General features: G+C 71.6%; 52 protein-coding genes (1 of these 52 only partly in view). 25 read left to right on the top strand and 27 right to left on the bottom strand.

Annotated elements, in window-relative coordinates; genetic code table 11:
- The 3 genes in view from ACLBX8_RS05120 to paoA are tightly spaced (at most 21 nt apart) and all read right to left on the bottom strand, a layout consistent with a single transcriptional unit that may run on beyond the window.
- Window positions 1–1588, bottom strand: the 5' portion of a protein-coding gene (locus ACLBX8_RS05120; protein ID WP_447698431.1) for a molybdopterin cofactor-binding domain-containing protein. It extends 635 nt beyond the left edge of the window; only the first 1588 of its 2223 coding nucleotides appear in the window; it begins with the start codon at window positions 1586–1588; its stop codon lies beyond the left edge, outside the window.
- 21 nt (window positions 1589–1609) lie between these two features.
- Window positions 1610–2584: an FAD binding domain-containing protein gene (locus ACLBX8_RS05115; RefSeq protein ID WP_132366029.1), complete on the bottom strand. Its 975-nt coding sequence runs from the start codon at window positions 2582–2584 to the stop codon at window positions 1610–1612.
- 10 nt (window positions 2585–2594) lie between these two features.
- On the bottom strand, window positions 2595–3251 hold the full coding sequence (gene paoA / locus ACLBX8_RS05110) for an aldehyde dehydrogenase iron-sulfur subunit PaoA (protein WP_447698432.1): 657 nt from the start codon (window positions 3249–3251) through the stop codon (window positions 2595–2597).
- A 260-nt stretch (window positions 3252–3511) separates the two neighbouring features.
- Here paoA and ACLBX8_RS05105 point away from each other — a divergent pair, with 260 nt between their 5' ends.
- The 9 genes from ACLBX8_RS05105 to lptB all read left to right on the top strand — a co-directional run bounded on the left by ACLBX8_RS05105 (window position 3512) and on the right by lptB (window position 14475).
- Complete coding sequence (locus ACLBX8_RS05105) at window positions 3512–4336, top strand: aldo/keto reductase (RefSeq protein ID WP_447698433.1); 825 nt, start codon at window positions 3512–3514, stop codon at window positions 4334–4336.
- Window positions 4337–4474: 138 nt separating this feature from the next.
- Window positions 4475–5491, top strand: a complete 1017-nt coding sequence (gene nadA / locus ACLBX8_RS05100; protein ID WP_447698434.1) for a quinolinate synthase NadA — start codon at window positions 4475–4477, stop codon at window positions 5489–5491.
- Window positions 5488–7002, top strand: a complete 1515-nt coding sequence (locus ACLBX8_RS05095; protein WP_447698435.1) for an L-aspartate oxidase — start codon at window positions 5488–5490, stop codon at window positions 7000–7002. The genes nadA and ACLBX8_RS05095 overlap by 4 nt, the downstream gene beginning before the upstream one ends.
- Window positions 6999–7871, top strand: coding sequence for a carboxylating nicotinate-nucleotide diphosphorylase (gene nadC / locus ACLBX8_RS05090; RefSeq protein WP_042671249.1), 873 nt, complete (start codon window positions 6999–7001; stop codon window positions 7869–7871). The genes ACLBX8_RS05095 and nadC overlap by 4 nt, the downstream gene beginning before the upstream one ends.
- Window positions 7872–8150: 279 nt before the next feature.
- Window positions 8151–10034 (top strand): potassium transporter Kup, encoded by a 1884-nt coding sequence (locus ACLBX8_RS05085; protein ID WP_447714752.1) that lies wholly within the window; start codon window positions 8151–8153, stop codon window positions 10032–10034.
- Between the two features lie 131 nt (window positions 10035–10165).
- A complete protein-coding gene (gene htpG / locus ACLBX8_RS05080) occupies window positions 10166–11998 on the top strand; it encodes a molecular chaperone HtpG (protein WP_447698436.1) in 1833 nt (610 codons plus the stop codon).
- Between the two features lie 229 nt (window positions 11999–12227).
- Window positions 12228–12947, top strand: a complete 720-nt coding sequence (gene lptC / locus ACLBX8_RS05075; protein WP_042671243.1) for an LPS export ABC transporter periplasmic protein LptC — start codon at window positions 12228–12230, stop codon at window positions 12945–12947.
- Complete coding sequence (locus ACLBX8_RS05070) at window positions 12944–13615, top strand: LptA/OstA family protein (RefSeq protein ID WP_056531813.1); 672 nt, start codon at window positions 12944–12946, stop codon at window positions 13613–13615. Before lptC ends, ACLBX8_RS05070 begins: the two co-directional genes overlap by 4 nt.
- A gap of 8 nt (window positions 13616–13623) precedes the next feature.
- The gene (lptB, locus tag ACLBX8_RS05065; protein ID WP_419149853.1) at window positions 13624–14475 is read left to right on the top strand and encodes an LPS export ABC transporter ATP-binding protein; all 852 of its coding nucleotides are present in this window, start codon (window positions 13624–13626) and stop codon (window positions 14473–14475) included.
- A 36-nt stretch (window positions 14476–14511) separates the two neighbouring features.
- On the opposite strand, the gene ACLBX8_RS05060 is transcribed toward lptB, so the two are convergent.
- On the bottom strand, window positions 14512–15663 hold the full coding sequence (locus tag ACLBX8_RS05060; RefSeq protein WP_447698437.1) for a dimethylmenaquinone methyltransferase: 1152 nt from the start codon (window positions 15661–15663) through the stop codon (window positions 14512–14514).
- Window positions 15664–15842: 179 nt separating this feature from the next.
- Between ACLBX8_RS05060 and ACLBX8_RS05055 the strand changes: the two genes are divergently transcribed.
- Window positions 15843–17156, top strand: a complete 1314-nt coding sequence (locus ACLBX8_RS05055; RefSeq protein WP_020090582.1) for an MFS transporter — start codon at window positions 15843–15845, stop codon at window positions 17154–17156.
- A 50-nt stretch (window positions 17157–17206) separates the two neighbouring features.
- Here the strand turns inward: ACLBX8_RS05055 and ACLBX8_RS05050 are convergent, their stop codons facing one another.
- The 4 genes from ACLBX8_RS05050 to ACLBX8_RS05035 are packed head-to-tail and all read right to left on the bottom strand — an operon-like array spanning window position 17207 to window position 22128.
- Window positions 17207–18334, bottom strand: a complete 1128-nt coding sequence (locus tag ACLBX8_RS05050; protein ID WP_100250707.1) for a glycosyltransferase family 4 protein — start codon at window positions 18332–18334, stop codon at window positions 17207–17209.
- A 1-nt stretch (window position 18335) separates the two neighbouring features.
- Window positions 18336–19715 carry a right-handed parallel beta-helix repeat-containing protein gene (locus ACLBX8_RS05045; protein WP_447698438.1) on the bottom strand — a complete coding sequence of 460 codons (1380 nt, stop codon included), beginning with the start codon at window positions 19713–19715 and terminating at the stop codon, window positions 18336–18338.
- Window positions 19712–20653, bottom strand: a complete 942-nt coding sequence (locus tag ACLBX8_RS05040; protein ID WP_447698439.1) for a glycosyltransferase family 2 protein — start codon at window positions 20651–20653, stop codon at window positions 19712–19714. Before ACLBX8_RS05040 ends, ACLBX8_RS05045 begins: the two co-directional genes overlap by 4 nt.
- Window positions 20650–22128 carry a lipopolysaccharide biosynthesis protein gene (locus tag ACLBX8_RS05035; protein ID WP_447698440.1) on the bottom strand — a complete coding sequence of 493 codons (1479 nt, stop codon included), beginning with the start codon at window positions 22126–22128 and terminating at the stop codon, window positions 20650–20652. The genes ACLBX8_RS05040 and ACLBX8_RS05035 overlap by 4 nt, the downstream gene beginning before the upstream one ends.
- A gap of 128 nt (window positions 22129–22256) precedes the next feature.
- Between ACLBX8_RS05035 and ACLBX8_RS05030 the strand changes: the two genes are divergently transcribed.
- Both ACLBX8_RS05030 and ACLBX8_RS05025 read left to right on the top strand, forming a co-directional pair.
- Window positions 22257–22859 (top strand): serine acetyltransferase, encoded by a 603-nt coding sequence (locus ACLBX8_RS05030; protein ID WP_447698441.1) that lies wholly within the window; start codon window positions 22257–22259, stop codon window positions 22857–22859.
- Complete coding sequence (locus ACLBX8_RS05025; RefSeq protein ID WP_447698442.1) at window positions 22856–23458, top strand: serine acetyltransferase; 603 nt, start codon at window positions 22856–22858, stop codon at window positions 23456–23458. Before ACLBX8_RS05030 ends, ACLBX8_RS05025 begins: the two co-directional genes overlap by 4 nt.
- A 28-nt stretch (window positions 23459–23486) precedes the next feature.
- Here ACLBX8_RS05025 and ACLBX8_RS05020 read toward each other — a convergent pair whose 3' ends face one another.
- Entirely contained in the window at window positions 23487–24662 is a 1176-nt protein-coding gene (locus ACLBX8_RS05020) for a DUF1972 domain-containing protein (RefSeq protein WP_056531829.1), read from the bottom strand.
- Window positions 24663–24701: 39 nt separating this feature from the next.
- On the opposite strand from ACLBX8_RS05020, the gene ACLBX8_RS05015 reads away from it, so the two are divergent.
- Window positions 24702–25439, top strand: coding sequence for a class I SAM-dependent methyltransferase (locus tag ACLBX8_RS05015; RefSeq protein WP_020090574.1), 738 nt, complete (start codon window positions 24702–24704; stop codon window positions 25437–25439).
- A 4-nt stretch (window positions 25440–25443) separates the two neighbouring features.
- Here ACLBX8_RS05015 and ACLBX8_RS05010 read toward each other — a convergent pair whose 3' ends face one another.
- The 5 genes from ACLBX8_RS05010 to ACLBX8_RS04990 are packed head-to-tail and all read right to left on the bottom strand — an operon-like array spanning window position 25444 to window position 31304.
- Window positions 25444–26385: a glycosyltransferase family 2 protein gene (locus tag ACLBX8_RS05010; RefSeq protein ID WP_132366044.1), complete on the bottom strand. Its 942-nt coding sequence runs from the start codon at window positions 26383–26385 to the stop codon at window positions 25444–25446.
- Window positions 26382–27986 (bottom strand): O-antigen ligase family protein, encoded by a 1605-nt coding sequence (locus ACLBX8_RS05005; RefSeq protein WP_447698443.1) that lies wholly within the window; start codon window positions 27984–27986, stop codon window positions 26382–26384. Before ACLBX8_RS05005 ends, ACLBX8_RS05010 begins: the two co-directional genes overlap by 4 nt.
- The gene (locus ACLBX8_RS05000; protein WP_447698444.1) at window positions 27983–28624 is read right to left on the bottom strand and encodes a CpsD/CapB family tyrosine-protein kinase; all 642 of its coding nucleotides are present in this window, start codon (window positions 28622–28624) and stop codon (window positions 27983–27985) included. The genes ACLBX8_RS05005 and ACLBX8_RS05000 overlap by 4 nt, the downstream gene beginning before the upstream one ends.
- A complete protein-coding gene (locus tag ACLBX8_RS04995; protein WP_447698445.1) occupies window positions 28621–30153 on the bottom strand; it encodes a GumC family protein in 1533 nt (510 codons plus the stop codon). The genes ACLBX8_RS05000 and ACLBX8_RS04995 overlap by 4 nt, the downstream gene beginning before the upstream one ends.
- The gene (locus tag ACLBX8_RS04990; RefSeq protein WP_447698446.1) at window positions 30150–31304 is read right to left on the bottom strand and encodes a polysaccharide biosynthesis/export family protein; all 1155 of its coding nucleotides are present in this window, start codon (window positions 31302–31304) and stop codon (window positions 30150–30152) included. Before ACLBX8_RS04990 ends, ACLBX8_RS04995 begins: the two co-directional genes overlap by 4 nt.
- 458 nt (window positions 31305–31762) lie before the next feature.
- Between ACLBX8_RS04990 and ACLBX8_RS04985 the strand changes: the two genes are divergently transcribed.
- The 5 genes from ACLBX8_RS04985 to ACLBX8_RS04965 all read left to right on the top strand — a co-directional run bounded on the left by ACLBX8_RS04985 (window position 31763) and on the right by ACLBX8_RS04965 (window position 35286).
- On the top strand, window positions 31763–32866 hold the full coding sequence (locus ACLBX8_RS04985) for a helix-turn-helix transcriptional regulator (RefSeq protein ID WP_447714687.1): 1104 nt from the start codon (window positions 31763–31765) through the stop codon (window positions 32864–32866).
- Window positions 32867–32964: 98 nt separating this feature from the next.
- Complete coding sequence (locus ACLBX8_RS04980; RefSeq protein WP_012322375.1) at window positions 32965–33165, top strand: hypothetical protein; 201 nt, start codon at window positions 32965–32967, stop codon at window positions 33163–33165.
- Between the two features lie 389 nt (window positions 33166–33554).
- Window positions 33555–33764, top strand: a complete 210-nt coding sequence (locus ACLBX8_RS04975; protein WP_012322376.1) for a hypothetical protein — start codon at window positions 33555–33557, stop codon at window positions 33762–33764.
- 142 nt (window positions 33765–33906) lie between these two features.
- Window positions 33907–34437, top strand: coding sequence for a GNAT family N-acetyltransferase (locus tag ACLBX8_RS04970; protein ID WP_020090566.1), 531 nt, complete (start codon window positions 33907–33909; stop codon window positions 34435–34437).
- Between the two features lie 237 nt (window positions 34438–34674).
- Window positions 34675–35286, top strand: coding sequence for a DUF2147 domain-containing protein (locus ACLBX8_RS04965; RefSeq protein WP_020090565.1), 612 nt, complete (start codon window positions 34675–34677; stop codon window positions 35284–35286).
- Window positions 35287–35314: 28 nt separating this feature from the next.
- Here the strand turns inward: ACLBX8_RS04965 and ACLBX8_RS04960 are convergent, their stop codons facing one another.
- A complete protein-coding gene (locus ACLBX8_RS04960) occupies window positions 35315–36538 on the bottom strand; it encodes a serine hydrolase domain-containing protein (RefSeq protein WP_447714686.1) in 1224 nt (407 codons plus the stop codon).
- A gap of 52 nt (window positions 36539–36590) precedes the next feature.
- On the bottom strand, window positions 36591–37100 hold the full coding sequence (locus ACLBX8_RS04955) for a DUF427 domain-containing protein (RefSeq protein WP_447714685.1): 510 nt from the start codon (window positions 37098–37100) through the stop codon (window positions 36591–36593).
- Between the two features lie 114 nt (window positions 37101–37214).
- Here ACLBX8_RS04955 and otsB point away from each other — a divergent pair, with 114 nt between their 5' ends.
- The 3 genes from otsB to ACLBX8_RS04940 all read left to right on the top strand — a co-directional run bounded on the left by otsB (window position 37215) and on the right by ACLBX8_RS04940 (window position 39510).
- On the top strand, window positions 37215–37958 hold the full coding sequence (gene otsB, locus ACLBX8_RS04950) for a trehalose-phosphatase (protein WP_447680989.1): 744 nt from the start codon (window positions 37215–37217) through the stop codon (window positions 37956–37958).
- Between the two features lie 28 nt (window positions 37959–37986).
- A complete protein-coding gene (locus tag ACLBX8_RS04945) occupies window positions 37987–38391 on the top strand; it encodes a DUF4260 domain-containing protein (protein WP_447714684.1) in 405 nt (134 codons plus the stop codon).
- Window positions 38392–38508: 117 nt separating this feature from the next.
- Window positions 38509–39510 carry a glucokinase gene (locus tag ACLBX8_RS04940; RefSeq protein ID WP_447714683.1) on the top strand — a complete coding sequence of 334 codons (1002 nt, stop codon included), beginning with the start codon at window positions 38509–38511 and terminating at the stop codon, window positions 39508–39510.
- An 85-nt stretch (window positions 39511–39595) separates the two neighbouring features.
- Here the strand turns inward: ACLBX8_RS04940 and ACLBX8_RS04935 are convergent, their stop codons facing one another.
- The gene (locus tag ACLBX8_RS04935) at window positions 39596–41068 is read right to left on the bottom strand and encodes an MFS transporter (RefSeq protein ID WP_447714682.1); all 1473 of its coding nucleotides are present in this window, start codon (window positions 41066–41068) and stop codon (window positions 39596–39598) included.
- Window positions 41069–41228: 160 nt separating this feature from the next.
- Here ACLBX8_RS04935 and ACLBX8_RS04930 point away from each other — a divergent pair, with 160 nt between their 5' ends.
- Window positions 41229–41516, top strand: coding sequence for a hypothetical protein (locus ACLBX8_RS04930; RefSeq protein ID WP_244492186.1), 288 nt, complete (start codon window positions 41229–41231; stop codon window positions 41514–41516).
- 104 nt (window positions 41517–41620) lie between these two features.
- Window positions 41621–42562, top strand: a complete 942-nt coding sequence (locus ACLBX8_RS04925; RefSeq protein WP_447698454.1) for a 2-hydroxyacid dehydrogenase — start codon at window positions 41621–41623, stop codon at window positions 42560–42562.
- Window positions 42563–42572: 10 nt separating this feature from the next.
- Here the strand turns inward: ACLBX8_RS04925 and ACLBX8_RS04920 are convergent, their stop codons facing one another.
- Complete coding sequence (locus tag ACLBX8_RS04920) at window positions 42573–43466, bottom strand: LysR substrate-binding domain-containing protein (protein WP_447698455.1); 894 nt, start codon at window positions 43464–43466, stop codon at window positions 42573–42575.
- 111 nt (window positions 43467–43577) lie between these two features.
- On the opposite strand from ACLBX8_RS04920, the gene ACLBX8_RS04915 reads away from it, so the two are divergent.
- Window positions 43578–44330, top strand: coding sequence for an SDR family NAD(P)-dependent oxidoreductase (locus ACLBX8_RS04915; RefSeq protein WP_447714681.1), 753 nt, complete (start codon window positions 43578–43580; stop codon window positions 44328–44330).
- A 134-nt stretch (window positions 44331–44464) separates the two neighbouring features.
- Entirely contained in the window at window positions 44465–46426 is a 1962-nt protein-coding gene (locus ACLBX8_RS04910; RefSeq protein WP_447714680.1) for a cytochrome C oxidase Cbb3, read from the top strand.
- A gap of 189 nt (window positions 46427–46615) precedes the next feature.
- On the opposite strand, the gene ACLBX8_RS04905 is transcribed toward ACLBX8_RS04910, so the two are convergent.
- The 9 genes from ACLBX8_RS04905 to urtA form a co-directional block, all read right to left on the bottom strand.
- Window positions 46616–47185: a ClpP family protease gene (locus ACLBX8_RS04905; RefSeq protein ID WP_056531864.1), complete on the bottom strand. Its 570-nt coding sequence runs from the start codon at window positions 47183–47185 to the stop codon at window positions 46616–46618.
- 31 nt (window positions 47186–47216) lie between these two features.
- Complete coding sequence (locus ACLBX8_RS04900; protein WP_020090552.1) at window positions 47217–48272, bottom strand: aliphatic amidase; 1056 nt, start codon at window positions 48270–48272, stop codon at window positions 47217–47219.
- A gap of 46 nt (window positions 48273–48318) precedes the next feature.
- Window positions 48319–48636: an FmdB family zinc ribbon protein gene (locus tag ACLBX8_RS04895; protein WP_447714679.1), complete on the bottom strand. Its 318-nt coding sequence runs from the start codon at window positions 48634–48636 to the stop codon at window positions 48319–48321.
- Between the two features lie 115 nt (window positions 48637–48751).
- The gene (gene fmdA, locus ACLBX8_RS04890; RefSeq protein ID WP_447714678.1) at window positions 48752–49981 is read right to left on the bottom strand and encodes a formamidase; all 1230 of its coding nucleotides are present in this window, start codon (window positions 49979–49981) and stop codon (window positions 48752–48754) included.
- A gap of 161 nt (window positions 49982–50142) precedes the next feature.
- Window positions 50143–50907: an urea ABC transporter ATP-binding subunit UrtE gene (gene urtE, locus ACLBX8_RS04885; protein ID WP_447714677.1), complete on the bottom strand. Its 765-nt coding sequence runs from the start codon at window positions 50905–50907 to the stop codon at window positions 50143–50145.
- A gap of 2 nt (window positions 50908–50909) precedes the next feature.
- Window positions 50910–51695: an urea ABC transporter ATP-binding protein UrtD gene (urtD, locus tag ACLBX8_RS04880; protein ID WP_447714676.1), complete on the bottom strand. Its 786-nt coding sequence runs from the start codon at window positions 51693–51695 to the stop codon at window positions 50910–50912.
- Between the two features lie 7 nt (window positions 51696–51702).
- Window positions 51703–52875 carry an urea ABC transporter permease subunit UrtC gene (gene urtC, locus ACLBX8_RS04875; protein WP_447714675.1) on the bottom strand — a complete coding sequence of 391 codons (1173 nt, stop codon included), beginning with the start codon at window positions 52873–52875 and terminating at the stop codon, window positions 51703–51705.
- Window positions 52876–52887: 12 nt separating this feature from the next.
- Window positions 52888–53814, bottom strand: a complete 927-nt coding sequence (gene urtB, locus ACLBX8_RS04870) for an urea ABC transporter permease subunit UrtB (RefSeq protein ID WP_447698568.1) — start codon at window positions 53812–53814, stop codon at window positions 52888–52890.
- Between the two features lie 192 nt (window positions 53815–54006).
- Window positions 54007–55275: an urea ABC transporter substrate-binding protein gene (urtA, locus tag ACLBX8_RS04865; RefSeq protein WP_331299290.1), complete on the bottom strand. Its 1269-nt coding sequence runs from the start codon at window positions 55273–55275 to the stop codon at window positions 54007–54009.
- Window positions 55276–55507 lie beyond the last annotated feature (232 nt).

Raw genomic sequence — 55507 nt, 5'->3', positions numbered from 1 at the left:
GCCGGAGGTTGTCGCAGGCGACGTAGAGCGCCGAGCCCGCCGAGCCGGCGCCGAAGGATCCCCCGGAGCCGGCCGCGAACGGGAAGTCGGTGTCGCCCATCTCGACCCGCACGCGCTCGGGCGGCAGCCCCAGCATCTCGCCGGCGATCTGGGTGAGGATCGTGTAGGTGCCGGTGCCGGGATCGGTCATCGCCATCCGCACCACCAGCACGCCGTCCGGCCCGAGGCGGACCTTCGCGGCGGACGGCATCAGCGGGTTGAGGCGCGCGGCCGCCGACATGCCCATGCCGACGAGCCAGTTGCCCTCGCGCCGGGAGCCCGCGGCCTGCCGCTTGTCCCAGCCGAACAGGCGCGCGCCCTCGCGCATGCAGGGCACCAGCTTGCGGGTCGAGAACGGGACCTTCTTCTCGGGATCCTCGGCCGGCTCGTTGCGCACCCGGAGTTCGATCGGGTCGATCTTCAGCTGCTCGGCAAGCTCGTCCATGGCGCACTCGAAGGCGAGCTGGCCTACGGCCTCCCCGGGAGCGCGCATCGCCGAGGCGATCGGCATGTTGAGGTTGACCAGCCGATGGCGCGTCACGCGGTTCTGCGCGGCGTACAGGGAGCGGGTGACGTTGGCCGAGGTCTCGAAGAACCCGTCGCCCTCGGCGGTGTCGGACCAGGATTCGTGGCTGATCGCGGAGAGACGGCCGTCGCGGTCGGCGCCGAGGCGGATCCGCTGGATCGTGTCAGTCCGGTGGGTCGCGACGTGGAACTCCTGCTGCCGGGTGAGCGCGACCTTCACGGGACGCTGGATCACCTTCGAGGCCAGGATCGCGAGCGTCGCCTCCGGCTGGACCTGCAGCTTCGCGCCGAAGCCGCCGCCGATATAGGGGCTGACGATCCGCACCTTCTCGGGGGGGAGCTTGAGCACCGAGCCGAGGGATTTCTGGCCCCGGTTCGGCATCTGGTTGGCCGTGTAGAGCACGACCCCGTCGCCCTCCCAGGACGCGATGGTGGCGTGCGGCTCCATCTGCACGTGGATCTGGTTCGGCGTGACGTAGTCCACGTCGAGCTTGACCGGTGCGGCCGCGAAGGCGGCGTCGAAGTCGCCGAGCTTGGAATCCGGCGGCGAGTTGACCGGCTTCGGCTCGTAGGCCGCCGCCAGGCTGTCCTTGAGCAGCCCCTTGGGCTTGGCCGCGTCGTACCGGACCTTGACCAGCATCGCGGCGGCGCGCGCCTGCTCGAAGGTCTCGGCGACCACGAAGGCGACCGGCTGCCCGTAGAACCGGACCTCCGTCCCCTGGAGTTGCGGCCAGACCTGCTCCTTCTTCTCGCCCTGCTCGGGCACGTTCTCGTGGGTCATCACCAGGATCGCGCCGGGCGCCTTGCGGGCGGCCTCCGCGTCGATCGACCGGATCGTGCCGGAAGCGATCGTGGCAGGCACGATGAAGCCGTAGGCGGGGTTCTTCAGGGCCCGAGTCTCGTACGCGTAGGGCGCGTGGCCCGTGACCTTGAGCTTGCCCTCGACCCGGTCGAGGGGCTTGCCGACGAGGCCGTCAGGCCGGTCGTCGAGGGGCGTCCGGCCGATCGGCTGGTTCATCTCCATGGGAACGGTCCTTGCCGGGATCTACGCGCGGGTCGCCTGCGCCACGACGGCCCGAAGGGTCCGGCGCGTCAGCGGGATCTTGAAGTCGTTGCTGCCGTAGCCGCGGGCGCCCTTGAGCACCGCGTCGGCGGCAGCGTCGGCCGAGCCGGTCTGCACCAGCGCCGCCTCGGCCTCGGCCACCCGCCAGGGCTTGTGCGCCAGCCCCCCGAAGGCGAGCCGCGCGGCCTGGGGCTTGCCACCCTCGGCGCCCGCGATCACGGCGGCCACCGACACGGTCGCGAACGCGTAGGACGCCCGGTCGCGGACCTTCCGGTAGATGTGTGTGCCGGCCACCGGCTTCGGCAGCGTCACGGCCGTGATGATCTCGCCCTTGCGCAACTCGGTCTCGACCTGCGGCGTGTCGCCGGGCAGCCGGTGGAAGTCGGCGATCGGGATGCTGCGCGCCTGCCCGTCCGGGTTGACGGTCTCCACCGTCGCGTCGAGGGCCCGCATGGCGACGTTCATGTCGGACGGGTTGGTGGCGATGCAGGCCTCGCTCGCGCCGACCACCGCCATGATGCGGTTGAACCCGCCGATCGCCGAGCAGCCCGAGCCGGGCTCACGCTTATTGCAGGGCATGGCCGTGTCGTAGAAATAGTAGCACCGCGTCCGCTGGAGCAGGTTGCCGGCCGTCGTCGCCTTGTTGCGCAACTGGCCCGAGGCGCCGGCGAGCAGCGCCTTCGCCAGCACGGCGTAGTCCTTCCGGACCCGCGGGTCGGCGGCCAGGTCGGCGTTGCGGACGAGCGCGCCGATGCGCAGGCCGCCATCCTGCGTCGCCTCGACCGTGTCGAGCGGCAGCCGGTTGACGTCGATCAACGTCGCCGGGGTCTCGATCTGGAGCTTCATCAGGTCGAGAAGGTTGGTGCCGCCAGCGATGAACTTGGCGTTCGGCCGCTCGGCCGCGAGCTTCGCGGCGTCCTGCACGGTGGCGGGGCGCTCGTAGGCAAAGGCCTTCATCTCCGCCTCCTCAGAGTTTGGTGGCGGCGGCGTCGCGAATCGCCGCGACGATGTTCGGGTAGGCGCTGCAGCGGCAGATGTTGCCGCTCATCCGCTCGCGGATCTCGGCGTCGCTGAGCGTCGGAGTCGCCGCGACGTCCTCGGTGACGTGGCTCGGCCAGCCGGCCTTGGCCTCGTTCAGCATGCCGACCGACGAGCAGATCTGGCCCGGCGTGCAGTAGCCGCACTGGAAGCCGTCATGCTCCAGGAACGCCGCCTGCATCGGGTGGAGCTTGTCCCCATCCGCCAAGCCCTCGATCGTGGTGATCGGGTCGCCCTCGTGCATCGCCGCGAGCGTCAGGCAGGAATTGATCCGCCGGCCGTCGACCAGGACCGTGCAGGCCCCGCACTGGCCGTGATCGCAGCCCTTCTTGGTGCCGGTGAGCGCGACGTGCTCGCGCAGGGCGTCGAGGAGCGTCGTGCGGGTGTCGAGGACGAGATCGTGCGGCTGGCCATTGATGGTGAGCCGCACCGGCATGGTCTGCGGAGCCGGATCGCCCGGCGCCGCCGCGGACATCGCGGGACCGGGCCGGAACCCGAGGGCGCCGAGTGCGCCGGCCACCGCACAGCCCTCCACCACGGCTCGCCGCGTCAGCGCGAGCGGCTTCGTCGGGGTCGCGTCTGTCATGCTGCCATCCAGCCCGTGCACCGCGCGTGGAACGCCGCGCGCAGCTTGGAATCTGGTGCGCCAACGTGCGGCCGGCTGGATTAGATCCTGTCCAGACTGCGCCCGTTCAGCGCGGCTCCGCCGCTACGGGCGCTGGACCCAGGTCGTGACCCGATCGCTCCCTCCTTGCTTCGCTGCGCTCGCGAGAAGGGCGACGCCTTGGAACGCGTCCCGCTGCGAGCGTTTGGGTTGATCGGACCACGACACCGGAGTCTCGCCTCATGGCTATCCCGACCCTGCCGCTCAACGACGGCCGACACATCCCGCAGATCGGCTACGGCTGCTGGCAGCTCTCGGACGCCCAGGCTCCGGATCTCGTCGGACAGGCCCTCCGCGCCGGCTATCGTCTGATCGACACGGCCGCGGCGTACGGCAACGAGGTGGGCGTCGGGCGCGGCATCCGGGACGCGGGGATCCCCCGCGAGGAGATCTTCCTCACCACGAAGCTCTGGAACGATCGCCAGGGCCGCGACGAGGCGAGGCGCGCCTTCGACGAGAGCCTGCGGCAACTCGGTCTCCCGTATGTCGACCTGTACCTGATCCACTGGCCGTGCCCGCAGCGTCGCCTGTTCGTCGAGACCTGGAAGACGCTGATCGAGCTCCGGAAGGAGGGCCGCGCGAAGTCCATCGGCGTGTCGAACTTCTCGCCCGAGCATCTCGCCACGCTGATCGGCGAGACCGGCGTGGCCCCGGCCGTCAACCAGATCGAGCTGCACCCCTATTTCCAGCGCAAAGAACCGCGCGCGGAGGACGCCCGTCACGGGATCGTGACCGAGTCGTGGAGCCCGCTGGGCCGGGGCAAGGAGCTGAACGACCCGGTCATCCTCGCAATCGCGGAAGCGCACGGGAAGACGCCCGCCCAGGTGGTGCTCCGCTGGCAGATCCAGATAGGATGCGTGGCGATCCCCAAGACCGCCACCCCGCGGCGCATCGCCGAAAATATCGCGCTGTTCGATTTTGAGCTCGGCGCGGACGAGATGGCACGGATCGCCGGCCTTGACCGGGCCGACGGCCGGATCGGACCTGACCCGGCGACCTTCTGCTGAGCGCTCGAGCCTTCGGCAGCGCAGCGTAACATCGCACCGCAAAAGATTTATGCTCACAGCTAGCATATCTGGACAGGCGCGTCCGGTCCCCATAAGTTAGACGGCACAATGCTCAAACTGAGCATAATGGAGGACGCCATGACGGCGACCGTTGCACCCGTCTCCCGCACGACGATCCCGGGCCTGCCCCTTCCGGATCTGTACGCACGCGTCAGCCGGCACGTCCCCGCGATCGAGTGGCCGGCGCTCGCCCCCGACATCGAGGCGATCCTGCGCCTGAAGCGGGAGCGCAACGCCGTGATCTTGGCGCACAACTACCAGGCGCCCGAGATCTTCCACACGGTGGCCGACATCGTGGGCGACAGCCTCGCGCTGGCCCGCGAGGCGGTGAACGTGAACGCCGACGTGATCGTGCTGGCGGGCGTCCACTTCATGGCCGAGACGGCCAAGCTCCTGAACCCGAGCAAGACCGTGCTCATCCCCGACTTGGGCGCCGGCTGCTCGCTGGCCGATTCGATCACCGCCGCGGACGTGCGCGGCCTGCACGCCAAGTATCCGGGCGTGCCGATCGTGACCTACGTGAACACCTCGGCGGCCGTGAAAGCCGAGTCCGACCTGTGCTGCACCTCCGGCAACGCCGTCGCGGTGGTCAGGTCGCTGAACGCCCCCCGCGTCCTCATGATCCCCGACGAGTTCCTCGCGCAGAACGTCCAGGCCGAGATCCCGGAGGTCGAGATCCTGACCTGGGCCGGCCACTGCGAGGTGCACGAGCGCTTCACACCGGCCGACATCCGCGACGTCCGCGACAGCTATCCCGGCGTGACGGTGATCGCGCACCCGGAATGCCCGCCCGACGTGGTGGCCGAGTCGGACTTCTCCGGCTCCACCGCCATGATGATGGACTTCGTCGTCGAGAAGCGGCCGAAGCAAGTGGTGCTCGTCACCGAGTGCTCCATGGCGGACAACATCGCGGCGCAGAACCCGGACATCGAGTTCATCAAGCCCTGCAACATGTGCCCGCACATGAAGCGGATGAGCCTGCGCAACATCCGGCGGTCGCTCGAGACGATGACCCACGAGGTCACGGTCGACCCGGCGCTCGCCGACCGCGCCCGGGCCGCGGTCGAGCGCATGCTCGAGGTGCGCACACGATGAACGCGATCTCCCCGAACAGCGCCGACCGCGTCGTCGTGGTCGGCGGCGGCGTCGCGGGCCTCAGCGTCGCGCTGCGCCTCGCGCCCCGCCCGGTGACGCTGGTCACGGCCTCGGCCCTCGGCCTCGGCACCGCCACCGGCTGGGCCCAGGGCGGCATCGCGGCCGCGGTCGGCGCCGACGACGCGGCGGCGCTCCACGCCGCCGACACGGAGGCCGCCGGCGCCGGGCTCGCCGAGCCCGACGTGGCGCTCCGGGTCGCCGCGGAGGGCCCCGCGCTGATCGACTGGCTCGTGCGGATCGGCGTCCCGTTCGACCGCACCGACGACGGCGCGCTGGCCCTCGGGCTCGAGGCGGCCCATGGTCGCCGCCGCATCGTCCGCTCCGGCGGCGACGCCACCGGCGCCCGCGTCCTCGAAGGGCTCGTCCGGGCCGTGCTGTCGGCGCCGTCCGTGGAGGTCGTCACGGCGCGGGCCTGCGACCTGCTCCGGGACACGCGCGGGGCGGTGGCCGGCATCGTCGCCGAGCGCGACGGCGCGCTGTTCCGCATCCCGGCCCGCGCGGTGGTGCTCGCCACCGGCGGCGTCGGCGCCCTCTACGCGGCGACCACCAACCCGCCGGGCGCCGTCGGCCGCGGGCTGGCGCTCGCCGCCCGGGCCGGCGCGGTGATGCGCGACATGGAGTTCGTGCAGTTCCACCCGACCGCCATCGCGGCCGGCGCCGACCCGATGCCGCTCGCCACCGAGGCCCTGCGCGGCGAGGGCGCCCGCCTCATCGACGAGACCGGCGCCGCCGTGATGGCCGGCATCGCGGGCGGCGACCTCGCGCCGCGCGACGTGGTCGCCCGCGGCATCTTCCAGGCGCTGCAGCGGGGCCGCACGGTCTACCTCGACGCCCGCGGCGCGCTCGGCGCCGCGATGCCGACGCGGTTCCCGACCGTGGCGGGGCTCTGCGCCGCTGCCGGCATCGACCCGGCCGTGCAGGCGATCCCGGTCCGCCCGGCGGCGCACTACCACATGGGCGGCGTGAAGGTGGACGCGTACGGCGCCACCTCGGTGCCGGGCCTCTACGCCTGCGGCGAGGTCGCCTCGACGGGCCTCCACGGCGCCAACCGGCTCGCCAGCAACTCCCTGCTGGAGGGCCTCGCCTACGCGCGCTTCATCGCCGACGGGCTCGACACGCCGCCGCCCGCCGCGATCGTGCCCGAGGCCGTGTCTGTCCGTGCCGCCGGCGACCTGCCGGCGATCCGCGCGCTGATGGAGCGCAGGGTCGGCGTCGTGCGCGACGCCGCCGGCCTCGAGGAAGCCGTCGCCGTCCTCGAGGCGGGGGCTGAGACCTGCGACGCCGCCCTCGTGGCGCTGCTCATCGCCCGCGGTGCGCTCGGCCGCCGGGAGAGCCGCGGCGCCCACTGGCGCAGCGACTTCCCCCATCTCGCCGCGGCCGCGCACACCGAGGCCGCGCTGGCCGACCCGATCGCCGCGACCCCGTCCGCCGAGGAGGCGCTGACGCCATGACCCAGTCGGTTCTCTCCGATGAGATCCTCCCCCTGCCGCGGCTCCTCGTGGAGCCCGTGGTGCGCGCCGCCCTGCTGGAGGATCTCGGCCGGGCCGGCGACATCACCACCGACGCCATCGTCCCCCCGGGCGAGCGGATGCGCGGCGTGATCGCCTCCCGGCAGGACGGCGTCATCTCGGGCACCGACGCCGCCGCCATCGCCTTCGCGCTGGTGGACCCGGCCGTCAGCGTGACGGTCGAGCGCGGCGACGGCGCCCGCGTGGCGCCGGGCGACGTGGTGCTGCGCCTCGAGGGGCCGGCGCGGGCGATCCTGACGGCCGAGCGCGTGGCGCTGAACCTGCTCTGCCGGATGTCGGGCGTGGCCACCGCCACCCACGGCCTCGTCGAGGCCGCGCGCCCGCACGGCAAGGCCTCGATCGTCTGCACCCGCAAGACGACGCCGGGCCTGCGCGCCCTGGAGAAGCACGCGGTCCGGGCCGGCGGCGGCTCGAACCACCGCTTCGGCCTCGACGACGCGGTGCTGATCAAGGACAACCACGTGGCGGTGGCCGGCGGCATCGTCCCGGCGATCGAGCGCGCCCGGTCCCGGGCCGGCCACTTGGTGAAGATCGAGTGCGAGGTCGACAGCCTGGAGCAGCTGGAGGAGGCCCTGTCGGTCGGGATCGACGCGGTGCTCCTCGACAATATGGGGCCCGACCTGCTCCGCCGCGCCGTGGCGATGATCGACGGGCGCGCCCTGTCCGAGGCGTCGGGCCGGATCACCCGCGAGACGGTCGGGGCCGTCGCGGCCTCGGGGGTCGATCTGATCTCCTGCGGCTGGATCACCCATTCGGCGGCGATCATCGACCTGGGGCTCGACGCCGCCTGACCGGCGGGCCCCGCGCGCCGCCGGCGCGGCGGGGCCGAAGCGGTCGCTCGACTGTCATCACGTTCGGGTGACAAGTCTTCGCCGCGGTCGCTCGGGAGATCTGCCGAGTCTATCGCCGCGCGACCGACTCGCTAAGATTTCGGCCAACCGCGACGCCATCGACCGGACCCGACCGTGAGCCAAGCCCTGCCTTCCGCGGCTGCCCCGGCGGTCGATCGTCCGGCGGCGCCGGTGGCACGCAAGCCCGGCGCGGTCCGGCACGGGCCCGGCGGCGCGCTGATGCTGGGCGCGCTGGGCGTCGTGTACGGCGATATCGGCACGAGCCCGCTCTACGCGTTCAAGGAGGCGGTGAAGGCCGCGACCAGCGGCGGCGCCTCGGTGCCGGCGGCGGCCACCGGCGCGGTGTCGCTGATCCTGTGGTCGCTGATCCTGATCGTGTCGCTGAAATACGCGGTGCTGATCCTGCGCGCCGACAACCGCGGCGAGGGCGGCATCGTCGCCATGCTGGCGCTGCTCGGCGCGCGGCATGCCAGGCCGGGGACGTGGAAGGCGCTGCTGCTGGTGGTCGGGCTGGTGGGCGCGGCGCTGCTCTACGGCGACGGCGCGATCACGCCGGCGATCTCGGTGCTGTCGGCGATCGAGGGGTTGAAGATCGACGCGCCGGCGCTCGGGCCGTACGTCGTGCCGATCACCCTCGCCATCCTGGTCGGGCTGTTCCTGGTCCAGCACAAGGGCGTCGCCGCCATCGGGCGGGTGTTCGGGCCGGTCATGCTCGTCTGGTTCGTCGTCCTGGTCCTGCTCGCGGTCCCGAGCATCCTGCACGCGCCGGAGATCCTGGCGGCGGCCAACCCGTTCCGGGCGGTGGACTTCCTGATCCATGCCGGCTGGCATGTCAGCTTCCTGATGCTCGGCGCGGCCTTCCTGGCGGTGACCGGCGGCGAGGCGATGTACGCCGATCTCGGCCATTTCGGCGCCCCGGCGATCCGGATCGCGTGGTTCGGCCTCGTGCTACCGGCGCTGCTGATCCACTATTGCGGCCAGGGCGCGCTGATCATCGCCGACCCGAGCGCGATCGAGAACCCGTTCTACCGGCTCGCGCCGGACTGGGCGCATTACCCGCTGGTGGCGCTCGCCACGATGGCGACCGTCATCGCCTCGCAGGCGGTGATCTCGGGCGTCTACTCGCTCACCCAGCAGTCGATCCAGCTCGGCTTCATGCCGATGATGCGGGTGGTGCACACCGATGAGGACGAGCGCGGCCAGATCTACGTGCCGGCGGTGAACTGGCTGCTCGCCGTGGCGACCCTGACGGCCGTGGTGGTGTTCGGCTCCTCCGACGCCCTGGCCGGCGCCTACGGCATCGCGGTCTCGGCGCTCATGGGCATCACCACGCTGCTCGCCGCGCTGATCGCGCTCCGCTGGGGCTACAACCCGGTCTTGGTCCTCGCGGTCAACGGCTTCTTCCTCGGCATCGACCTCGTGTTCTTCTCCGCCAACAGCGTGAAGCTGTTCGAGGGCGGCTGGTTTCCGCTGCTGCTCGCCGGCGTGGTCGCCTTCCTGATGCTGACCTGGATGAAGGGCAACCACGTCCTCGAATCCGTCCGCCAGACCATGCGCATGTCCGAGGCCTCCTTCCTCTCCAGCCTCGGCTCGCACCCGCCGGTGACGCTGCCCGGCACTGCGGCCTTCCTGACCGCCGCCACCGAGGGCATCCCGATGGCGCTCGGCCGCCTGCTGGAGCGCAGCCGCTGCCTGCACGAGCGGATCCTGCTGATCACCGTCGTCTACGAGGAGGAGCCGGTGATCCCGGCGAGCGAGCGGGCGCAGGTCACGCTGGTGGCGCAGGGGATCCGCAAGGCGATCTCGAAGTACACGCCCGGCATGGAGCGCGTCGTGCTGCGCTACGGCTTCATGCAGACCGCCTCGATCCCCGAGGGGCTGCAATGCGCGGTGGCGAGCGGGCTGCTGCCGCCGGAATATCTGGAGGACATGACGTATTTCGTGGGCCACGAGGTGGTGATCCCGTCACCGACCCATCCCGGCATGGCGCCGTGGCGGGAGGGCCTGTTCGCTTTCATGAAGCGGAACGCCGAGCGCACCGGCGCCCATTTCGGCCTGCCGACCCGGCAGATCGTCGAGGTGGGCACCGAGATCGAGATCTGACCGGCCGCGGCGCGCGGGGGCGCTGCCCGAGGCGCGCGTCGGAGGCCGGGGCCGGCCGTCTTTCGCATTGAAAACGGCCCCGTTCGCCAGCATATCGCCACCGCAATTTCCCCACAGCGGAGGCATCACCCGTGAGCGAGACGATCGAGCGGCACGAATTCGGGGCGGAGGTGGGACGCCTCCTCGACCTCGTCGTGCACGCGCTCTACTCCGACCGCGAGATCTTCCTGCGCGAACTCGTCGCCAACGCGGCCGACGCCATGGACCGGCGGCGGTTCGAGGCCCTGACCTCGGCGGCGAGCGCGCTGCCGCCGGACGCCAAGGTCCGCATCGCGCCCGACAAGGAGGCGCGGACCCTGACCGTGTCGGACGCCGGCATCGGCATGACCAAGGAGGATCTCGCCACCAACCTCGGCACCATCGCGCGCTCCGGCACGCGGGCCTTCTCGCAGACGCTCGAATCCGCCAAGGCCGAGGACCGGCCGAGCCTGATCGGCCAGTTCGGCGTCGGCTTCTACTCGGCCTTCATGGTCGCCGACCGCGTCACCGTCACGTCGCGCCGCGCCGGCAGCGACGAGGCCTGGACCTGGGCCTCGGAGGGACAGGGCAGCTACACGCTGGAGCCGGCGACGCGGGCCGAGCCCGGCACCGACATCGTGCTGCACCTCAAGGCGGATGCCGACGAGTACCTCGAGCCCTACCGCCTCGACCATCTCGTGCGGAAATGGGCCGACTTCATCACGGTGCCGATCGCGGTCGTGCGCGACGGCAAGGACGAGTCGGCCAACCAGGGCACCGCGCTCTGGCGCAAGGCGAAGTCCGAGGTCACCGAGGAGCAGTACGAGGAATTCTACCACTCCATCGGCATGAACTTCGACAAGCCGTGGGCGACGCTCCACTGGCGCGCCGAGGGGCAGCTCGAGTTCTCCGCGCTTCTGTTCATTCCCGGCTCGAAGCCGTTCCAGGCCCTCGAGAACGAGCGGCAGAGCAAGGTCCGGCTGCATGTCCGGCGGATGTTCATCACCGACGAGGCCGAGCTGCTGCCGCCGTGGCTGCGCTTCGTCCAGGGCGTCGTCGACACCGAGGACCTGCCGCTGAACGTCTCCCGCGAGATGCTGCAATCGACCCCGGCGCTCGCCCGGATCCGCCGCGCGGTCACCGGGCGCGTCGTCTCCGAACTCACCACCCGCGCCAAGGACGCGGAGGGCTACCAGTCCTTCTGGGAGAATTTCGGCCCCGTCCTCAAGGAGGGCATCTACGAGGATTTCGAGCGCCGGGGCGAGATCGCGCCGCTCCTGCGCTTCCGCTCCTCGGCGGTCGAGGGCTGGACCTCGCTGCCCGACTACGTGTCCCGCATGAAGGACGGCCAGGAGGCGATCTACTACCTCGTCGCCGACGACGCCGAGGCGCTCAAGTCGTCGCCGCAGCTGGAGGGCTTCCGGGCCCGCGGCCTCGAGGTGCTGCTCCTCTCCGACCACGTCGACGCCTTCTGGCCCGATCAGCTCGGCACCTTCGACGAGAAGCCGCTCCGCTCGATCACCAAGGGCGGCCTCGACCTGTCGAAGTTCGCGCCGGATGGCGAGCAGCCGGAGGCGCCGGAGGGCATCGACGCCTTCGTCGCCGCCGTGAAGACGGCCCTCGGCGCCGAGGTCTCGGACGTGCGCACCACCGACCGGCTCGTCGATTCGGCCGTGGTCCTCTCGGCCGGCACCGGCGGACCCGACCTGCAGATGCAGCGGCTCATGCGCCGGGCCGGGCGGGCCGGTGCCGGGCAGCCGGTCCTAGAGATCAACCCGCGCCACCCGCTGATTCGGGCGCTGGCCGCGGCACCCGAATCGGAGGTGCCGCAGGCCGCCGGCACGCTCCTCGACCTCGCCCGCATCCAGGACGGCGACAGCCCCCGCGACCCGGCGGCCTTCGCCCGCACGGTGGCGGCGGCGCTCGCGGCCGCGCGGGGCGCGTAGGACTACGGAGACCCGCGCCGCGCGCTGCCGGGAGGCCGCGCGCGGCGTGTGTCTCCACACACATCCGTTCGGGATGATTGTGGGTTCGGTTGATCATTCGGAAATGGTCGAGCCATAACTTCGCCACCGGTCGGGATCATTGCCCGGCCGAAGGCGCGGGCGCGGTGGGGGCCGCAGGCGTCTGAGCCGAACCCTCTCGCGCGCCTCGGGCGCGCCTCACGGACGCTGCATGAACCCGGTCGAGGCTGAAGCCGGCAACGGACAGGCGGTCGCGGCGGCGCGGACCCGGGCCCACGCCCGGGCGTACCGCCACAGCGGACGCGTGCGCACCATGCGCCGGCTGATTCCGGTGGTCGCCGGCGGCGCGGTGGCGCTGCTGCTGGGCTACCTGTTCAATCCCTTCGCGGCGCAGCTGCCGGGCGTCTCGGTCGGCCCGGTGACGCTGGCCGGCTCCAAGGTCCGCATGGAGAACCCGCGGCTCTCGGGCTTCCGCCAGGGCACGCGCGGCTACGAGGTGACGGCCGACGCCGCCCTCCAGGACGTCCGCAAGCCGAGCCAGATCGAGCTGCAGCAGATGCGCGGCCACATCGCCACCGACGACCAGGGCGGCATCGCCCGCCTCTCGGCGACGTCGGGCCTGTTCGACACCGCCCGCGAGGCGCTCGACCTGAAGGACGACATCCGCATCTGGACCGACAAGGGCGAGGAGGCGCGCCTGCGCTCCGCCGCCGTCGCGTTCAAGACCGGCTCCATCAGCTCGCAGGAGCCCGTCACCGTCTCGAGCGCGCGGGCCAACGTGAAGGCCGACACCCTCGACGTCGTCGAGAACGGCAAGCGGATCTCCTTCGTGGGCAACGTCCACGTGGTCATCGTCAGCGACGCGCCGGGGGAGAAGCCCCAGGCCCGCATCCTGACCTCGGACGCCGAAGCCGCGGACGGTGCCCGATGAGCGCCGCCCGCCTCCTCTGCGCCGCCCTGGCGGCCGGGCTGGTCCTCGCCGGTCCGGCGCTGGCCGAGAAGCCGGCGCGCAAGGATTCGCCCTTCGGCAATATCGGCGGCGGCGGCAAGGATCCGATCAAGATCGACGCCGACCGGCTCGACGTGTTCGACCGAGAGAACAAGGCGGTCTTCGCCGGCAACGTCGTGGCCGTGCAGGGCGACAGCACCATCCGCTGCTCGACCATGACGGTGACCTACAAGCGCGGCAAGGACGCGCCGGGCAAGGGCGCCAAGGGCGACGCCAAGCCCGAGGCGCGGGACGAGGGCGCCGACGCGGCGCCGCGGAACCCCGCCGAGAACGGGATCCAGAAGGTCGACTGCGCCGGGCCGGTGACGGTGGTGCAGAAGGACCAAGTCGCCACGGGCGATCACGCGGTGTTCGACCAGGACGCCAAGCGGATCGTGCTGACCGGCAACGTCGTCCTGAGCCAGTGCCAGAACGTCACCCGCGGGCAGCGGCTCGTCTACGACATGAACACCGGGCGCGCGAACATGGACCCCGTTGCGGGCGGCCGCGTCTCGGCCCTGTTCGTGCCCGGCGAGAAGTCCGACGCCAAGGACGGCAAGGCGAAGGGCTGCAGCCAGCCGCCGCCCAGGCCGAAGGCGCAGGTCGATTGAGCGGCGCCGTGGCGTTCCAGGCGGGCCCGCAGGAGCCGGCCCGGACGGGCTGGCTCGGCCGGCTGTTCGGCCGGCGCGCGCGGCAGGCCGAACAGCCGGCCGAGGCCGACGGCTGGTCCGCGGCCGAGGAGGGCGGTCTCGGCATCCTCAGCGTGCGCGGCCTGCGCAAGAGCTACGGCGCCCGCACGGTCGTCCACGAGGCCGGCCTCACCGTGCGCACCGGCGAGGCCGTCGGGCTGCTCGGGCCGAACGGCGCCGGCAAGACCACGATCTTCTACATGATCACCGGGCTGGTGGCGGCCGATCGCGGCCACATCACCCTGGACGGCCTGCCGATCACGCACCTGCCCATGTACCAGCGGGCGCGGCTCGGGATCGGCTACCTGCCGCAGGAGGCCTCGATCTTCCGCGGGCTCACCGTGGAGGACAACATCCGGGCGGTGCTGGAGGTGGTCGAGCCGGACCGCAAGGCGCGCGCGCGCAAGCTCGACTCGCTGCTCGAGGAGTTCGACATCGCGCGCCTGCGCAAGTCGCCCTCGATCGCGCTCTCGGGCGGCGAGCGGCGGCGCTGCGAGATCGCCCGGGCGCTCGCCTCGTCGCCGACCTTCATGCTGCTGGACGAGCCCTTCGCGGGCATCGACCCGATCGCGGTCGGCGACATCCAGGACCTCGTGAAGCACCTGAAGCAGCGCGGCATCGGCGTGCTGATCACCGACCACAACGTCCGCGAGACGCTGGGCCTGATCGACCGCGCCTACATCGCCCATTCCGGCCGCATCCTCACCGAGGGCACGCCCGAGGAGATCGTGGCGAACCCGGACGCGCGCCGGCTCTATCTCGGCGAGGATTTCCGGCTCTAGGCCGGCCGCGCCCGCACGGGCAGGGCGGCCGGCCGCTCAGCTCTTCCAGTTCTTCAGCGCCGCGAAGGGGCTGTCCGAACCCGCGGGCTTCTCCGGGTTCAGCACCGGCTCCACCTGGGCGATCGCGTCCGCCATCGAGAAGGCCGAGCCGCTCTGGAGCCGGCCGCCCGCCGCGTCGCGGTGGCCGCCGCCGCGGAACAGGCGGGCGCCGTCGAGCGCCGTGCCGTCGTTGGACCGGAACGACAGCGTGCCCATCCGCTGGACGTTGACCACGCGCTTGGCCCGGCCCGCGTCCATGATCAGGTCGGAGACCCGCTGGAAGGTGCCCGAATCGAGGGCGAAGGACAGGAGCGTGCCGTCCTTGAGCGGGCGGAACAGGGAATCCGAGCGGGCGAGCGCCCGGGCAAGCCGCATGCGCGTCGTCAGCGCCGGGTCGTCGTCCGGCGCGTCGCGCAGCAGGGTGTCGACCACGCCGGCGCGGAGCGCCGAGGCGCGGCGCTCCAGCTCGGCCGGGCTCGCCCCGTCCCGCAGGGCGGCGGCGGCCGCGAGCAGGATCTCGGACACGAACCGGTCGTGCCAGGGATGCCCGACCGGCACGTAGCTCGACACGACCTCCCAGAACAGCTCGTCCAGGGCGAGGCCGCCCCGGAAGGCGGGGCTCTCCTTGCGCCAGAGGTCGAGGGCGTCGACCGCGGTGAGCAGGCTCGACAGGTCGGTCGCGGGCTCGTGCGCGGCGAACAGGGCCCGGTGCTCGAAGGCCATCCGCGTGGCGCAGATGTCGTCCTCGATCAGCACGGCGATCTCGGGGTCGCCCAGGTCGATCCGGTGGAGCGCCGGCCGCTCGGCGTCGGGCGCCGCGTCCAGGCCCAGGCGCCGCATCTGGTCGAGGGAGGAGGCGTGGTGGTCGAGGACCACGAGGCGGTGCTTCTGCCCGTCCTCGCGGCGCCGGTTCATCGCGGCGAACTTCTTCAGGCCCGCGATGGTCTGCTCCTCCAGGCCGAGGTCGGTCATCAGCAGGATCTCGCGCTCCGCCGCGCGGCCGAGGCGCTTGATCTCGTCCTCGAAGACCGGGCCGACATCGCTGTAGCGGGGCACGTGGACGACGCGCTCGACCGGGGCGCAGGCGGCGGCGACCGTCGAGGCGCCGTAGCCGTCGAGGTCGTGGTGGGTGATCTGGATCAGGCGCAACGGGCGGACTCGGAGGGTGACGGAGCGGCCCGTCTACGACGCCCGGCGCCGCGAGGCGAGGGGCGGCGGCCCTTCCGTCCGGCGGCGTTCGGTGCAGAATGCTCCGCGGCCGCCACGAGTCGCGAAGGACCGGCCGGCCGCGGAGACCCCCAAGGGGCCCGTCATTCGGGGAGGACACGATGGCCCTGGCCGCAACGCCGCGCGTGCGCCGCATCCAGACGATCTCGCTCGCCCTGCTGGTGACCGCGGGCGTCGTCAACTACGTCGACCGGGCCACCCTGGCGGTGGCCAACCCGCTGATCCGCGAGGATCTCGGCCTCTCGATCCCCGACATGGGCCTGCTGCTCTCGGCCTTCCTCTGGGCCTACGCCTTCGCGCAGCTGCCGGCCGGGGCGCTCGCCGACCGGCTCGGCCCGCGCCTGACGCTGACGCTCGGCCTGACCTGCTGGTCCTTCGGCCAGATGCTCGGCGGCGCGGTGACGTCGTTCTGGCAATTCGTGAGCGCACGGATCGTCCTCGGAATCGGCGAGGCGCCGCATTTCCCGACCTGCGCCCGCGTCTCCCGCGACTGGTTCAACATCCGCCAGCGCGGCACCGCCACGGGGATCTGGAACTGCGCCTCCTCGCTCGGAACCTTCCTGGCCCTGCCGCTGCTGACCTTCCTGATGGTGAGCTTCGGCTGGCGGGCGATGTTCGTCATCATGGGCGCGGCCGGCCTCGTCCTCGCGGCGATCGTCTACCTCGTGTTCCGCAACCCGCGCGAGACCGACCTGACGCCGGGGGAGCGGGCCTTCCTGGAGGAGGGCGATGCCCCGAACGCCGGCCGCGCGGTCACCTGGAGCGCGTGGCGGCGGCTCTTCGGGTTCCGCACCAGCTGGGGGATGATCGTCGGCTATTTCGGCTGCATCTACATGACGTGGCTCTACACCGCGTGGCTGCCGAGCTACCTCGAGATCGAGCGGCACTTCACCCTGCAGAAGACCGGCCTCGTCGGCTCGATCCCCTTCGCCTTCGGCGTGCTGGGCGGGATCCTGGGCGGTCGCGTCGTCGATGTCCTCGTCCGCCGCGGCGTCGACCCGATCCGCAGCCGCAAGATCCCGATGGTCGGCTCCCTGGTGGCGACCGCCGCGTTCACGGTGGTGGCGGCGCTGACGCCGAGCGACACCCTCGCGATCGCCTGCATCTCGGCCTCGCTGTTCCTGGTCTACATGAGCTCGTCGTCGGCCTGGGCGATGGCCTCCGTGGCGGCGCCGGCCAGCTGCACGGCGTCGCTCGGCGCCATGCAGAATTTCGGCGGCTACATCGGCGGCGCCCTGGCGCCGACCGTGACGGGCTTCATCGTCGGCGGCACGGGCCATTTCTCCATGGCCTTCATCACCGGCGCCGTGATCGCCCTGGTGGCGGCCCTGGGCTACTGGACGCTGATCCAGGATCCCATCGCCGACGAGGGTCCGGAGAGCCCCGCCGTCGGCGCGCTCGGGGCCGCGCGCTAGGCGAGCCGACGGCGCCCTCTCGCGCCACCCCCGCGCGTCACCCCCACGCTTCACCCCCGCAGGTTCGGCGCGGCCAGGATCAGGTCGCGCAGATGCGTGCGGGCCGTGAAGCTCCGGCGCATCAGGTCGACGAAGGTGGCGGCCGGCCCGTCCCAGTCGTGGCGCGCCGCGTGGGCCCGCGCCGCGCAGGCGTCGAAGGGCAGCCGCCCCTCGACCGCCGCGCCCATCAGCTCCGCGAGACGGTCGACCCGGTCGGGCGCGTCCGGGTCGAAGTAGCTCGCCGCGCTGCCGCCGGCTTCCGGGATGGCCGTCAGGCTCGAGGCGATGACGGGGGTTCCCCGGGCGAGGCTGTCGAGCACCGGGATGCCCCAGCCCTCGCCGCGGCTCGGGAAGACCAGGGCGGCGGCCCGGGCGTAGAGGTCGGACAGGCCCTGGTCGTCGATGCCGGCGATGTGCACCGCGTCCGGCGTCCGGGCGAGGCGGTCGAGAGTCTCGGGCCGCTCGCCGTCGCCCTTGCCGACCACGATCAGCCGGGCCGCGCCCTGCGGCAGCCGCGCGAAGGCGTCGAGGACGAGGCCGAGATTCTTCCGCGGCTCCAGCCGGCCGACCATCAGCAGGTAGGGGCGCCCGTCGGCGAGCGGCGTCCGCTCCGTGACCGCCTGCGGCGGCGTGGAGCCGCAGCGCACCTCGGCGATGCGCTCCCGCGCGATGCCGTAGACGTTGGCGATGGAGTCGCGGCTGTAGTCGGAGATGGTCAGGACCAGCTTGGCGCGCCGCGCCGAGAGCCGGGTCAGGATCTTGTTCCGCCAGCGCATCGACCACGGGAAGAACTCGGGATGCGTCTCGAACAGGATGTCGTGGACCACCACCACCTGCCGGTCGCCCGGCACCAGCGGCGGGGCGATGTAGGTGGTCAGCAGCGTGTCCAGGCGGTCGCGCAGGAACAGCCACGGCCAGACCAGGGTCAGCCGCACGGTCGCGGGCACACGCGGCAGCCGTTGGTGCTCGATGTTGTCGCCCGAGACGATGCGGGCGCAGGCCTCCGGGTCGCCGGAATAGACCACGTAGGTGGCGTCCGGGTGGCGGGCGGCGGCCCGCCCGATGATGTTCACGAGCCAGGTCCGGCTGCCCTGCGGCTTGCCGGTGAGCACGTGCGCGTCGATGCCGATGCGAAGCATGTTACGGGCTCCTGTAGGCGCCGAAGGTCGGGGCCTCACCGGGGGCGTAGGCCTGGCCGGCGATGTCGCGGGTGGCGCCGAGCGGGATGCCGGCGCGGGCCGGGGGCGCCGTCAGGGCGAGCCCGCCGGCCATGGGGTTCGCGGGATCGCGGAAGGCGGGCGTGCCGGTGAGGTCGGGACCCTGGCCGTTGAGCGGCAGGCTCGCCCCGTCGCCGGTGGCCTGCGTGCCCCAGCGGTAGAGCGGGGCGCCGACGGCGCTGCCGAGGAAGTTCGGCCCGATCGCGTTGTTGTTGTCGGTGGTGGTCGCCTCGACCACGATCGCGGCCACGTTCGGCCGGGTCGCGTAGGCGATGTTGTTGAGCACCCGGTTGTTCGACGTGCGGTCGACCTGCTTGGTGTAGTCGGAGGCCAGCACGATCTCGCCGCGATAGACGTGCTTGCCGCCGGAATTGCGCATGTTGCCGGTGGTCGTGTTGTTGACCACCGTGTTGGAGCCGGCGTCGAACAGGTTGATCCCGGCGCCGTCGTTGTCGGCCGCGACGTTGAACGCGACGATGTTGCCGTCGCACCACTGGTCGATCTGGATGCCGTTGCCGTCCTGGCCGGTGGTCTCCTTCTGGCCGGTGACGATGTTGTACCGGATGATGTTGCGGTCGCCGGCGTCCTGGGCGGCATCCTTGGCGTAGACGTGGATGCCCGAGGTGCCCGACATCCCCACGCCGTTGCCCGAGACGCGGTTGCCCTCCACGACGTAGCCGGAGCCGTTGATCTCCATCCCGTGGATGCCGTTGCCGGTCACGGTGTTGTCGAGGATGTAGCTCGGATCCTCCGCGGGCGCGTTGATCACGTCGACGGCCACGCCGTGGGTCTGGTTGTCGGCGAGGGTGTTGCCGGTGATGCGGTGACCCGCCCCGGCACCGTCGCCGATCCAGATCCCCAGGCCGGAGCGGGACACGGTCGAGCCCGCGACCGTGACGTGGCTTGATCCCCGGCGGATGATGAAGCCGGAATTCACCGCGCCCTGGACGCTCAGGCCCGTGACCGTGACGTAGGCGGCGTTCTCGAACACCACGGAGTTGGACAGGCGCGGCTGCGTGCCGGGTTCTGCCGCCACCGTCACGGGCGCCGCCGCGGTCCCGCGGGACCCGACGAACACGACGTCGCCGTAGCTGCCGCCCCGGACCAGCACGCTCGATCCGGGACCGAGACTGGCGAAGGGCACGTCGGCGAGCCGCGCCACCGTGGTGTAGCCGGGCTTCGCGCCGCCGGCGGGATCGACCAGGATGTTCTGCTGCACCTGCGCGTCGGCCGGCCCGCAGGCGGACAGGACCGGCAGGAGCAGGGCCGACAGGGCGCCGAGGACCGTGCGGGGCCACCTCATGCCGCGAGCGCCCGGGCGATGGCGAGGCGCTTGCGCCGCTGGAACAGCCGCCGCCACACGCTGCGGCCGGCCTCGGGGCTGATCCGCGTCAGCGCGCGCGCCGCCATCTGCCAGCCGGGCAGGAGCGCCTGCGGCATGGCGAGGTCGGCGACCCGGTGGCGCGCCGCCGCGCCCAGCGGCGGCGGCCCGACGAGGCCGAGCCGGCCGAGATCCGCCACGAGGTCCGGGCGCTTGCGGTACCACAGCACCAGCGCCGCGCCCTCGCGCTCGGCGATCCGCAGGTAGGCCGCCTCGTCCAGGAGGTGGTGGTGGTAGCCCAGCGCCTCGGGCGCGTAGAACAGGCGCATGCCGCGCCGGGCCAGCCGCTCGCCGAGCTCGATGTCCTCGTGCCAGAACAGCTTCGGGTCGAAGCCGCCCGCCTCCTCCAGGAAGCGCCGGTCGACGCTGACGTTGCAGGTCAGGAACGCGTCCCAGCCGACCGCGTCGCGGCCCGCCAGCGCGTCGTAGGAGGCGTCGTGGTGGAGCGCCGAGAAGGGCGAGAAGGGCAGGGCGGGGTCGATCGTCATCCGTCCGAGGATCGCTGTCTCACGACCGCCCCGCCGGGCGTGGGCGAGGCGGTGCGCCTCGACGAGGCTCGGGACCGGGATCGTGTCGTCGTTGACGATCAGGAGGCGCGCGCCCCGCGCCGCCGCGATGGCGCGGTTGCGGGCGGCGTTCGCCCCGGCATTCTCCTGGCGCAGGTGCACCACGAGGATCCGGGCCGTGGCGACGGCGCGGCTGATGACCGTCCCGGTGTGGTCGGTCGAGCCGTCGTCGCAGACGACGATCTCGAAGGGCGCGTCCGTCTCCTGCCGGTCGAAGGCCCTCAGGCACAAGCGCAGCGTGTCGGCGCGGTTGTAGGTCGGGATGATGACCGAGAGCACGGGTCGATCGCTCATGAGGAGGCTTCCGGGAGCGGGAGGTCGAGGGGATCGGTCGGGGCGCGGCGCAGGCACAGCCACCCCGCGAGGGCGGCCGAGAGGGCCGCGGCGGCGGGCACCGCCGCGGGCGCCAGGGCGGCGGGACCGGCGGCCCAGGCGAGGGCGGTCAGGAGGGCCGGCGCGGCGAGGATCGGCACGTCGGCCAGGGCGAGGGGCGGTCCGGCCTCCCGCCAGAAGGCCTGAGCCAGGACGCCGAGCATCGCGGCCTCGGCGAGCAGCGCGGCGATGCCCGCGCCGAGGAGCGGATCCCACGGGATCAGCAGCGTGCAGGCGAAGAGGTTCGTGGCGCAGGCCGCCGCGCTCCCGCGCACCGCGAAGCCGGTCCGGCCCAGCGGGACGAGGCCCGCGAACAGGATCGTGGCGGCGATCAGCAGGACGCTCATCCCGGTGGCGATGCGCAGCACCGGGACGGCGCGGCCGAAATCCGGGCCGAAGGCGAGGCGCACCAGCGGCTCCGCGAGGGCGCAGGTCGCCACCGCTCCGGCGCAGGACGCGGCGAGGATCGGGACCAGCGCGCCGCGGACCCGCGCGCGCAGGGCGGTCGTGCCGGCGCGTGACCGTCCGTCGACCAGGGGCCCGACGGCGCGCCCGAAGACCGGCACCAGCGGGGCGCACAGGGTTATCGCCACCGCGGCGCCGAGCTCGAAGAACCGGAAGCCGGCCGTGAACTGGCCGAGCTCGGCCGCGCCCGCGAAGGCGGCCAGCATCATCAGGCTGATCCGGCCGTTGAGCGAGCCGAGGGCGTTCGAGACGCCCACCCCCGCCGCGGCCCGGATCGTCGCGAGCGCGTGCGGCAGCGAGGCGGGGCGGGCGGGCACGAGGCGCAGCGCCAGCGCCAGCCCGACCGCGCCGTACGCGATGCCGGCGGCCACCGCCACGAGGCTGAGCGCCGCCTCCGGAAGCTGCAGCCAGAGCGCGAGTGCCGTCCCGCCGATCAGCAGGGCGGCGTTGGCGAGCGACGGCCAGACGGACCAGCCCGGCCGCCCGCAGACCTGGAACAGGGCGTCGAGGAAGCGGGCGGCCGCGAGCGGCATGAGGAGAGCGGCCAGCGCCAGGGCGGGCCGGACCGCGTCCGGCAGCATCGGCAGGACGCCGAGGAGCGCGGCACCCGTCCCGAGGCCGAGGACGAGGCGCGCCGACAGCATCCGGCCGAACTCGGCCGCCCGCATCTCCGGCCCGACCGCGCCGAGCCGCGCCCCGAAGGTCAGCGTGGTGCCGAAATCCGCCGCGATCAGCGCGACCGCGAGGATCGCCAGGGCGAGGCCGTAGCGGCCCAGCGCCGCCGGGCCGGCGAAATGGCCGACCATCACGAAGGCCGCGAAGCCGGCCGCGAGGTAGACGCCGCGCCCCGCCGCCTGTCCGAGCAGGTTCGCGCCGTAGCGCAGCCCGCCGGCGCGCCCCCGTCCCGACAATCGGTTTACCAAGCGAAGCATCTCTCGGTGAAGCCTGACTGAAAACTGCGACCTACGATTGCATCGTGGCAGGCTGCGTATGGCTTGCAACCGCGAGCTCAATTTATGGTTGCAGAGTTGTCGCGTTGGGAAAAACCGGAGGACTGCGTATGTCCGAGACAGCCGCTGGACCGGATCTGCGCCTCTCGCGCGGAGCGGACGCGGAGGCGGGGCGTCTCCGGTGGGCCGAGGTGCGGGCTGCCCTGTCCGCCGACCGCGATCACTGGCGCCGCCGCGGCGGCGGACCGGCCCGCCTGCGCCGGGGCTACCACGCGGTCTGGCTCTACCGCCTGTCCCGCTACGCCCACGAGCGCGGCTGGCGGATGGCGGCGTGGCTGCTGTGGCTGGTGAATGGCTGGTGGACGGGCGCCGACATCCCGCCCTCCAGCCGCATCGCCGGCGGCCTGTTCCTGCCGCAGCCCTACGGGACGGTCATCGCCGGCGCCGTGGGCCGCGACGCCGCCTTCGGGATCCAGGCCTCCATCGGCGGCCTGCTGAAGGAGCCCGACCAGGACATCGGCGGCGGCCCCGGCCTGCCGGTGCTGGGCGACGACGTCGTCCTGGAGGCGGGCGCCATCGTGCTCGGCGCCGTCCCGATCGGTGACCGGGCCCGGATCGGCCCGCGGACCACCATCCTCAAGCCCGTCCAGGCCGACGAGGAGGTCATGCCCCAGCCCTGGCGGCCGCTTCCCGGCCGGGGGGGCGCGGCGTGAGCGGCCCGCTGACCGACCACGTCACCCTGCCGGGCCTGCGGCGCCTCCTGGCGGCCGACTTCGCCCGCGTCCTGCGCCAGACGACGGGGGGCAAGTCGACCTCGCGGCTGCGGCGCGCGATGCACCTCACGCTGCCGGCCATGCAGGTGGCGATCCTCCACCGGACCGCGCACCTGCTGCACGGCCGGGGCTGGCGCCGCTGCGCCGCCCTTGTGGCGGACCTGTCCCTGCGGCTGACCGGCGCCTGCCTGCATCCGGGCTCGCGCCTCGGGCCCGGCCTGTTCGTTCCGCACCCGGCGCGGGTCGCCTTCTGCGGAACCGGGGGCGCCGACCTGACGCTCCTGCCCGGCACCCTGGTCGGGCCGCGGGACTGGCTCTTCCCGAGCCAGCCGTTCCCCACCGACGGCCCCCATCTCGGCGACGGCGCCGTGGTCGGCGCGCACGCCGCCGTGCAGGGGGCGGTCGCCATCGGCGCGGGCGCGACGATCGGGATCGGGGTCTGCAGCCTCCGGGACGTCCCGGCCGGCACCGTGACGATGCTGGTCCAGCGGCAGCTCCGCAGCGGCGGGCGCGGCCCGGAGGCGGGCCGTGGGCGCTAGATCCGGACGCGCCGGGCCGGTGCCCGGCTCACGCGCGCCCGTGCTCCCGGCGGACGGCCGGCCGCGCCTCCCGGCCCTGGCGCCTGGGCGCCAGCTGACGGCGCAGCACGCGCTCGTAGGCGTCGAAGATGCCGCGCCACGTGAACGCCTCGGCGTGGCGGCGACGGGACGCCTCGCCCATGACCTCGAGGCGGCGCGGCCCGGCCCGCACCAGGCCGAGGATGCCCCGCCGCAGCTCGGTCTCGTCGCCGAAGTAGAGCGCCTGCGGCCCCGCCACCCAGCGGTTGAACGGGTTGTCGTGGGCGAGGATCGGCGAGCCCGCCCCCAGCGCCTCGACCAGCGACGGGTTGGTCCCGCCCACGGTGTGGCCGTGGATGTGGAACCGGGCGTGGAAGCGGAGCGCGGCCACGCGCTCGGCCTCGTAGATCGCGCCGGCGAAGATCACGTCCGGCCCGCCCGCCGCGCGGACGGCGCGGTGGTACGGGTCGGACTCCGCGAGCTTGCCCAGCACGAGCAGCGGCAGGCCCGGCCGGACCTCGCTCCAGGCCCGGACGATCTGGAGCACGAGGTTCTCGGGCACCACCCGGGCGATCAGCAGGCCGTAATCCCGCGGGCGCAGGCCGAACGTCGCCAGCGGCTCGGTCGAGGCCTCCAGCACCGGGTCGGCGCCGTACGCGATGGTGGTGATCCGGGCGGCCGAGGTCCGGCGGGCGAGGTGCCGGGCGATCTCGGGGTGGTCCGCCACGAGGTGGGTCGAGAACAGGCTGCCGAGCCGCTCGTTCAGCCAGAACCAGGCCTTGGCGGGCTTCGACCAGCGGTCGCGCTTCCACTCGATGCCGTCCATGTTCATCACGCTGCGCTTGGCGGTCAGCCGGTAGAGCAGCGAGAACACCGCGGTGTTGTAGCCGAGCACGAGGGGCAGGGCCGGCCGGAAGGCCGCCCGCAGGGTGCATTTCAGGTCGAACACGATCGTCGAGACGGCGCCGTCGCCCCGGACCGCGACCGGGATCAGCAGGATCCCGCGCCAGACCATCGGCGGCGCCGGCTCGCGCACTTGGCAATAGACCTCGACCCGCCAGCCGCGCGCCACGAGCTCCAGCGCGAGGCGCTCCGCCAGCGTCTCGAACCCCCCGTGCGCCGCCGGCACCCCGCGGGTGCCGAGGATCGCCACCGTCGGGCGCCCGCCCGATCCCCCGGATTTCATATGCGCCGTCGGCGCAGCACGTTCAGAGGAGCCTGAGGCATGGTCACGGTCGAACAGCGTCTGTTCCGGGAGATGGGGGCCGGGGGCTATTCCCGGCACGACCACCGGATGGAGTACATCGTGCGCGTCAACGCGCTGCTCCGCTCCGACATGCGGGTCATGGAGTTCGGCGCGGGGCGCGGCAAGTGGAGCGATGACCCGGTCCCACTGCGGCGGCACCTCGGCGACTTCCGGGGGCGCTGCGCCCAGGTCGTCGCCTGCGACGTCGACGAGGCGGTCCTCGGCAACCGGTCGGCCGACGAGGTCCGGCTGATCGGTCACGACGGGGTGCTGCCATTTCCGGACGGGAGCTTCGACCTGATCTCGGCCTTCTCGGTCCTCGAGCATATCGAGCACCCCGAGGTCACCGCGGCGGAACTCGGCCGGGTGCTCGCGCCGGGCGGCTGGCTCTGCGCCTGGACGCCGAATCGCTGGGGCTATGTCGGGATCGGGGCGCGGCTCGTGCCCAAGCGGCTGCACGCCCGGGTGCTGCGCCTCGTCGAGCCGCGGCGGGTCGAGATCGACTCGTTCGTTCCGCTCTACACGATGAACACGGAGGCGGCGCGGAAGCGGCTTTTCCCAACTGACCGGTTCGAGCACTTCACCTACAGTTTCGACGGGCAGCCGTTCTATCATGGCGAGAACATCGTCCTGGGCAAGTTCTGGGAGCTGCTGTTCCGGCTCACGCCGGGTCCCTTCAAGGGCTACCACATGGTGTTCATCCGCAAACGGCCGTGACGGTTCATCGCGGTCGGAGACGAAGACTGCGCAGGTGCCCGGAGAACCTGCGCATGTCCTCGGCCTTGCGGGCGAGGTCCGGCTGCCGGCGCAGCCGGGCCGCGAGACCGTAGGCCACGGCCCGCAGGGTGAAGCCGAGCCGGAGCGGGCCGGAGAAGAAGGCGGGCGACGACAGGAGCCGCCCGGCATTGCGCAGGCTGTAGATCGCCGCCAGGCCGTCGAGCCAGCGGGCCGAGCGGGCGCTTCCCGAGCCGCCCTGGAGATGGGTGACGGCGATGTCCGGGCGGTAGGCGACGCGCAGGCCGGCATCGCGCAGGCGGCAGCCCCAGTCCACGTCCTCGCCGTAGAGGAACATCGGGCTCTCCAGGCCGCCGATCGCGGCGATCGCCGAGCGGCGCAGGAGCAGGCAGGCCCCGCAGATCCAGTCGACGTCGAGGGCCCGCGCCCCCCTGGCCTGGCGGCTCGCGAGGTAGAGGCCGCGCAGCCCGAGGCGGCCCGACAGGCCGGCGGCGTGCACCAGGATCGAGAGCGGGCGCGGCTCGTAGCCGGCGTCACCGACTTGATGCGTCCCGTCCGGGAAGGTCAGGCGCGGGCCGACCGCCCCGACATCCGGATGCGCGTCGAGATGGTCCAGGAGGCCCGAGAGCGCGTCCGGGTCGTGCAGGAACGCGTCGGGGTTGAGGAGCAGGATCGCGGTACCGCGCGCGTGCTCCAGCGCGCGCGCGTTGCCGCCCGCGAAGCCGTGATTGGTCGGCTCGGCGATGACCCGCACCCAGGGAAAGGCCCGCGCGACGCGCTCCGGCGTCCCGTCGGTGGAGGCGTTGTCGACGAGGATCACCTCGTAGGGGCGTCTCACCCGGCTCGCCGCCAGCAGGTCCAGGCAGGTCTCGATGTCCCGGCCGGCATTGTAGGTGACGATCAGGACGCTGAGGCTGACGGCGCTCACGGACGGTCTCCGTACGCTGCGAGGGAGGGGCGACGCCCGGACTGCGAGGGCATCCGCTCCGGTCGGGCGCGCGCCGCGCCGATCGGGCCCGTCGACGCGACCGCCTGGGACGCCGCGACGGCCCTGCGCCGCTGCGCCGCCCGCACCCCGGCGATCAGCCCGAGGCCGGTGTAGAGCAGCTCGGCGATGCCGAGATTCAGGCGGAAGCCCGGATCGACCAGCCCGTGCAGCAGGTGCGCGATCAGGCCGACGGCGCAGGCGGCCGCGATCGCCGCGAGCGGATCGCCCACCGGGGCGCGGCGGGCGGCGCGGAAGCCCCGGGCGATGCCGATGCCGAAGACCAGCGCGAAGGCCGCGTAGCCGACGACCCCGACCTCGGTGAGGATCAGGATGTGCAGGTTGTGCACCACGTGGTTCGACCGGTCGAACAATCCGGCGAGCCGGGACAGGCCGGTCCTGTCGAGGACCGCGAACTGGTTGCCGAAGTTGTTCAGGCCGACGCCGAAGATCGGGAACTGCTCGAACAGGGCGAGGGCCGCGGCGTTCAGCGGGCCGCGCTGGGCGGCCGAGCCGCCGTCGTCGGCGGTGAGCCGCTCCCAGATCAGCGGGCCGGCGTAGAGCGCCGCGACGGCGCCGACGACCGCCAGCAGGCCGAAGACGATCAGGCTCGTCCGGGAGAACACGCGGTCGCGGTAGACCAGCAGGATCAGGAGGGCGGCCGAGACCGGGAAGGTCAGCCAGGACGCGCGCGAAAGGGTCAGGACCACGCCGACCAGGGCCGAGGCGGCGCCCGCCGCCCCCGCGAGGCGCAGGAGCAGCGGGCCGCGCGACAGGGCCAGCGCCAGGGCGAGCGGCCAGACGAACTCGTAATAGTAGCCGAGGATGTTCGGGTGGACCTTCAGTCCGCCGGCGCGGCGCTGGGCCGAGAAGTTGATGTTCTCCTCGACGATCTGTTCCTCGCCCAGCACCGACAGGCCGAGTTCCGAGCCCGAAACGTATTGCAGGCCCGCCACCGCGGTCTGGACGAGACAGAGGGCGCAGATCGCCAGCGCGAGGGTCCGGATGTCGGATTCGGACAGGTTCGAGACCGCGACCGAGACCAGGAGGAGGCCGGCGAAGCGCCACGTGTCGAACCAGAGATAGGCCGGGTCGGTGGCGTTGGAGAGCGAGAGCAGCCCCGCAATCAGGAAGCCGAGCTGCGTCAGCACGAGGGGCCGGTCGAGCCGCAGGCCCGGGGCGTCCTCCCCGAGTCCGGTGAGCTTGGCGACGATCAGCGCCACGGCCACCAGCAGGGCGACGCTCACCGTCAGGCCGGCGCCGCCGCCGATGCTCGGCAGGTACTGCCCGACGGCCTCGAAATGCTGGAGGAAGCTGACGTCGAGCTTGACCGTCAGCCCGACCGCGAGGGAGACGAGCAGGAGCGGCGTGAGGCGATAGAGCCGCCCGACGATCAGGGCGCCGACCGCGCCGAAGGCCGCCGCGAGGCCGACGACGGCGAATTTGAGCGGCGCCGCGCTCAGGGCGATCGCCCCGGCCGCGGCCGCGAAGCCGATCCCGGCGAGCGGCAGGACCCGCAGCGCGCGGACGGGCGCCGCGCTCATCCGAGCCACCGGTAGAGCCATCGCGGGATAGGCCGCCGCGTGCGGTTCAGGACGACGCCGAGCGGCGCCCCGCCGGCGGCCTTGAGGTCGGCCAGGGCGCGCTGCGCCACGGCCCGACGGGTGCGCTCGGCGCCGATCACCACGATGAAGCCGTCCACGAAGGGGGAGAGCGCGGCGGCGTCGCCGATCTCGGTGATCGGCTCGCAATCCACGATCGCGAGCTCGAAGCGGTCGTCGACGAGCGCCAGGAAATCCTCCACGCGGCCGTCGTCCAGGGTCGCCTGTCGGATGGCCGACGGGCTGCCCGCGGGCACGACGCTGAGGTTGTCGGCGACCGGGTGGACGCCGCGGCTCGGGGCGACCGTGCCGGCGACGATGTCGGCGAAGCCCGGCTGGCCGGTCAGGCCGTAGGACTCCGCCAGCGACGGGCGGGACCAGTTCGCCTCGATCAGCACGGCGCTGCGGCCCCGCCGGGCGTAGGCGCCGGCGAGTTCACGCGCGAGGGTGCTGACGCCCTCGCCGGGCTGGACCGCGGTGAGGCCGACCCGGCGCACGCGCGCCTCGTGCCGGGTGAGCTGGACGAGGGCCGGCTCCAGGATCGCCGGATCGATCTTCGGCGCGATGGCGGCGGCGATCATGCGGCGACTCCCGTCTGCAGCGGCACCGCGGCCAGCACCGGCACCCGCAGCGAGCGGGCGACCTCCGACGCGCTGCGGTAGGTCTGGGCCAGGATCTCCGCGAGGGCGACGTAGGCCAGGGCGGCGAGCAGGCCGAGACCGGCCGCGAGCCCGAGGATCAGCGGCCGGTTCGGGCCGGAGGGCAGCCGCGGCGGCACGGCGCGCGCCACGAGGGCCGAGGAGGTGACGGCCTGCGCGTCGAGACCCGTGCCGGTCTTCAGAGCGTCGATCCGCTTCTGGGTCTCGGTGATCTCGTCGGTGAGCAGGCCCTTCTGCTGGGTCAGCCGGCCGTAGGCCAGGGCGGCGTCGCTCTGGCCGATGGCCGCCCGGCGGCGACTCTGCTCGATCCCCGTGATGCTCTGGATCTTCTCGGCGAGGATGGCGAGCTTCGCCGTGTCGGCGGCGAGGAGCGCCTGATACTTCTGTCGGGCCAGGGCCGCGAGGTCCCGATCGAGGCTCACGAACTCGGGGGCGGTCGGCCGGAACCGCACCGCCAGCTCGGCGCGCTTCGTCCGCAGGTCCGCCCAGCGCTGGTCGAAGGCCGTGACCGTCGGGTCCGCGTCGGGCGGCGTCGGCTGCCAGCGGTCGGGTCCGGCCTCGCGAGTGCGCTTGAGCCGGGTCTCGACCACCTCGCGCTCGATCTGCGCCGCCGATTTCTGCTTGGCGAGGTCAGCGAGGGTGCCGAGGTCGTTCTGCTGCTCGATCTCGAAGCTCGCGGTGTTGTTGCCCTTGAGGTAGGTCGAGAGCTGCGCGTCGATGGCGGCGAGGTCGGCCCGGGCGCGCTCCAGCTTGCTCTGGTAGAACGAGGCGGGAGTCTCGTCGGCGTAGACCTCCACGTGGCGGCGCTTGTAGGCGTCGAGCAGCCGGTTCAGCGCCTGGGCGGCGAAGTGCGGGTCCGTCCAGGTGAACCCCGTGAGGATCACGTCCGTCTCCTTCACGAAGACGACCTTGAACGCCGCGAGGTACGCCTCGTAGAGCTTCTCGTCCGGGGTCAGGTGGCGCAGCAGGCCCACCGCCTCGAACGGGATCCGCACCGTATCGACGATCCAGGTCTTGACCGCCTTCGCGCTCCGCACGGCCTGACGGCCCTGGTAGATCAGCCAGTCGGTCCAGTCCGCCGGGGGCGGCCCGAGGTCGCCGGCCGGGGTGATCGCCTTCAGCGTCGCGAACTCGTCGCGCACGATGCTGGGATCGCGCAGGATCTCGATCTCGTTGTTCACGTTCTGCGCGCGCTCCGAGAACATGTAGTTCTGGTTCGCGCCGCCCTGGAGCGGGGCGCCCGCCTTCTCGCGGCCGAGACGGATGATCAGCTTGGCGTCGGCCGTGTACTCGGCCGGCGTCAGCAGGAGGTAGATCCCGGCGCCGAGGATCGCCGCGACGAGGATCAGCAGCGCCGGCCGGATGTGCCGGAACAGGGCCGCGAGGGCGTCGCGGAGGTCGAAGGCCGGGCCCTCGACCGCATCGGCGGCGGTCAGGTCGCTCTGCCTCACGTGCCGGACCTCACGGTGGCGCTGGTGGAGCTGCTGGCGGACGGACCGGTGATGTAGTTCACGCCGAAGCCGGTCCCGTTGAAGAGCAAGATCTGGCGCACCACGAGGTCCACCGCGCGGGCGGTCTTGGCCAGGAGCGAGGGCGGCACGTAGACGGTGGCGTTGGGCGGCACCACGATCGAGTCCGCCAAGCCCGGCTGGCCGATGTCGACGATGCGCACGCTGCCGGCCGCCTCGGCATCGAAGCGGATGATCCGCACGGCCTCGCCGGCCGCGGTCGGCAGGACGCCGCCGGCCGAGCCCAGGACCTGCGCCAGCGTCCGCGGCCCCTGCAGGGTGACGGGACCCGGGGCGCGGACCTCGCCGAACACCATGGTGTTGGCCGGGACGAGGCTCGCGAGCCGGACGCTGGTCGTCACCGAGGCCAGCTGGTGCTTGTAGGCGGCGTTCAGGCTGCCCATGACCTCGTGGACGGTCCGGCCCGCCGCCTGCACCGGGGGCACCATCGGCAGGTTGATCTTGCCGTCCGGCTCGATCGCCAGGACCTTCACGCGGCCCATGTCGGCCCGCTGGGTGAGGTCGCGGAAATCGTCGGTGACGGTGCGGAACCGGCGCAGCATCAGGGTGACGACCGGATCGATCAGCACGTCGTCGTAGGTGCTCTTGATCAGCGCGGCGGCCGCCTCCGGCGACAGGCCCGCGACCTTGATGCCGTTCTTGCCCGGCAGCGAGATCCGGCCGTCCGGCCGGACGATCACCGTACGGTTGTATTCCGGGTGCGTGCGGAAATCGACGTCGAACTCGTCGTTCGGGTTCAGGCGGTAGGTCGGCTGAACGACGCTGGAATCGATCAGGAACGAGACTTCCAGGTTGTCGCCGACGTTGAGCCGGTAGTTCGCCAGCCCGAGGCGCATGGTCCGCCCGACCTCCTCCTGGGCGGCCGCGACCAGCGCGGCCGGGAGGCCCTCGGTGACCGAGCCGGTCTGAGCCACGTCGAGGCCGGAGCGCGCCGCGCTCTGCGGGCGCCCGGAACTGCAGCCGGCGAGCAGCGGCGCGCAGGCGACGAGCGCGAGCGCGACCGCCGCGGCACCGGATGGCCGGCCTGGCCGCCGTCGCGCGACACCGAGGAACGCAGACAGGGTAAACGCCATCGACCTTCAGCCGCATCCTGCTCGAGTGCGCTCGTCCCATCACAACTCGTGATCGAACCGCGCACCGCGATACAATCGCCAAGCTTGGTTAACGAGGCTTGAACCCGGCTCTCGGCAACTCTATCAGAAGTTGTGTATGGCAATCCGTGGCAAAGTGCTGAGCCTCGCCCGCCGCGTAGAGGGGGGCGGGTTCCGGCGCAGGCCGAACGCGTGTGCGCGGCCGGGGCGCCGTCGTTCCCATCGTCGGCGGGTCGACGCGCGGATCCCGCCGCGGCGGTGCCGTCTCCCGACAAGTCCCGCGCACGCTCCCGCCGATCTAAACCTGTAATTAAAGGGATGCTTGCCCGGATTTAAGAACGTGATCTATAGTTCGACGGTATGGAGCCGTACCGAGCGAGGACGAGAGTTCGGCGAGCCGGCGCGGGGCGCCAGTATCCGGCGCGGCGGAGGCGCGTCACATGTCGGGCGTGAGGCCGGATCTCTTCGCCCGCCTGCGCGACGACCTGGAGTCCGGCTTCCGGGAGGACCTCGAGGAGGCCGTGATCGATCCCGCGCGCTGGCCTGACTTGGCCGAGCGCGTCGTGCGGGCGTCCGGCAGCGAGGGCGCCCTGCTGCTGCGCTCCGACCGGACCGGCCTCGAATCGCTCTGCACCGCCTCTCTCGCCGACGCCTCGCGCCGCTACTTCGACGAGGGCTGGCACCGCGACGACCATCGCCTCCGCGGTATCCCGCTCATGCGGACGCGCGGGATCGCGGTCGATCAGGACTTCACCACGCCGGAGGAGATCGCGCGCCTGCCCTTCTACCAGGACCTGCTGGCCTCCCGCGGCCTGCGCTGGTTCGCCGGGATCGGCTTCTCCGTGAAGGGACGCCTGTGGTGCCTCTCCCTGCAGCGGACCGTGGAGCAGGGACCGTACGAGCTGCACGAGCAGCGGCGCCTCGCGACCCTGTCGCCGCTCCTGCAGCGCGCCGGCCTGCTGACGTCGATGGTCGAGCGGGCCCGGCTCGCGGGGCTGACGCAGGCCTTCGAGCTGATCGACCGCGCCGCCCTGATCCTCGACGCCGACGGACGGGCGCTCCGCTGGAACGACGCGTTCGGCGCCCTCCTCGGGCGCGACCTGAAGCTCTCGGGCGGCCGCCTCACCGCGGAAGATCCGGACGCCGCGCGGCAGCTCGAAGCCCTGGCGCGGCCCTCCGGCCGCCCGCCGATCTCGGCGGTCGTCGCGGCGCGACGGGACGGGCCGCCGCTCGTGATCCACGTCGTGCCGCTGGTCGGGCCGAGCCGCGGCCTGTTCGCCGGGGCGAGCACGCTGCTCCTCGGGAGCGTGCCCGGGGCCCCGGCCGCGCCCGCGACCGCGATCCTCCAGGCGGCCTATCGGCTGACCCCGGCGGAGGCGCGCCTCGCCCAGGCGCTGTCGAGCGGGATCTCGCTGGCCGAAGCCGCTTCGCGATTCGCGATCACCGCGGCGACCGCGCGCTCGCAGCTGAAGGCGATCTTCGCCAAGACCGGAGCGACGCGCCAGTCGGATCTCGTGCGGCTCGTGGCCGGGCTCGCGCGCTGACGGGTCACGGTTCCGAGAGGCGCGCGGCTCTGTCGCGTCGGCGCCGGAACGGGTGGGGCCGGCCGCCGGTTGCCGCAGGAACGACAGGAGATGTCTCGATGACGAATCGGATCGCACTCGTTTCCGCCCTGGCCGTCGCGGGCCTGCTGGCCGGCGCGCCCGCCCAGGCGAAGGGCTGCCTCAAGGGCGCCGTGGTCGGCGGAGTCGCCGGGCACATGGCCGGACACGGCAAGATGGGCGCGGCCGCGGGCTGCGCGATCGGTCACCACAACGCCAACAAGAAGGCCAAGCAGGGCTGACCGTCCCGACACCGTCTACTTTGACGGCGATCGGATCGGCCAAAGGGTGATGACCAAGTCATCGCCGCTTCTCCGAAGCCGGATTCCCAGCGGAATCCGGCTTCGCTGCGTTCTGGGCCACGGCGCCAGCGAGGTCGGGTCGCGGGGCGCCTGACATCCTCACGCAGATGACGAGACCGACGGCGCGGCGCCCGCCGACCCGGAGCGCCCGCGCGCCTACGTCCCCCATCGCCCTCGCTCTCCCGCACAGCGTCGCGCTCGGCCCCCCGCCCGCAAGCCCCACGCAAGCCGGCCGTTGACCTTACTTTCGAGCTATTCTAATTAAGAACTGTGGAGGGCGCGCTGCCGCGGCGGTCCCCTCCCTCCGAGACACCCGATGGAGAGACCCGATGGCCGGTTCCGCGAACGCCGCTTGCGAAAGCTGCCGCTTCTTCGACGATCACAAGCTCAACGGTGCCCAGGCGAAGGGTGACGAGGGCCTCTGCCGCTTCAATCCGCCGGTCAGCCAGCCGGCCCCCGAGTCGAAGGGCCTCTGGCCGGTCGTGGCCTCGAAGGACTGGTGCGGCCACTTCACGGCCGAGATGTCCGCCGCCGAGTAAGTCATCGCATCCTCGAGCCGTGCGGGATCTGCGCTGAGGCGCCGGTCCCGCCGAGGCTCCGCCGCCGTCCGCGGGATCGAGCCGCGCCCGGCTCGTGCGGGGCAGATTGCCGGAGCCGCGCCGCCTCGCGTAACCTGCGGCCGTGACAGACGTGATACGCCCGGCCACGGAGGCCGACCTTCCCGCCATCGCGGCGATCTACGGCGACGCCGTCGCCTCCAGCACGGCCAGCTTCGAGACGGAGCCGCCGACGCTGGCCGAGATGACGCGCCGCTTCGAGGTGCTGCGCGCGGGCGGCTTTCCTTACCTCGTGGCCGAACGGGACGGCGCGGTCGCGGGCTACGCCTATGCCGGCCCCTATCACCAGCGCGCCGCCTATCGCTCGACCCTCGAGGACTCGATCTACGTCGCCCGGACGGCCCGCGGCGGCGGAGTCGGCCGGCGCCTGCTCGCCGCCCTGATCGCGGCGAGCGAGCAGATCGACTGCCGGACCCTGGTCGCCATCATCGCCGAGAGCGGCTCACCCGCCTCGATCGCGCTGCACGCGAGCCTCGGCTTCACGCCCGTCGGAACGCTCGCGGGAGTCGGCCACAAGCACGGGCGCTGGCTCGACGTAACGCTCATGCAGCGCAGCCTCGGACCCGGCCGCAGCCTTCCGCCGACCCGGATCTGACCGTCCAACGCGCACCGATCCCAGTATCGCCGGGTCGATTCCCGTCCAGAGCCCCGGCTGAGTTGTCATGATGCGGACAACTTCGCGCGGGAGAGGGCGGGCATGACGCGCACGCCGTCCGGTTCTCGGCGCGGGCGCGATGACGCGGAGGGAGCGATCCTTCCTGCGCGGAAGCGGCACACGCGAGGACGGGCGGTCAAGGCTCCATCACGACTCGCGAGGGATGGGAGTTCGGGTATGCGGTTTACATCGATCGGTCGCCGGGTAGCGCCGCTCGCGATCCTGGCGCTCTCGGCGCTGGCGGGCACGGCCCAGGCCAAGACGCCGACCGATCCCAGCGGCACCTATCTCACCGAGGACGGCCGCGCGCGCGTGCGCCTCGAGAAGTGCGGGACCGCGGGTGACCGGCTGTGCGGATACGTGGTCTGGCTGAAGGTCCCGCTGAACGACAAGGGCGAGCCGCGGATCGACTTCAAGAACCCCGATCCCAAGAAGCAGGCCCGGCCGTCCCTCGGACACCAGCTGATCCTGGGCCTGAAGCCGAATGCCGACGCCCATTACGAGGGCAAGATCTACAATTCCGAGGACGGCAAGTCCTACGACGTCACCATCTGGACCGAGACGGCCGGCGAGCTGACGGTGCGCGGCTGCCTGATCGCGTTCCTGTGCAAGTCGCAGACCTGGACCAAGGTGACCGATCTCGCGCCGGGCCAGCTCCCCGGCCCGACCAACGGTGCGAACGGTCCGCGCAGCGATCCCGAATACGCCACCGCCGCCCCGAAGCCGACCGCCAAGGCCGGCGCGAAGCCGGCTCAGAAGCCGGCCGCCGAGGCGCCCAAGGAGGAGTGACCGGCGCGGACCCGCGCGTGGCCGGCCCTCACTCGGCCAGGGCCGCGTAGGTCAGGACGCGCAGCTCGCGCCGGATCGGCAGGGCCGAGGACGGGACGAGCTGCGTCATGAGCACCACCGACAGGTCCTCGGCCGGGTCGATCCAGAACGCCGTCGAGGCGAGGCCGCCCCAGGCGACCTCGCCGGGCGTGCCGAGGATCTGGGCCCGGGCGGGGTCGAGCATCACCGAGAAGCCCAGGCCGAAGCCGATGCCGGTGTAGGAGGTCTCGGCGAAGCGCGGCGTGCCCATCGCGGCCAGGTCGCCCGGCAGGTGGTTCGCCAGCATCAGGTCGACCGTCTTGCGGCCCAGCAGGCGCGCGCCGTCGAGGGTGCCCCGGTTGAGGATCATCCGGCAGAAGCGCTGATAGTCCGCCGCCGTCGAGACGAGGCCGCCGCCGCCCGACGCGATGGCGGGCGGGCGCGCGAAGGCCGTGTCCACGGAATCGTCGAACAGGCGCAGCTGCCGCGCGCGGTCGTACGCGTAGGTGGCGCAGAAGCGCGGCATCAGCTCGGGTCGCACGTGGAAGTCGGTATCGACCATGCCGAGGGGCCCGATCACCGCCTCGCGGAGATGGTCGGCGAACGGGCGGCCGGTCAGCGCGGCCACGTACTGGCCGAGCACGTCGGTGGCGACGCTGTAGTTCCAGGCGCTGCCCGGCTGGGCGAGGAGCGGCAGCTTCGCGACCCGCGCGGTCATCTCGGCGAGGGTGCCCTCGCGCGCCAGGAAGTCGACGCCGTGCTCGCGGTACTGCGCGTCGACCAGGGTCGCCTCCATGAAGCCGTAGGTCAGCCCGGCCGTGTGGGTCAGCAAGTCCCGCACGGTGATCGCCCGGCGGGCCGGCTCGGTCTCGAGCTTCGCCCGGTTGCCGCCCACGGCGACGCGCATCTCGGCGAACTCGGGCAGGACCCGGGCGATCGGATCGTCGAGCTGGAACAGGCCCTGCTCGTAGAGCTGCATCACCGCCACTGAGGTCAGCGGCTTGGTCATCGAGTAGATCCGGGTGACCGTGTCGAGGGTGAACGGCGTTGCCCGGGCGAGGTCGGCCTGCCCGCAGGCGCGCGCGAAGGCGATGCGCCCGCGCCGCGCCACGGTGACCGACAGTCCGGCCAGCCGGCCGTCGCCGACGAGGCGGTCCATCCACGGCGCGATCCGGGCGAGCCCCTCCGGGCTGAACCCGGCGCCGGTCGGATCGGTCTCGGTCAGCGCGCTCATGCGGTCTCCTCGGGGTGGCCTTCCGCGAACGTAGAAGGGGCGGGGGACGAAATCACCAGCTCATCGTTCCGGGACCGCCCTTGAACGGGCCGACGATGCCGGGCGTGATCCAGCCGCCGTAGAAGTTTCCCGGTTGCGGCGTCACCGGGTCCGCCCCGACGAAGCAGGCGTCCATCGGGCCGGCGTAGAACGCGACGTAGCCGGCGATCGCGCGGAAATCCGGGGTCGGATCCGGGTAGGCCCAGGCCGCCCCAGGCACGAGACGATCGCCGCCGCGCACGTCGAACAGGACCGCCTGTCCCTTCCACTCGCAGATCCCGCCGCGCCGCCGGTTCACGAGCGTGCCGTCAGCGATGTCGATGGGCGGCAGGTAGTAGGTCGGCGGGTGCGAGGTCTCGAGCACCCGGAACCCGGAGCCCGTCTCGGCGATGACGCGGCCGCCGAGCACGACCCGCAGCCGGTCCGGGACGGATTCGAGCCGGGGCGGCCGCGGATAGTCCCAGACGCTCTCCTCGTCCGGTCCGACCGGATCGGGAACGGGCCGAAAGGGCGATCCGCGCATGGAGAACCTCGTGCTGTGCCGGTGCGGATTCAGATAGGGCAGTGCGGCCGGCGTTTGTCGTCCGGCGCGCCCGTGCTAGCCCGTCGCCGACACTCGAGCCCGGGATCCCCCGCGATGGACATCGCCCTCTTCCTCGACTTCGACGGCACGCTCGCCGAGATCGCGCCGCGTCCGGACGCCGTGCGGGTCGAGCCCGGCCTCGTTGAGGATCTGGAGCGGCTCCGGGCGCGACTCGACGGCGCCCTCGCCATCGTCACCGGCCGGCCGGTCACGGTGATCGACGGCTTCCTGGCGCCGTCCCGGTTGGATGCGGCCGGTCTCCACGGCGTCGAGCGCCGGGTCGCCGGCGCGCTCACGGGCGGCCGCGCGGAGGACCATCCGGATCTGCGCCGGCAGGTCGCGCGCCTGCAGGCCGAGACCGCCGCGCTCGCCCAGGTCCTGATCGAGGACAAGGGCGCCTCGGTGGCGGTCCACTGGCGGCTCGCGAGCCCGGACGATGCCCTGCGGGCCGAGACGCTGGTGAAGGGCGCGGCGGAGGCGCTCGGCGCCGAGTACCGCCTGCAACTCGGCAAGGCGGTCGGCGAGATCGTCCCCGCGCAGGCCACCAAGGCCCACGCGATCCGCGCCTTCATGGCGCAGGCGCCCTACGCCGGACGGGTCCCCGTCTTCTTCGGCGACGACCGCACCGACGAGATCGCCTTCGCGTCGATCAACGAGGACGGCGGCGTCGCGGTGCGCGTCGGTGACGGCGAGACCGTCGCCCGGCGGCGCCTGCCCGACCCCGCCGCCGTCCGTGCCCTGCTCAGCAACTGGGCTGCCGGTGGCGCGATCGACCCGGACGCGCTGCCGCCGGCCTGACGCGCCGCGCTGTCGAGGGGAGGTCGCGATGTCGGGGCGTTCCGTCACGGGCTGGCCGCGCCTGCTGCTGCGGCTGGAGGGGGGCTGCATCCTGGTCGCCGCCCTGCTCGCCTATGGTTGGCTCGGGCCGTCGTGGTGGCTCTTCGCGGCGCTGCTCTTCGTCCCCGACCTGAGCATGCTGGGCTACGCGGCCGGTCCCGTGGTCGGCGCCGTGCTCTACAACGCGGCCCACACGCTCGCGCTGCCGCTCGTCGGCCTGGCCCTGGCGATCGCTTCGGGCCGCCCCGAGGCCGTCGGGCCGGTCCTCATCTGGCTGGCCCATATCGGCCTCGACCGCGCCCTCGGTTACGGTCTCAAATACGGCAGCGGCTTCGGAGATACCCATCTCGGCGTGATCGGCCGGGCGCGTGACAAGACGATCGCGCAATCCTGAGCGGCGGATGCCGCCGATTGGGACTTGCCCGCGCGGTGTCGCGCGGCCGATGAATCGCCGGAGCCGTGCTGGACGCGAGTCCCGTCGCGGCGGGCCAGAGAGCAGGGGCAAGTTGCGATGTTCGAGTTTCCGGTTCTGGTCGGCGACATCGGCGGGACGAACGCGCGGTTCGGTCTGATCGAGACGTCCGGCGACCAGCCCCGCCTCCTCGCGCACGAGGCGACCGCCGACCATCCCGATCCGTCGAGCGCCATCAAGGCATCGCTCGCCAAGGGTGGCGGCCCGGCACCGCGCTCGGCGATCCTGGCGATCGCCGGCCGGGTCGACGGGCCGGAGATCCAGCTGACGAACGCGCACTGGAAGATCGCGGGCCAGCGCATCGCCGAGGATTTCGGGCTCTCCTCGGCGACGGTGGTCAACGACTACGTGCCGGTGGCGGCCGGCGCCGCCGATATCGAGCCCCACGACCTCACGCCGGTCGGCCCCTGTCCCCCCGTGCCCGGCGGCGCCCGCGTGGTGCTGGGCCCCGGGACCGGGTTCGGCGCGGCCGCGCTGGTCCCTTATTCGGCGCATCTCGCCATCGTCTCCACCGAGGTCGGCCACACCGATATCGGTCCGGCCGACGCCTTCGAGGAGCAGGTCTGGCACGCGCTGGAGCGGGTCGAGGACCGGATCACCGTGGAGACGGTGTTGTCGGGGCCGGGCCTGTCGCGCCTCCACGCGGCCGTCGCCCATGTCCGGACCGGGCAGCCGCACGAGAAGATCGAGCCGGCCGCGGTCACCGAGGCCGGTCTGAACGCCACCGATCCGCACGCCGCGGAGACGCTCGCGCTGTTCGGCCGGGTGCTCGGACGCGTCTGCGGCGACCTCGCTCTGACCTTCCTGGCGACGAGCGGGGTCTATATCGGCGGAGGCATCGCGCCCCGGATCCTCAAGGTGCTGGAGGAGAGCGGCTTCCGCACCGCCTTCGAGAAGAAGGCGCCCTTCGCCGCCATGATGCGCCAGATCCCGACCAGCGTGATCACCGTCCACGACCCCGCTTTCCGGGGCCTGGCGGCCCTGGCGAACGAGGGCGCCAAGTTCGTCTACCACGGGCAGGTGTGGCGGAAGGGGGCGTGAGCGCCCGCGGCGGCGTCGGCCGGGCGCGGAGCGAGGCCGGACGGCTCCGCTCCGCGCGCGTCCCGCTGTCGCGCCGGGCCCGCCCTCAGGCCGCCGCCAGCGGCTTCGAGACCTCCTCCAGCGACTTGCCCTCCGCGGCGGTGCCCCAGATGCCTCCGACGATGGCCGCGATGAGCATCAGCACCGCGCCGAGGCCGTAGCCGAACAGCACCCAGTCGCGCGAGCCGGTCTCGACCAGCGTGCCGAACAGGAGCGGGCCCGAGACGCCGCCGATGCCGGTGCCGACCGCGTAGAAGGCCGCGATGGCGAGCGCCCGGATCTCCAGCGGGAACGTCTCGGAGACCGTGAGATAGGCCGAGCTCGCCGCCGCCGAGGCGAAGAAGAACACCACCATCCAGGCCGCGGTCTGGCCGACCGGCCCGAGGACCTCGAGACGGAACAGCAGTCCGACCGCGGCGAGCAGCAGCGCCGAGATGCCGTACGTGAAGGCGATCATCTTGCGTCGGCCGATCGTGTCGAACAGCCGCCCGAGCAGCAGCGGGCCGAGGAACGAGCCGAGCGCGAAGGGCAGCAGGTACCAGCCGACATGGTTGCCGGGCACCTGATAGAAGCGCTCCAGCACCAGCGCGTAGGTGAAGAACAGCGCGTTGTAGAAGAAGGCCTGCGCGATCATCAGCGCGAGGCCGACCATGGTCTCCTTGCGGCTCGTCACGAACAGCGCCTTGAACACCTCGGAGAGCGGGGTGTGGTCGCGGGTGCGGACCTTCATGCGCTTGCTCTCGTCCACCGGCGGCAGGGTCACGCCCTCGTCGGTGAAGCGCTTCTCGATGCCCGTGACGACGCGGTCGGCCTCCGCGGCGTAGCCGTGGGTCGCGAGCCAGCGCGGGCTCTCGGGGATCCAGGTGCGCAGCAGCAGGATCACGAGGCCGATGGCGCCGCCGGTGAAGAAGGCGACGCGCCAGCCCCAGGCCGGGTCGATCACCTCGGGCTTCAGGAGCACGATCGACATGAACGAGCCGAGCGCCGCGCCGATCCAGAACGAGCCGTTGATGACGAGGTTGGTCCAGCCGCGGACCCGGGCCGGGACCAGCTCCTGGATGGTCGAGTTGATCGCCGTGTACTCGCCGCCGATCCCCGCGCCCGTGAGGAAGCGGAAGAAGCAGAAGCTCCAGATGTTCCAAGACAGGCCGGTGGCCGCCGTGGCGACGAGGTAGAGGGCGAGCGTGATGAAGAACAGCTTCTTCCGGCCGATCCGGTCGGTGAGCCAGCCGAAGCCGATCGCGCCGGTCACGGCGCCCACGAGATAGCAGGAGGCGGCGAGCCCGACGTCGAACTCCGAGAACGACATCGGCGGCTGGCGCAGCGCGCCCACCAGGGAGCCGGCGAGCGTCACCTCGAGGCCGTCCAGCACCCAGGTGATGCCGAGCGCCACGATCACGAGGACGTGGAAGCGGCCCCAGGGCAGCCGGTCCAGGCGCGCGGAGATGTCGGTGTCGATCACGCGGCCGATCTCCGCGCGCTCCGGCGTCCCGGATCCCCCCTCGACCTTGCTCGCCATGTCCGCGTGTCCTCCCGATTCACCTGTTTAACCGTGCCTGGACAGCGGGCATTTACCGCGACTGTAGGCAGGTGTTGGGAACGGGTTGGAAATCGATTCGGTTCGATTTCGTCTTCACGTGCGCGGCGCAGAACAGGGAGGTCCACGCGGTGCCCCTCCCATGCCTTCCAGTCCCGCCCGTCCCCGCCGATCCTGGCCCCGCTACGCCCTGTTGGCCGCGATGACGCTCGGCGGGCTCGCGACCGCCCCCACCGAGGGCGCGGACCGGCACCTCGAACGGCCCAAGCCCCGCGTCGCGATCCAGGCGGCCGAGCGCTGGCGCCTGCGGCCGACCGAGCCCGTCGTGGCGGCGACGACCGGCAGCATCCGCAAGCGGGCGGAGACCGCGATCCCCGAGGATCGGCGCAACGTCCGCCTCGTCTACCCGGCGCTGATCGAGGCGCGCTGACCGAGCCGGCGCCCGACCCATCTCGACGATCCGGATCCCGTCAGGCACAGCGCCTGCTTCGCCCGCGCGTGGACGGGCGAAGCGGTACGGTGCGGAGGATGCTGATGGCGGAGGCGATCGCCCTGGTCGGGTGCAAGGGGCCGGATCAGGAGGCGGAGTACCTGCGGATCCTCTCGGCGGCCATGCCCGAGGAGCGCCTGATCCCGTTCCGGTCGATGGACGACGCGGCCCGGGCGGCCGCGCGGGTCGCCGTCGTGGCCAACCCCGATCCGGCCGAGGTCGCGGCGCTGCCGGGGCTCGTCTGGGTGCAGAGCCTCTGGGCCGGGGTCGAGAAGCTCGTCGGCGCCTTCGACCGGCCGCTGCCGATCGTCCGCCTCGTCGACCGCGAGATGGCCCGCACCATGGCCGAGGCCGTGCTGGCCTGGACCTACTATCTCCAGCGCGACATGCCGGCCTACGCCCGCCAGCAGAGGGACCGGGTCTGGCGCCCGCACGCCTACCGCAAGCCGTCCGACACCACGGTCGGCCTGCTCGGCCTCGGGGCGCTCGGGACCGCGGCGGCGGAGCGGCTCACCGGAGCCGGCTTCCGCGTCGTCGGCTGGAGCCGCAGCCCCAAGGCGGTGCCGGACCTTGAGACGTTCCACGGCGCCGACGGCCTCCCGGCGATGCTCGGCCGGTGCGACATCCTCGTCTGCCTCGTGCCGCTGACGCCGGAGACGCGGGGCCTCGTGAACGCCGAGCGCCTCGCCGCCCTGAAGCCCGGCGCCGCGCTGATCAACTTCGCCCGCGGACCGATCATCGTCACCGAGGACCTGATCGCCGCCCTGGACAAGGGCCACCTCGCCCACGCCGTGCTCGACGTCTTCGCGGTCGAGCCCCTGCCGGCGGAGTCGCCGCTGTGGTCGCATCCCGGCGTGACGGTGCTGCCGCACGTCTCGGGGCCGACCGACATGGATTCGGCGGCCGCCACGGTGGCGGCCAACCTGCGGGCCTATCGGCGGACCGGCCAGGTGCCGGACGGCGTCGACGCGGCGCGCGGATACTAGGGCGCGCGCCTCACAGCTTCGGGAATGTCGCCGCGAGGTGGTCGATCAGAACCCGCACGGCCGGCGGCAGCCCGCGCCGGGTCGTGAAGACGATGTGCACGATCCCGGGCTGACCCTGCCAGTCCGGGTAGACGGGCACGAGCCGGCCGGCCGCGACGGCATCGGTGCAGGCGTGGTCGGGCAGGAACGCGACCCCGAGGCCGTCGGCCGCCGCGTCGCACAGCGCGGCGAAGTCGCCGCAGGTCAGGCGCGGCTCGTGGCGCAGGGTGAAGATCGTGCCGTCCCGGTGCTCCAGCCGCCACTCCGCCTCGCCGGGATCGTCGCGGGTGCCGAGGGTCGGGACCGCCCCGAGCGCGGCGATGTCGGGGCCGAGGCCGCGCGCGATCCGCGGTGCGGCGACCAGGATCCACCGCGAGGTTCCGAGCGTGCGCATGGTCAGCGATGCGTCGCTCGTCAGGTCCCGTCGGACCCGCAGCGCCACGTCGATCCGCTCCTCGATCAGGTCGACGGGCCGGTCGGTCACGACCAGCTGCAGCCGCACCTTCGGGTATCGGACGAGGAAGCCGCGGACGCGCGCCGCGACGATGTCGGTGAGGCCCGTCGGACAGCTCATGCGGATCCGCCCGTGCGGCTCGATCTGCGCCTCCGCGACGAGCGCCTCGGCACGCTCCGCCTCGAGCATCATCGCCCGGCAGCGCTCGTAGAAGCCCTGGCCGACCTCGGTCACGCGGAAACGCCGGCTCGACCGCTCGATCAGGCGGGCGCCCAGGCGCGCCTCCAGGGCCGCGATGCGGCGGCTCAGCTTCGACTTCGGCTGGTGCAGCGCCCGGCCGGCCGCGGCGAAGCCGCCGTGCGCGACGACCTCGGCGAAGTAGACGTAGTCGTTGAGATCGGCGCGGACCATCGTTCCTCCTGTGGAACGCTGAGTGCCACAATCGCCGACTACCCGCACCATCGTTCCGGCGGCATCTCTTTAAACAGCGGCGCGCACGGCGCCGAACAGCGGAGAACGACGATGACCGGCAGGTTTCAGGACAAGGTGGTGGTGGTGACCGGCGGCACCAGCGGCATCGGCCTCGCGACCGCTCAGGCCTTCGTGGCCGAGGGGGCCTCGGTGTTCATCACCGGTCGCCGCCAGGAGGCGCTCGACGCGGCGGTGAAGCGGATCGGCGGCCGGATCACGGGCGTGCGCGGCGACATGGCGAACCTCGCCGACATCGACCGCCTGTACGACGCGGTCCAGCAGAAGCACGCGCAGATCGACGTGGTCTTCGCCAATGCCGGCGGCGGCAGCTTCGCGCCGCTCGGCGCGATCACCGAGGCGCATTATCAGAGCATCTTCGACACCAACGTGAAGGGCGTGCTCTTCACCGTGCAGAAGGCGCTGCCGCTCCTGCGGGACGGGGCCGCGATCGTGCTCACCGGATCGACCACCGGAAGTTCGGGCACGCCGGCCTTCAGCGTCTACTCGGCCACCAAGGCGGCCGTGCGCAACTTCGCCCGGAACTGGATCCTCGACCTGAAGGACCGGCGCATCCGGGTGAACACGATCAGCCCGGGCGTGACCGAGACCGCCGGCCTCGACAAGCTCTTCGGCGGCGGCGATCAGGCGGCGGCCACCAAGGACTATCTCGCGGGCCAGATCCCGGCCGGCCGCGTCGGCCGGCCCGAGGAGATCGCCCAGGCGGTGCTGTTCCTCGCCTCGGACGCGGCGAGCTTCGTCAACGGCGTCGAGCTGTTCGCCGACGGCGGGCAGGTCCAGATCTGAGGATCCGGGGCGACCGGGACGCGACACCCGGTCCCGGCCGCCCCCGTGAACCCTGGCAATGGCCGGCAGTTAAAGGCCCGGCCCTCCGGTCCCGCTTCCTCGCGGGCGGGCGCCGGGAAGGACAAACGGTTTCCATGGGCTGGCCGCGCCGCATCCTGATCACCGCCGGACTCGTGACCGTCGCGGCCGGCGTCGCCCTGGGCGTCGGCCGCTTCAGCTACGCGCCGATGCCCGACCGGGCGGACCTGCTCAACCCGGACCGCTACCCGATCGAGACCGCCTTCGACATCCTCGGACGCCGCGTCTCGCGCGCGGAGGCCGACCGGCTCAGCGGCACCGAGGCCGGACGGAAGGAACTCTCGCCGCAGAGCGGCGCGGTCGCGATCGATCCCGCGATGGTCGAGCGCGGGCGGCAGGCGTTCTATCAGGAGACGTTCGGCAACGAGGTCTTCCTCACCGACGTCATGGGCATGCTCGACGGCGGCCTGACTCCCACGCAGGTCGCCCTGGCGGTGGCCAAGCTCGGTGGCCAGGGCACCACCGATCTCAAAGTTGCCATGGCCAGGGACGTGCGCGTCGGCGACCGCGTCTACCGGGCGGGCGAGCTGGTCCCGACCGGGCTCGACGTGCCGAAGGGCGGCGCCTTCATCATCGGGATCAAGACCTTCTACGACCGCGGCCACCTTCGGATGGGGATCACCTGCGCCCTGTGCCACGCGGCGGTCGATCCCGGCACCGGCAGGGTCGTGGAGGGCGCGCCCAACACCGACCTCAATGCCGGGCTGCTGATGGCGCTCGCGAAGAACTCCTCGGCCTACTTCATGCACGCCAGCGTGCCGGAGGCCGATGCCAAGCCCCCCGCCGATCCGCAGCATACCGGCTCGACCGGCACGGGGCCGGCGCTCCCGGACGCCGCTTCCGTCGAGGCGGCCACGAAGGTGCAGGTGGCGAGCTGGCCGCCGGGCAGCTTCGACTCGTCCGCCGACCGGGTCACCAACCCGACCTCGATCCCGTCGAGCTTCTCGGCCCACGGCGAGCCCTATAGCTGGAGCGGGCGCGAGGCGATCGGGCCCTTCGCGGGCCTGTCCTCGCTCAACAACAACGTCCACGCGGCCAATTCCGACACGACCCAGCTCGCCGCCGCCGCGCCCTGGCTGTTCGGCATGGATCCCGAGACGTATCTCGGCATCGTCCTGCGCGGGTCGGCCACGGAGGCGTTCCGCTACAGGCCGGACGGCGGCCGGAGCCCGTCGGAGGTGCTGCGCAGCGTCGATCCGACCCCGGCCTCGCCGGGGCTGAACAGCTACGCGGTACTGCCGACCTATCCGGCGACCAACTACGTCACCGACAACGGCTTGTTCACGTCCGTGCCCGGGGAGCCGGTCAACCACGCCAACAACGCCATGTCGGCCTTCCAGAACCTGCTGCACCCGCCGGCCGCCGGGCAGGATCCCGACCGGGTCCGCGCGGGCCGCGCGGTGTTCGAGAAGGCCGGCTGCGGCAGCTGCCATTCCGGCCCGGCGCTCACCAACCACCGGGTCGTCCCGGAGGCCGAGATCGGCACCGAGCCGACCCGGGCGCGGGCGGGCGCCAAGATGGAGGCGCGCCTGTCGGCGCCGGCGATGTTCGCCGCCGACACGCCGTTCCCGACCCCGGCCGACCCGGTCATCGTTCCGGTGCCGCTCGCGGGCGACGCCCTCGCCCAGGTGCAGCTCGCCTGGGGGCAGGGGGGCACGGAGGGCGGCTACAAGGTGCCGAACCTCGTGGGCCTCCCCTGGACGGCGCCGTATCTGCACGATTCCGGCGTCGCTGTCGGTTCCGACGCGGTCTCGCAGCTCGGCGTCCCGGGCACGCTGTACCGGGGTGTCGCCCCCGATCCCGCCAACAGCCTGCGCGCCCTGGTCGACCGGGATCTCCGGGCGAAGGTGATCGCCGCCAACGCGGCCTCGGACACGGCGCGGATCGCCCGCGTGACCGGCAAGGGGCACGCCTACTGGGCGGATGCCGGCTCGGGCGTCTCGCGCGAAGAGCAGACGGCGCTGATCGCGTACCTGCTCTCGGTCGATCGCCTGACGGAGCCGGCCGCGACGCCCTGACCGCGCCGCCCGCGACCCGAATCTCCCATGTCGCGGACCCTCACCCCGGTCTTGGTCAGCCTCGGGCCCTGTTAACCGGCGCTGTGAAATCTCATCGTCCTCGCGGGCGGGGCGAAGCGATCCAGCAGCGCCGCGCGCGCCGATGTCGCGCTGCCCTGGGTTGCTTCACTGCGTTCGCAAAGACGCGGCTCAGATCACCGCCTCGATCAGGCCGCGCCGCTTGGCCTCCTCGGCCTCGAGGTACCAGTTGGCCGGCGCCTTCTCGAGCACCTCGTCGAGGGTGACGTCAGAGCCCTGGATCAGGTTGGCGAAGCCCTCGTTCTGGATCTCGATCGAGCACAGGATCTCGTTGAGCGTCGCCTTCACGGAGGCGATGCAGGTGGTGAGCGGTCCCTCGACCTGGAGCTGCTTGTTCATCTTGCGCTCGTGGATCATCAGCCGCGTCCCGCAGGTGAGATAGCGGTTGGGCCGGGCGAAGAAGCTCATGAAGGTCGTGCCGGCCGAGTAGATCGCGGCCTTGCCGAGGAAGACGAACCGCCGGTTCGGATCCATCGCGCTGTTGAAGCGGATGTCCTCGCCCATCATCCGGGCGACCTCCGGGTCGCCGCCGAGCGTCGTCAGCTCGACGACGACGAGGTCGCGGTCCCCCGCCGCGTCGAGCTGGCGGCGGAAGTCCTTGTACATGTCGTAGTCGACCGGTCCGGAGAGCAGGACGGCCGGGGCCCGGAAGGCGGTGGGGCCGAGGGGAGTCGTGTCCATGGTCCTCCTGGTCGCGCGACCGGCCGGCTGGTCAGCGCGCCGGGTCGGGCGCGCCCGCGCCCTTGCCCACGAACGGGATGCCCTCGATCGGGCATTCCTCCGTGCCGACGCTCTGGCGGGTAATGGCCCGGACGGCGTCGCGGGTTCCGTCGGGATCCTCGATCCAGCGCCGGTAGAAATCGTAGGGGCATTCCGACATCCCGTGCCGGTTCTCCTTCGAGTTGATCATGCCCGTGTAGCCGCGGTGCAGTAGCTTGAAGAGATGGTTCTCCGACTGGCCGTGGGCGCGGAAGTCCCGGATCAGGAATTTCGACAGGGCGGCGTACTGGATGCCCATCTCCTCCTCGCCGCACTCGCCGAGCGTGCGGCCGTCGAAGCCGATGATCGCGGAGTGGCCGAAATAGGTGTAGACGCCGTCGAAGCCGGCCGCGTTGGCCACCGCCACGTAGGTGTTGTTGGCGAAGGCCATCGCCTTCGAGATGACGACCTGCTGCTCCTTGGCCGGGTACATGTAGCCCTGACAGCGGATGATCAGCTCGGCGCCCCGCATGGCGCAGTCGCGCCAGATCTCGGGATAGTTCCCGTCGTCGCAGATGATCAGGCTGATCTTCAGCCCCTTCGGCCCGTCCGACACGTAGGTGCGGTCGCCCGGGTACCAGCCCTCGATCGGGGTCCAGGGCATGATCTTGCGGTACTTCTGCACGATCTCGCCCTGGTCGTTCATCAGGATCAGGGTGTTGTAGGGCGCCTTGTGCGGGTGCTCCTCGTGGCGCTCGCCGGTGAGCGAGAACACGCCCCAGACCTTGGCCTCCCGGCAGGCGGCGGCGAACACCTCGGTCTCCGCGCCCGGGACCGTCGAGGCGGTCTCGTACATCTCGGCGGCGTCGTACATGATGCCGTGGGTCGAGTATTCGGGGAAGATCACGAGGTCGAGGCCTGGCAGGCCGGTCTTCATGCCGACGATCATCTTGCCGATCGCCTTGGCGTTCTCCAGCACCTCCGCGCGGGTGTGCAGGCGCGGCATCTTGTAGTTCACGACGGCGACGCCGACGCTGTCCTGGCTGGACGAGATGTCTCCGTGCATCATGGCGTGATGTCCTCCTGACCGTGATTATCCCTGGGACGCGCGCGGCTCAGTGGCTGATCATCCAGGGCCGCGCCTTCGGGAAGCTCTTGGCGGCGGCCGGGGCGGCGGTCGTCTTCTTGGGTGAGCAGCAGCCGCAGCCCGCCCCGTGACTGCCCGAGCGCTTGGGCGCGTGGCGGCTGCGCTCGTTGGTGGCGTGGGCGGTTCTGAGGGCCGCATCCATGCCGGCGATGCGCGGTGCGGTGAGGAAGGCCCGCTGGCTCGCGCCGCCGCAATCCGGGCAGGCATGCGGCTCGCGGAACTCCGCCATCGGCCGCATCACCGTGAAGGGCCCGCAGGCCTCGCAGGCGTAGTCGTAGACGGGCATGGAGCGCCTCAAGACCGATGTGAGATGCAGGGCTGTCGGGTAGAGCGCAGGTCCCCTCTCCCGTGCGGGAGAGGGGGCAGGTCGCGTCAACCGCGACCGTTCGTGGACAGCACGATCAAAGATCCGGCGAGAGCGGCATCTGGATCGAACCGTCGAGGAACTTGGTCGGCCCGTCGGCGCCGGGGTTGATGTCGAACTCGAAGATCTTGGTCGGGATCCAGAGCGTCGCGCAGGCGTTCGGGATGTCGACGACGCCCGAGATGTGGCCCTGGACCGGCGCCGTGCCGAGGATCGAGTAGGCCTGCGCGCCCGAGTAGCCGAACTTCTTCAGGTACTCGATCGCGTTCAGGCAGGCCTGCCGGTAGGCGATGTGGACGTCGAGGTAGTGCTGGCCGCCGCTCTCGTCGACCGAGATGCCCTCGAAGATCAGGTGGTCGTCGTATTTCGGCGTGATCGGCGACGGCTTGAAGATCGGGTTCTTGATCCCGTACTTGGCCATGCCGTCCTTGATCAACTCGACCTTGAGATGCACCCAGCCGGCCATCTCGATGGCGCCGCAGAAGGTGATCTCGCCGTCGCCCTGGCTGAAGTGCAGGTCGCCCATCGAGAGGCCGGCGCCGGGCACATAGACCGGGAAGTAGATCTTCGAGCCGCGCGACAGGTCCTTGATGTCGCAATTGCCGCCGTGCTCGCGGGGCGGGACCGTGCGGGCGCCGGTGGCGGCGGCCGCGTCCTTCGCGTCGCCCTTCAGGCGGCCCATATGGGCGGTCGGGCCGAAGGGCAGGGTGGCGAGCGCCGGCACGCGCTCCGGGTCGGTGTCGTAGAGCGCCTTCTCGCGGGTGTTCCAGGTCTCCAGCATCTTCGGATCGGGCAGGCAGCCGATCAGGCCGGGATGGATCAGGCCAGGGAAGCGCACGCCCGGGACGTGGCGGGATTTCGTGAACATGCCCTCGAAGTCCCAGATCGACTTCTGGGCCTGCGGGAAGTGCTCGGTGAGGAAGCCGCCGCCGTTCTTCTTCGAGAAGAAGCCGTTGAAGCCCCACTGGCTCTCGGGCTTGGCGCCGATGTCGAGGAGGTCGACCACCAGCAGGTCGCCGGGCTCGGCGCCCTCGACGCCGATCGGACCCGAGAGGAAGTGCACGATCGACAGGTCGATGTCGCGCACGTCGTCGGCGGAATCGTTGTTCTTGATGAAGCCGCCGGTCCAGTCGTAGGTCTCGACGATGAAGTCCGAGCCGGGCTTCACGTAGGCGACCATCGGGATGTCGGGGTGCCAGCGGTTGTGCACCATGTCGTTGTCGTAGGCCGATTGCGTGAGATCGACCTTGATCAGCGTCTCGGGCATTTTTTACGACTCCCTGCTGCGATTATGTTGCTCAAATCTTTGGCGTCGCCGTCTTTGCGAGCGGAGCGAAGCAATCCAGCGGCGCTCCGTCTTGACGCCTCGCGCTGCCCTAGGTCGCTTCGCTGCGCTCGCGATGACGGCCCGTACGAAGCGTTCGGCGGCTAGACCGAGAGGAACCGGGCGACGGCGGCCTCGTCGATGCCGTCGCGCGGGGCCTCGTGGACGATGGCGCCGTTCTCCAGCACGATCACCCGGTCGGCGACGTCGAGGGCGAAGCTCAGGACCTGCTCGGACACGACGATGGAGAGGCCGCGCGCGTCGCGGATCGCCTTCAGCGTCCGGCCCATCTCGCGGATGATCGAGGGCTGGATGCCCTCGGTCGGCTCGTCGAGGAGCAGGACCTTCGGGCGGCTCGCCAGGGCCCGGGCGATGGCGAGCTGCTGCTGCTGCCCGCCCGAGAGGTTGCCGCCGCGCCTTCCCTTCATCTCCAGGAGGACCGGGAACATGTCGTAGAGGTCCTGCGGCACCTTGCGGGTGCCGGTGACCGTGAGACCGGTCTCGATGTTCTCCTGCACCGTCATGGTCGAGAAGATCATCCGGCCCTGCGGCACGTAGGCGAGGCCCCTGGCGACCCGGGCGTGGCTCTTGAGCCCGGCGACGTCCGCGCCCTCGACCTGGATCGAGCCGGCCCTGACCGGCACGAGGCCCATCAGGGTCTTCATCAGCGTGGTCTTGCCCATGCCGTTGCGGCCCATCACGGCGACGATCTCGCCGGGCGCCACCGAGAAGGTCAGCCCGTGCAGGACCTCGCTCTGGCCGTAGGCGGCGTGCAGGTCCTCGACGGCGAGGGCCGGCGTCGCGGACGGGGCCGCGGCCAGCGGGGGCGCCTGGACGCCGGGGATGTGCGCAGTCTGGAGCGACGCCATCGTCAATGTCCCAGGTACACTTCGATGACCTTCGGGTCGTTCTTGACCCGCTCCATCGAACCTTCGGAGAGCACCTTGCCCTGGTGCAGGACGGTCACCCGGTGGGCGATGTCCTCGACGAACTTCATGTCGTGCTCGATCACCAGCACCGAGCGGCCCTTGATGATCTGGTTGAGCAGCTCGGCGGTCTTGATCCGCTCGCCGACGCTCATCCCGGCCACCGGCTCGTCGAGCATCAGCAGCTCCGGGTCCTGGATCAGCAGCATGCCGATCTCCAGCCACTGCTTCTGGCCGTGGCTCAGGAACTCGGCCCGCTCCCTGAGCTGGTCCTTCAGGAAGATCGTCTCGGCGATGGCGTGAATGCGGTCGCGGACCTCCGCGTCCCGCTTGAACGTCAGCGCACCGAAGACCGAGCGGCCGCGGGGGAACGAGATCTCCAGGTTCTCGAACACCGTCAGGTCGTCGTAGATCGACGGCGTCTGGAACTTGCGGCCGACGCCGGCCTGCACGATCGCGCTCTCGGAGAGCTTGGTCAGCTCCTGGCCCTTGTACTTGATCGAGCCGGCGCTGGCCTTCGTACGACCGCAGATCAAGTCGAGGACGGTGGTCTTGCCGGCGCCGTTCGGGCCGATGATCACCCGGATCTCGTCGGGATCGACGTAGAACGACACGTCGTTCACCGCCTTGAACCCGTCGAACGAGACCGTGAGCGCCTCGACGGCGAGGAGGTAGTCGGGCGGGGCGGCCTCGGCGCCGACCACGGGGGAGGAGAGGATCGCGGCGTTCATGGCATGCTCACTCGGCCGGGGCGCCGTGGGGCGGGGCGATGGCGGGCGCGGGCGCCTGCAGGCTCTTGGCGCGGCGGGTGAGGCGCGGCTCGATGTGCTCGCGCCAGATGCCGGCGAGGCCGTTCGGGAAGGCCAGCACCACCGCGATGAACAGGGCGCCGAGGCCGAACAGCCAGAGATCCGGAAAACTCTCGGAGAAGCTGGTCTTGGCCCAGTTGACCAAGAGCGTGCCCCAGACGGCGCCGAACAGGGACAGGCGCCCGCCGACCGCGGCGTAGATCACCATCTCGATCGAGGGGACGATGCCCACGAAGGAGGGCGACATGAACCCGACCTGCAGGGTGAACATCGCGCCGCCGATCGCCGCGAGTCCGGCGGCGAAGCAGAAGGCGAAGACCTTGAAGCCCGCCACCGAGTAGCCGGAGAACCGGACCCGGTCCTCCTTGTCGCGCATGGCGACGAGGATGCGGCCGAGCTTCGACTTCTTCACGTACTGCGCCGCCAGGATGCAGGCGATCAGCAGGCCGCCGTTGACGAAGTACAGGATGAACTTCGCCGAGTCGGTGCGGATGTCCCAGCCGTGGAGGGTGCGCAGGTCGGTGATGCCGTTGATGCCGCCGGTGTAGCCCTGCTGGCCGACGATCAGGATCGTCAGGATCGCGGCGATTGCCTGGGTGATGATGGCGAAGTAGGTGCCGCCGACCCGGCGCTTGAACATCGCGAAGGAGATCAGCATCGCGAACAGGACCGGGACGGCGACCGCCAGGATCAGCGTCAGCGGCAGGCTCTTGAACGGCTGCCAGAACCAGGGGAGCGCGGTGATCTGGTTCCAGTCCATGAAGTCCGGGATGCCGGGCGTGGACTGGATTTTCGTGTTCTCGATGCTCGAAGCTTCCAGCTTCAAGTACATCGCCATGCAGTAGCCGCCGAGGCCGAAGAACACGCCCTGGCCAAGGGAGAGGATGCCCGCGTAGCCCCAGCAGATCACCAGCCCGAGGGCGACGAAGGCGTAGGTGAGGTACTTGCCGACGAGGTTGAGGCGGAAGCTGTCGAGCACCAGCGGCAGGACGACCAGGATCACCCCGGCCAGGAGGAGCAGGCTCAGCCACTCCACCGGCTTCATGAACGGGTTGTCGTTGACGGTGACGGATTTGGTGAGGGTCTGGACCGGGTTCGTCATGGTCGAAAATCCTCAGCGCCGGACCTTGAGGGTGAAGAGGCCCTGGGGCCTCAGCATGAGGATGCCGACCACCGCGAGCAGGGTGATGACCTTGGCCATCGAGCCGGAGAGGAAGAACTCCAGGGTCGACTGCGTCTGGGAGATCGAGAAGGCGGAGGCGATGGTGCCGAGCAGGCTCGCGGCGCCGCCGAACACCACGATCAGGAAGGTGTCGACGATGTAGAGCTGGCCCGAGGTCGGCCCGGTCGAGCCGATCATCGTGAAGGCGGAGCCGGCGATTCCCGCGATGCCGCAGCCGAGGCCGAACGTGTAGCGATCGACCTTCTCGGTATCGATACCCACCGCCCCCGCCATGGCGCGGTTCGACATCACGGCACGGACCTGCTGGCCGAAGCGCGAGCGGAAGATCAGAAGCGCGACGCTGACGGTGATCAGGATGGTCACGGCCATGACGAACAGGCCGTTGATCGGGATCTCGATCGTGTCGGTGACCTGCACCGAGCCGATCAGCCAGGACGGCAGCTCGACGCCGACCTCGCGGGCGCCGAAGATCGACCGGTAGGCTTGCTGGAGGATCAGCGACAGGCCCCAGGTGGCGAGCAGCGTGTCGAGCGGGCGCTTGTAGAGGAACCGGATCAGGCCCCATTCCACCAGCATGCCCAGAGCCCCGGAGGCGAGGAACGCCAAGCCCATCGCGATGAAGAAGTAGATCGGGAAGAGTGACGGCAGGTAGGTCTGGAAGAAGGTCGAGCAGAGATAGGTGACGTAGGCGCCGAGGATCATGAATTCCCCGTGGGCCATGTTGATCACGCCCATCTGGCCGAAGATGATCGCGAGTCCCAGCGCCATCAGCAGGTAGACGGAGAACAGGATCAGGCCGGCGAAGCCCTGCATGGCGAAGATGGCGCCGAGGTCACCGAGGGAGTAGTCGCCGAGCATGGTTTCGGTCTTCCGCAAAAGGAGTGCGTCTTCTGCCGACTCGTCACGGCCTCCGGGCGAACCGGGCCGTCTTTGCGAGCGGAGCGAAGCAATCCAGGGACGCGCTTCGTGCCGGGAAGTCCCGCTGCCCTGGGTCGCTTCGCTGCGCTCGCGATGACGGGGAGGGGTGATTTCACCCCTCCGGACAACGGATTACTGGTAGCCCTTCGGGAAGGGATCGGGCTTGATCAGCTCGGGGCTGGTGTAGACGATCTCGAACTGGCCGTCGGGCTTGGCCCGGCCGACCCGGGTCTTCGACCAGAGATGGTGGTTCTCGTCGATCTTCACGTAGCCTTCCGGCGCGCCCTTGAACTCCAGTCCCGGCGAGGCCGCCACGACCTTGTCGACGTCGAACGAGCCGGCCTTCTCGCAGGCCATCTTCCACAGGAACGGGCCGAGATAGGCCGCCTGCGTCACGTCGCCGATGACGGTCTTCTCGCCCCACATCTTCTTGAACGCGGCCACGAACGCCTTGTTGTTCTCGTTCTGGATCGACTCGAAGTACTTCATGCAAGCGTAGGCCCCGGCGATGTTCTCGCCGCCGATGCCGTCGATCTCGTCCTCGGTGACCGAGATCGTCATCAGCACCTGCTTCGACAGGTCGATGCCCGCCGCCTTGAGCTGCTTGTAGAACGCCACGTTCGAGCCGCCGACCACGTCGGCGAAGATCACCTTGGGCTTGGTGAGCTTGATCTTGTTGATGACCGAGTTGAACTGCGTGTGTCCGAGGGGGAAATACTCCTCGCCGACGACCTTGCCCTTGAGCACGTTCTCCACGTGCTTGCGGGCGATCTTGTTGGAGGTGCGCGGCCAGATGTAGTCGGAGCCGATGAAGTAGAAGCTGTCGCCGCCCTTCTCCTTGTGGACCCAGTCGAGGCCGGCGAGGATCTGCTGCGTGGCCTCCTGGCCGGTGTAGAAGACGTTCTTCGACTGCTCCAGGCCCTCGTAGAAGGTCGGGTAGTACAGGAGGCCGTTGTACTGCTCGAACACCGGCAGCACCGCCTTGCGCGAGGCCGAAGTCCAGCAGCCCATCACGGCGGCGCAGTGGTCGTTGACGAGGAGCTTCTTGGCCTTCTCGGCGAAGGTCGGCCAGTCGGAGGCGCCGTCCTCCTGGATGATCTTGATCTTGCGGCCGAGCACGCCGCCGGCGTCGTTGATCTGCTGGATCGCCAGCTTCTCCGCTTCCTGCGCGCCCGTCTCCGAGATCGCCATCGTGCCGGTGACCGAGTGCAGGATGCCGACCGTCACCTCGCTGTCGGTCACCGCGAGGCCCGTGGTGTTGACCGCCGCGGTCGGCGGCGCCGCCCAGGCGGTGCGCGGCAACAGCGCCAGCGCCGGGGCGCCGGCCAATCCCATGAGCAGTCTGCGCCGCAGCGGGGAGCGCAAGCCGTGATCGGCGCCGGTCTCGGTGTCGTCTGCCATGTGCCTGACCCTGTTCGCGTCCGGGCCTTGAGAGGCGGCCCGGATCGACGAGCGCAGGCTAGGTCCTGGGTTGCGGTGCGGCCTATACGCGATTTTGCGTATGGCCGTGGTCTTGCATGCGCCGCACCATCGCGGCGGAATACTTCGAGGTCGGGGTGGCTGAGAGCGCGAATAGTGGGAGCACCGCTCCGGTGCCCGGTCTTTCGCGCGCGCGCGCGTCGCGCGGCCGCCC

The sequence above is a fragment of the Methylobacterium sp. D48H genome (assembly GCF_053345715.1).
Note: the sequence above shows the minus strand (reverse complement) of the source record. Positions and strands in the feature narration are given on the sequence as shown.

Excerpts from the sequence above, each read along its gene's own strand:
- ACLBX8_RS05115 (WP_132366029.1), bottom strand. The coding sequence starts at position 2,584 with ATGAAGGCCTTTGCCTACGAGCGCCCCGCCACCGTGCAGGACGCCGCG.
- paoA (WP_447698432.1), bottom strand. The coding sequence starts at position 3,251 with ATGACAGACGCGACCCCGACGAAGCCGCTCGCGCTGACGCGGCGAGCC.
- ACLBX8_RS05105 (WP_447698433.1), top strand. The coding sequence starts at position 3,512 with ATGGCTATCCCGACCCTGCCGCTCAACGACGGCCGACACATCCCGCAG.
- nadA (WP_447698434.1), top strand. The coding sequence starts at position 4,475 with ATGACGGCGACCGTTGCACCCGTCTCCCGCACGACGATCCCGGGCCTG.
- ACLBX8_RS05095 (WP_447698435.1), top strand. The coding sequence starts at position 5,488 with ATGAACGCGATCTCCCCGAACAGCGCCGACCGCGTCGTCGTGGTCGGC.
- nadC (WP_042671249.1), top strand. The coding sequence starts at position 6,999 with ATGACCCAGTCGGTTCTCTCCGATGAGATCCTCCCCCTGCCGCGGCTC.
- ACLBX8_RS05085 (WP_447714752.1), top strand. The coding sequence starts at position 8,151 with ATGCTGGGCGCGCTGGGCGTCGTGTACGGCGATATCGGCACGAGCCCG.
- lptC (WP_042671243.1), top strand. The coding sequence starts at position 12,228 with ATGAACCCGGTCGAGGCTGAAGCCGGCAACGGACAGGCGGTCGCGGCG.
- ACLBX8_RS05070 (WP_056531813.1), top strand. The coding sequence starts at position 12,944 with ATGAGCGCCGCCCGCCTCCTCTGCGCCGCCCTGGCGGCCGGGCTGGTC.
- ACLBX8_RS05055 (WP_020090582.1), top strand. The coding sequence starts at position 15,843 with ATGGCCCTGGCCGCAACGCCGCGCGTGCGCCGCATCCAGACGATCTCG.
- ACLBX8_RS05050 (WP_100250707.1), bottom strand. The coding sequence starts at position 18,334 with ATGCTTCGCATCGGCATCGACGCGCACGTGCTCACCGGCAAGCCGCAG.
- ACLBX8_RS05045 (WP_447698438.1), bottom strand. The coding sequence starts at position 19,715 with ATGAGGTGGCCCCGCACGGTCCTCGGCGCCCTGTCGGCCCTGCTCCTG.
- ACLBX8_RS05040 (WP_447698439.1), bottom strand. The coding sequence starts at position 20,653 with ATGAGCGATCGACCCGTGCTCTCGGTCATCATCCCGACCTACAACCGC.
- ACLBX8_RS05035 (WP_447698440.1), bottom strand. The coding sequence starts at position 22,128 with ATGCTTCGCTTGGTAAACCGATTGTCGGGACGGGGGCGCGCCGGCGGG.
- ACLBX8_RS05030 (WP_447698441.1), top strand. The coding sequence starts at position 22,257 with ATGTCCGAGACAGCCGCTGGACCGGATCTGCGCCTCTCGCGCGGAGCG.
- ACLBX8_RS05020 (WP_056531829.1), bottom strand. The coding sequence starts at position 24,662 with ATGAAATCCGGGGGATCGGGCGGGCGCCCGACGGTGGCGATCCTCGGC.
- ACLBX8_RS05015 (WP_020090574.1), top strand. The coding sequence starts at position 24,702 with ATGGTCACGGTCGAACAGCGTCTGTTCCGGGAGATGGGGGCCGGGGGC.
- ACLBX8_RS05005 (WP_447698443.1), bottom strand. The coding sequence starts at position 27,986 with ATGAGCGCGGCGCCCGTCCGCGCGCTGCGGGTCCTGCCGCTCGCCGGG.
- ACLBX8_RS05000 (WP_447698444.1), bottom strand. The coding sequence starts at position 28,624 with ATGATCGCCGCCGCCATCGCGCCGAAGATCGATCCGGCGATCCTGGAG.
- ACLBX8_RS04990 (WP_447698446.1), bottom strand. The coding sequence starts at position 31,304 with ATGGCGTTTACCCTGTCTGCGTTCCTCGGTGTCGCGCGACGGCGGCCA.
- ACLBX8_RS04985 (WP_447714687.1), top strand. The coding sequence starts at position 31,763 with ATGTCGGGCGTGAGGCCGGATCTCTTCGCCCGCCTGCGCGACGACCTG.
- ACLBX8_RS04980 (WP_012322375.1), top strand. The coding sequence starts at position 32,965 with ATGACGAATCGGATCGCACTCGTTTCCGCCCTGGCCGTCGCGGGCCTG.
- ACLBX8_RS04975 (WP_012322376.1), top strand. The coding sequence starts at position 33,555 with ATGGCCGGTTCCGCGAACGCCGCTTGCGAAAGCTGCCGCTTCTTCGAC.
- ACLBX8_RS04965 (WP_020090565.1), top strand. The coding sequence starts at position 34,675 with ATGCGGTTTACATCGATCGGTCGCCGGGTAGCGCCGCTCGCGATCCTG.
- ACLBX8_RS04960 (WP_447714686.1), bottom strand. The coding sequence starts at position 36,538 with ATGAGCGCGCTGACCGAGACCGATCCGACCGGCGCCGGGTTCAGCCCG.
- ACLBX8_RS04955 (WP_447714685.1), bottom strand. The coding sequence starts at position 37,100 with ATGCGCGGATCGCCCTTTCGGCCCGTTCCCGATCCGGTCGGACCGGAC.
- otsB (WP_447680989.1), top strand. The coding sequence starts at position 37,215 with ATGGACATCGCCCTCTTCCTCGACTTCGACGGCACGCTCGCCGAGATC.
- ACLBX8_RS04945 (WP_447714684.1), top strand. The coding sequence starts at position 37,987 with ATGTCGGGGCGTTCCGTCACGGGCTGGCCGCGCCTGCTGCTGCGGCTG.
- ACLBX8_RS04940 (WP_447714683.1), top strand. The coding sequence starts at position 38,509 with ATGTTCGAGTTTCCGGTTCTGGTCGGCGACATCGGCGGGACGAACGCG.
- ACLBX8_RS04935 (WP_447714682.1), bottom strand. The coding sequence starts at position 41,068 with ATGGCGAGCAAGGTCGAGGGGGGATCCGGGACGCCGGAGCGCGCGGAG.
- ACLBX8_RS04930 (WP_244492186.1), top strand. The coding sequence starts at position 41,229 with ATGCCTTCCAGTCCCGCCCGTCCCCGCCGATCCTGGCCCCGCTACGCC.
- ACLBX8_RS04925 (WP_447698454.1), top strand. The coding sequence starts at position 41,621 with ATGGCGGAGGCGATCGCCCTGGTCGGGTGCAAGGGGCCGGATCAGGAG.
- ACLBX8_RS04920 (WP_447698455.1), bottom strand. The coding sequence starts at position 43,466 with ATGGTCCGCGCCGATCTCAACGACTACGTCTACTTCGCCGAGGTCGTC.
- ACLBX8_RS04915 (WP_447714681.1), top strand. The coding sequence starts at position 43,578 with ATGACCGGCAGGTTTCAGGACAAGGTGGTGGTGGTGACCGGCGGCACC.
- ACLBX8_RS04910 (WP_447714680.1), top strand. The coding sequence starts at position 44,465 with ATGGGCTGGCCGCGCCGCATCCTGATCACCGCCGGACTCGTGACCGTC.
- ACLBX8_RS04905 (WP_056531864.1), bottom strand. The coding sequence starts at position 47,185 with ATGGACACGACTCCCCTCGGCCCCACCGCCTTCCGGGCCCCGGCCGTC.
- ACLBX8_RS04900 (WP_020090552.1), bottom strand. The coding sequence starts at position 48,272 with ATGATGCACGGAGACATCTCGTCCAGCCAGGACAGCGTCGGCGTCGCC.
- ACLBX8_RS04895 (WP_447714679.1), bottom strand. The coding sequence starts at position 48,636 with ATGCCCGTCTACGACTACGCCTGCGAGGCCTGCGGGCCCTTCACGGTG.
- fmdA (WP_447714678.1), bottom strand. The coding sequence starts at position 49,981 with ATGCCCGAGACGCTGATCAAGGTCGATCTCACGCAATCGGCCTACGAC.
- urtE (WP_447714677.1), bottom strand. The coding sequence starts at position 50,907 with ATGGCGTCGCTCCAGACTGCGCACATCCCCGGCGTCCAGGCGCCCCCG.
- urtD (WP_447714676.1), bottom strand. The coding sequence starts at position 51,695 with ATGAACGCCGCGATCCTCTCCTCCCCCGTGGTCGGCGCCGAGGCCGCC.
- urtC (WP_447714675.1), bottom strand. The coding sequence starts at position 52,875 with ATGACGAACCCGGTCCAGACCCTCACCAAATCCGTCACCGTCAACGAC.
- urtB (WP_447698568.1), bottom strand. The coding sequence starts at position 53,814 with ATGCTCGGCGACTACTCCCTCGGTGACCTCGGCGCCATCTTCGCCATG.
- urtA (WP_331299290.1), bottom strand. The coding sequence starts at position 55,275 with ATGGCAGACGACACCGAGACCGGCGCCGATCACGGCTTGCGCTCCCCG.